Source organism: Streptomyces sp. 6N223 (assembly GCF_052246635.1).
Classification (GTDB): domain Bacteria; phylum Actinomycetota; class Actinomycetes; order Streptomycetales; family Streptomycetaceae; genus Streptomyces.
In genome coordinates, this window is record NZ_JBQQCA010000003.1 from 169,231 (window position 1) to 225,574 (window position 56,344).

Below are 56,344 nucleotides of genomic sequence, written 5' to 3' on the forward strand. Positions count from 1 at the left end.
AGTAGCGTCCGCACCGGGCCCGACGAGGAGGGGACATATCACTTAAGTAGTGACTCACGCTACAAAACCACCGAAGCGCACAGGTGAAAGAATCTCGCTGTAGTGTTCGCGTACGAGGGGCAACCGAGCATGGCAACCAACATCGATTCAGACGGCATTCTGACGTCACCTACGTCAATGCCAAGAGATCTCCGAATATCCGTCATGGGCCCGTTGCGCGCGCGGATGGGTGACGTCGCGCTCGACCTCGGGCCGTGCCGGCAGCAGGCGGTGTTCGCCGTTCTGCTGTTCCACGCGAACCAGGTCATCACGCCCACGGAGATCCTCAAGGCCGTCTGGGGCGAAAAGCTGCCCGGCAGCGGCGCCAAGGTGATTCCCCCCTACATGTACCGGCTGCGGGGGCTGCTGTCGTCCGGCCCCTACGACCTCACCGGGGCGATCAGGACCTCGCGGGAGGGCTACATCCTCCGCCTCGGTCCCCGCCAGCTCGATGTCGAACGGTTCCGGGAGGAGGTGGACCGGGCGACGGCCGCCGAGGAGAGCGGCAACACCGAGGAGGCATCCGCCCTGCTGACGACGGCGCTCGGCCGCTGGTACGGCGAGCCGCTCGCCGGCCTTCCCGGGCCGTTCCTGGAGAGCCAGCGCTGGCACCTGACGGAACAGCGGCTGTCGGTGCTGGAGCGGCGTATCGCGCTGGACCTGCAGCTGGAACGCCATGACACCGTCATCCCGGAGCTGGCCGCGCTGCTGGCCGCCCATCCGCTGCGTGAACGCCTCGCCGCCATGCTGATGACCGCGTTCGTCCGGCGCAATCGGCAGGCCGACGCGCTGGCCGTCTTCGCCAGGACCCGCACGGCCCTGGTCGAGCAGCTCGGCATGGAGCCCGGGCCCGAGCTGAGGGCCGTCCACGAATCGGTGCTGCGCGCCGAACCGCAGGCGGCGGCCCGCCTTCCACGGCCCCGTGCCCGGCCCGGCGCGACGCCCGCCAAGGCGACGCCCGTGGCGCCGGAACTCCCCTCGTCGCACCGCCCGCCGGTCACGGCCTACTGCGACCTTCCCCACGTCACCTCCACCTTCGTCGGCCGCGCGCACGAACTCGCCGTGCTGACGGGCTCCGTGCGCGGCGGCACCACGCCGGGAGCGCGGGTGGACGTCATCGACGGGATGCCCGGCAGCGGCAAGACCACGCTCGCCGTCCAGTGCGCCCGCCTGCTGGCACCGCACTACCCGGACGGGCAGCTCTTCGTCGACCTGCTGGGCGACACCGCCGACCGGGAGCCGCTGAGCCCCGGGACCGCCCTGTCCGTGCTCATGCGGGCCGCGGGCGTCGGCGACGCCGGCCACCGCTCCCTCGACGAGCAGGTGAGACGGTGGCGGGCCGCGCTCGCCGACCGGCGCATGCTCCTGGTCCTCGACGGAGCCGCCGGCGTCCGGCAGGTGCGCGCCCTCATTCCGGGCGGGCCGCTGTGCCGCGTCATCATCACCAGCCGGCGGCGGCTGATCGGGCTGACCACCACCACCGTGCTCTCGCTCGACGTGCTCTCGCTCGCGGAGGCGGTCGAGCTCTTCACCACGATCGTGGGCCGCGACAGAATCCGCGGAGAGGAGGAACGCGTCCCCGAGGTCGTGGAACTGTGCGGGTGCCTGCCGAACACGGTCCGGATCGCCGCGGACCGGCTCGTGCACCGCCCCTCGTGGACGCTGGCCGACATGGTCAGCCGGCTCCGCGACCCGGCGGCAGGACTCCGGTTCTTCCGCGCCGACGACCGCTGCGTCGAAGGCGCCCTGCTGAACGCCTACAACTCCCTTTCGGCACAGCAGATACGCATCGTGCGTGTGCTGTGCACGAATTCCCCGGCCGACCGGGACCTGGACCAGATCTCCCGGGAGACAGGAATGTCCCCCCTGGCGCTCCAGGACGACCTGGAGCATCTGCTGAACGAGCATCTGCTGTGTCAGCCACGGGGACACACGTTCCGGCTCAACGAACTCGTTCGCCGGCACATCCTCGCGTTGACCATGGCGGGCACCCTCCCCGCGGCGCTTCGCGACCACCTGGCCGGATAGCCCTTTCGCGTTGCCCGGACGGGCCGCCGCCGGACCGCCGGCGGCGGATCCCGCCGGCCGAAACCCAACCCGCCGGTAGCCATCGGGATTTCATCGAGTCGCTATCGATGCACCACCGGCCCCCTTTAGTGTCACCATGTGAAGAACGCACTCCCAGCCGGAACGGGACGTGTCGTCGATGAACGATCATCTTCGCTCTGACCCAAACTCGCCAGGAATGTGATGCCGAATTCCGTGAGCAATCCGCAAGGCCGGTCGGCGATTTCCACGCGACCCAGCCAGCTACGCCAGAAAGCTTTGCCCACCGGTAATATCATGGCCACCCGGGTCGGCCTCAAGATTCCCGGGCCGCTCCCGTTCGACGAATGGGAACAGGCCGGCCTGAAGATTTTCCGCATCGCCGAGTCCTCATGCTGGTGCCTGGGGGACTGGCTGCTCTACGGGAAGAGCAGGTACTCGGACCGCTATCGCAAGGCGATCGAGGCCGCCGGCCTCGACTACCAGACGCTGCGCAACTACGCCTGGGTCGCCCGGCAGTTCGAGCTGTGGCGACGCCGGGAGAACCTCAGTTTCCAGCACCACGCGGAGGTCGCCGGGCTGCCGTCCGAGGAGCAGGACCAGTGGCTCGACCGCGCCGAGCGAGAGGGGTGGTCGCGGAACAAGCTCAGGGACCAGCTGCGGGCCAGCCGCGGGGACGGCGTCGAACGTCCCGGGCCCGGCACCGCGGTGGCCCTGCCGAAGGTGTCGGTGCCCCACGAGCACATCGCCCTGTGGCGTGACGCCGCGCTCCGCTCCGGCATCGACTTCAAGCTCTGGCTGATCAAGGCGCTCGACGAGGCCGCGGCCAGCGAACTCGAGTTCTCGGGAGACCAGGAACAAGTGAAGTCCGCCGTGACCTGACGACGAGGAGACGAAGCGGATCAGGGGGCGTGTCCGGGCGGTCGCCCGGCACGCCCCCTGACGCGTGGCCACGGGCAGGGCCAGGGGGCGGGGGGTCACGAGGAGAACACCAGCACCGCGTTCTGCCCGCCGAAGCCGAAGGAGTTGTTCACCGCCACGTCCACCGTCACGTGGCGGACGCCGCCGGCCACGACGTCCAGCTCGACCTCGGGGTCCTGCCGCTCCAGGTTGGCCGTCGGCGGGATCATGCCGGTGGACACCGACAGCACACACAGCGCGGCCTCGATCGCGCCGGCCGCGCCGAGGGTGTGCCCCAGCGCGCCCTTGGCGGAGCTGACGGCGACGCCGGCGCCGAGCGTCGCGGCCACGACCCTCGCCTCGGTGAGATCGTTCAGCGGCGTGGACGTGCCGTGCGCGTTGACGTAGTCGACATCCCCCGCGCCGGCCCCCGCCTCCTCCAGCGCGCCGGTCAACGCCCGCGAGGCCGCGGCGCCCGTCGGGTCCGGCGCCGTCATGTGGTGGCCGTCCGCGGACGCGCCGTACCCGGCCACCCGGGCGAGAACGGCCGCTCCCCGCGCCGCCGCGTGCGACTCCCTCTCGAGCACCAGGATCCCGCTGCCCTCGCCGATGACGAAGCCGTCCCGGTCGGCGTCGAAGGGCCGGGACGCGGCAGCCGGCTCCGCCACTCGACGGGACAGCGCGCCCATCCGGGCGAAGCCGCTGACCATCAGCGGGGTGACGGCGGCGTCGGTGCCGCCCGCGATCACCACGTCGCAGCGGCCCGTACGGATCAGCTCCGCCGCGGCGCCGACCGCCGTGGCCCCCGACGCGCAGGCGGTCGCCGTGACGAAGTTCGGGCCGGTCGCGCCGAGGTCCATCGCGAGGTGCCCGGCCACCATGTTGTGCATGAACATCGGGATGAGCAGCGAGGAGACGCCGCGCGGGCCACGCTCGGCCATCCGCCGCTGCTGGGCCTCCGAGGTCGCCACCCCGCCCAGCGCGCTGCCCACCACCACGCCCACCCGGGCGCCGCACCACGTGGCCGGATCGAGCCCGGCCTCCGCGACGGCCTCCCGGGCGGCGACGAGCGCGAGCTGCGTGAAACGGTCGTGCACGAGCGTGCTGCGCCGATCCACCAGCCGGTCGGCGTCGAAGTCCGGCACCGTGCACGAGATGGTGACCGGCAGCCCGGCGAGACGGGGGTCGTCCGCGGCCGTCGGCCGGCCCGCGCAGACCGCGTCCCACGTCGCCTTCGTGCCGACGCCGGCCGCCGTGACCAGCCCCAGGCCGGTCACGGCCACTCCGTGCGCCGTCACGACGGCTTGCCCGCCCTGGCGAGCTGTTCGTCGACGAGCTCCCCGACCCGGGCCAGCGAGCTCGTCGGCTCGACGTCCTCGTCCTCGATCTGCACGCCGAGGTCCTCCTCGATCACCACCAGGAACTCGGCCAGGAACAGCGAATCCATGCCGAGCTCGTCGAAGGTGATGTCCGGTTTGATGTCGGACGCCGGCACCTTGAAGCGGTCCGTGAGGATGGTCACGAGCGTGTCGTAAGTGGACATGAGATCTCCTTCGGTCGTCGTGTGGTCAACGCCGCGGACGGCTGGAGTGGGCGAGGTCGGGCCAGGTCAGCACCGTCGACCCCCAGGTGAGTCCGCCGCCGAACGCCGTCAGCAGCACCCGGTGGCCCGGCAGCAGCAGCCGGTTGGCGTGCCCGTGGGCCAGCGCGATGGGGATGGACGCGGCCGCGGTGTTGCCGACCGCGTCGATGTTGCTGACGTTGCTGTCCTCCGGCAGGCCCAGGACGTCCGCGAGCCGGAGCAGGATGCGCTGGTTGGCCTGGTGGGCGACCAGCCGGTCGATCTGCTCGATGCCCATGCCCGCGCGGCGCAGCATCGTGCGGACCGAATCGGCCATGCGGGACACGGCCTTGTGGAAGACCTCCCTGCCGGACATGACGAAGTACCGGTCCTCGTGGGTCGGTTCGGCGCCGGACAGGCGCTGCTCGGAGCCGCCGGCGCGGACCGTGATGAGGTCCCGGCCCGCGCCGTCGCTGCCGAGGTCGAACGCGCCGAGGGCGCCGGGCTCCCCGGGACGGCCCGCGCGCAGCACGACCGCGCCCGCGCCGTCCCCAAAGATGACCGCGTTGGCCCGGTTGTCCGGGTCGACGATGGTGGAGTACGTCTCGGCGCCGATCACCAGCACCCGTTCGGCCCCGGTCGCCACCAGCCCGGAGGCGGTGGCCAGCGCGTAGAGGAACCCGGTGCACACGGCGGAGACGTCGAAGGCCGCCACCCCGCGGAACCCCAGTTTCGACGCGACCGTCGGGGCCGTGCCGGGACAGGGCCGGTCCGGCGTCGTCGTGGCGAGCACGATCGAGTCGACCGAGTCCACGTCGGCGCACTTCAGCGCCTTCTCCGCCGCGCCGGCCGCGAGGTCCGAGGTGGCCGTCCCCGGGCTGGCCTGATGCCGGTTGCCGATGCCGGTGCGCGATCGGATCCACTCGTCGGTGGTGTCCAGCCGCCCGGCCAGGTCGTGGTTGGACACCGTCCTGGGCGGCAGGTAGCTGCCGATCCCGCACAGGACCGCGGCCCGGGTCATCAGAACAGTTCCTTCAGGGCGGCCTCGGTCTCCTCGGCGGCGGTGTGGTCGAGCCCGAGGACGCAGTACTCGACCACGCCGGACTGCGCAGTGTGGTCGCAGGTGATCACGACACCCGACCCCCGCGCGCGGTCGTAGGCGAGTCCGGCGGCCTCCAGCCGCTGCCGCGCGGCGTCGACCGACTCGACCTTCCAGTCGTTCTTGCTCACCAGGACGCTGCCGTCCGCGTAGTGGGGCCCGACCGCGCTCAGCCCCAGCCAGTGCAGGTGAGTGGTGCCGCCGAGCCTGCCGTTGTACTCGGTGAGCAGGATCCGGCCGCTCGTGTCGACGATGCCGTCGATGTTCATCAGCCCGCGGTACCCGATGGCCCGCACGGCCCCGCACAACGCGAAGACGGCGGACCGGAACTCCTCGGTGCGTTCGCGGGTCATCGTCAGCCCGGGCAGCACGACGCCGTCGAAGATCGGGGTCATCCGCATCTCGCCGATGTGGCGCACGGTGATCTCGCTCGGGCTGATGTCCACCTCGGCGCCGATCGGCACGCTGTCGGGCAGGTACTGCTCGAGGACGACCTTGTTGGTGCCGTCGTTGGAGTACGCCGGCCAGCGTTCCGCGATCAGGTCCGCGACCTGGCCGGGGTCCGTGATGACGGTCCGCGAGATGGCGCCGATCTGGGTGAGCTCGGGGTCGCCGGTGAGTATCTCGTTGCCGTGCCCGCCGATGTTGAGGTCCTGCTTGACGATGACGGATCCGCCGGCCGCGAGCATGTCGCGGACGAACGCCGTGGCCTCCCGCCGCGACCGGGTGGCGACGCCGTCGGCGAGCGGCGCGCCGACCCCGGCCGCCAGCGCGCGGAACGCGCTCTTGGAGTTGAGCATCTCGGCGCCGCCCTGGGCCAGGAACGGGAAGGCGCGGACCTGGTCCTGGAGGCCGAACCGCCGGCAGAGGGCGGCGATGGTGGGGTCGAAGACGTAGGGGAGCACGAGGTCGATGTCCGCCGCCGCGACGGTCTCGGCGAGCAGCTTCTCGAACTCGGGGTGCGTCAGCCGCTGACGGGTCAGGATGTCGGTGCCGAACTCGCCGGAGGGCGGGACCAGGATCGTCACCGAGTCCGCCGGGATCCCCTTGAACGCCGTCAGATAGGCGACGAACGAGGGGTCCGCGGGCTGGGGCAGCACGATGACGTCGCCCGGTTCGAGGAGCCAGGCCAGGCGCAGCGCGAAGTTGCCGCAGACGCGGCGCTCGACGGGGTCGAACCGCCCCAGGTCGCCGATCAGGTAGTCGTTGTACGAGTTGCCGATGATGAGCGTGCTCATCGCGCCTCCCCGGCGGTGATGTGCTCAAGCGCCGCGCCCAGCCGCCGCACGAGCTCGTCGAGTTCGCTCTCTGCGAGCGTCAGGGGCGGTGCCACCAGCAGCGACTGGCTGTGGTGGTCGACGCCGGCGGGGTACACGATGAGGCCGCACGTCCGCGCCACCAGGCAGAGGCGGCGGGCCAGCGGCTCCGCGGCGAAGCCGTCGGCGGACTGGCGCAGCCGGATGCCCCACACCATGCCGCGGCCCCGCGGCGGCCCGGTGAACGGGTACCTGGCAGCCAGCTCGGCGAGGCGTTCGCGCAGCAGCGCGCCGGTGGTCCTGGCCCGCTCCACCAGGTTGTGCCGGACGATGTACCGCAGCACCGCGAGCGAGGCCGCGGCGGAGAGCGGGTTGCCGTTCATGGTGTGGCCGACCGCCGCGTCCGAGGCGGAGCGGCCCGGCAGCACCGAGTGGCCCACCAGGCAGGCGCCGAGCGGGGAGTAGCCGGCGCTCAGGCCCTTGCCCGTGGTCACGAGGTCGGCGACGACCCCGGACTCCGTGTGCGCCAGCCACGATCCGGTGCGGCCGAAGCCGGTCATCACCTCGTCCGTCACCAGCAGCACCCCGGTGCGGTCGCACAGCTCGCGCAGCCCGCGGAGGGTGGCCTCGGGCAGCACCGTGCCGCCGCTGGCGGCGCAGCCGACCGGTTCGACGACGATGGCCGCGACCCGGTCGGCTCCCACCCGGTCCACCGCCGCGACCCAGTCCGACAGCTCGGGGAACGCCTTGCCGGGGTCGTCGGGGCGCACCGTGCCGACGCTGACGGGGGTGTGGTGCAGGGCGTCGAGGTTGGTGCGGCGCTGCGGGTGCCCGGAGATGCCGAGCGCGCCGGCGGTCATGCCGTGGTAGCTGGGGTACTGGGAGAGCACCACCACCCGGTCGGCGGCGCCGAGCACCGCGTGGTGGTGCAGCACCAGGCGCAGGGCCGCCTCGGTCGCCTCGGATCCGGAGTTGGTGTAGACGATCTCCCGGAACGCGTGCCCCGTCACCGCGTGGATCTCCGCGGTGAGGTCGAGCGCGGGCTGGTTGACGAACTGGCTGCGGTGCGCGAAGCAGACCCGCCCTGCCTGTTCGGCCATGGCGTCCAGCACCTCCCGCACGCCGTGGCCGATGTTCACGCAGAGGGTCCCCGAGCTGCCGTCGAGGTAGTCCCGCCCGTCCTCGTCGTATATCCAGCAGCCTTCGGCGCGGGCCACCAGCGGGCTGGTCGGCCTGGCGTCGACTGCCGGCGTTGTCATGGTCTTTCCGATCACCGCACGGACCTCCTGTGCCGTCGCCGTCATGTTCCGAGCCGCTGCTTGAACTTCTCCACGTCGATCACGGCGCGCTCGTGGCGCCCGTCGCACACGACGGTGCCGTCCTCGGCGACGACCTCGAAGGAGAACTCGGTCTTGCGGGCGTACGCGGGCGCGCTGACCCGGTACTCCACGGTGCTGCCGACCCGCACCGGGGCGCGGTGACGCATGGTGGCGGAGACGCCGACGGTCATCTCGCCGGGCGCCGTCCCGGGTTTCATGGCCGCGTCGCAGAGCTGTTCGACGCGGCCCAGGATGGCCGGGGTGGACAGCACGTCGAGCCCGGTGTTGCCCCACTGTTCGGCCGACTCGTGCGGGGCGACGACGACGGTCTCCGACCGGGTCAGCGCCGCGGCCTGATGCGCCGTCACGACGCCACCGCCTCTCGTTCGGCGAGCACCTGGCGGAAGATGTTCTTCTTCTGCATCTCGTCGGTGCCGCCGGCGATCCGGAACGCCGCGGCGTCCCGCAGGTGCCGTTCGATGGTGTGGTCGCGGTCGCAGCCCAGGTGGCCGAAGAGCTGCACGAGTTCGAGGCTGGACCCGACGATGCCCTGGGCGGACAGCAGCTTGGTGCAGGAGGCCAGGGTGCTCGCCTGGGGCATGTCCTCGTTCTCCAGGGCGCACAGCGTCGCGTAGGACAGGGCGCGCGCGGACTCCGCGGCGACCTTCATCTGCACGATCTTGTCCTGGATGTACTGGTGCTCGGCGATCTTCACCCCGAAGGTCTCCCGGGTCAGGGACCGTTCGACCGCCTGCGGCAGCATGGTGTCGATGGTGGAGGCGGCGATGACGCCGAAGCTCAGCCGGTCAAGCGCGAGGCACCAGTAGAGGATCTCCAGGCCGTCGCCGATGCCGCCGAGCAGCCGCTCCCGGTCGATGCGCACGCCGTCCAGGTCGATGGGCCCGAGCGGGCTGGTGCGCAGGCCGATGAGGTCCTCGTTGTCGCCCAGGCTCACTCCCTCCTGGTCGCGGTCGACCAGGAACAGCGAGATGTCGCGCTTGCCGACGCCGGCGACCCGTCCGACGATCACCATCACGTCCGCGACGGGCGCGTTGGTGATGTGACGCTTGTGGCCGGACAGCAGGTACTCGCCGTCGCCCGCCGGCTGCGCCGTGGTGCGCACCCCGGTGACGTGGGAGCCGCCGGTCGGCTCGGTGGCCGCGGTGGCGCCGACCTGGCCGCCGAGCAGGCCGGGCAGGAACCGGCGCTGCTGAGCGGGGGTGCCGTAGCGCACCAGCAGCTGGATCAGCGCGCCGTGCGCGCCGACGGTCACCGCGAAGCCGCTGTCCTCGGAACCCAGCGCGAGCCCCTCCAGCGCGGCCGTGTAGGCGCCGAGGCCGCCGCCGTCGCCGCCGAGTTCGCGCGGCACGCCGGCCCGCCAGAACCCGGACTCGGCCAGCGACTTCCAGATCTCGTGATCGAAGGCCGAGGCGCGGTCCCGCTCGCCGCTGCTCGGCGCGACCACGGTCCGGCCGAACTTCAGCGCCGCTTCGCGGACGGCCCGCTGCTCGGCGTTCCAACTCAGGTCCACTGAATCTCCTTGTGTCAGTCTTCCGCGGTGGGCGGGGCCCACCTGACCAGCGACCAGGCCCACGTCATGCCGGCGCCGAAGGACACCAGCAGGACGAGGTGCCCCGGCTGGATCCGGCCGTCGCGCACCGCGGTGTCCAGGCCGATCGGCACGGACGCCGCGGCGGTGTTGCCGTACCGGTCCCCCGTGATGACGACCTTCTCGGGCGGGAATCCGGCGTCGCGCGCGCACTCCCGCACCAGGCGGGGGTTCGCCTGGTGGCACACGACGTGGTCGATGTCGCCGATCGACAGCGCGTGCCGGTCCAGCGCCACCTTGACCATCGCGGGGAACTCCTGGCGCATGAGCGCCGCGACCTCGTGGCCCACCATCCGGGCGTGGTATCCGCCCTGCTCGACCTGCTCGGTGGTGAGCGGGAGGTGCGGCCCGCCGACGGCGATCTCGCTCGCCGTGCCGTCCGCGTAGAGGGCGCCGCCCAGCACGCCGTGTCCCGCCGGCACGCGGCCCATCACGACGGCGCCCGCGCCGTCGCCGAACAGCGTGTAGGTGGCCCGGTCGGCCGGGTTGAGCAGGTGCGAGTACGTGTCGCAGCCGACGACGACGACGTAACGCCGGGCCCGGTCGGCGGCCAGCAGACCGCGGGCGACGTCGACCGCGTAGAGGAAGCCGGCACAGGCGGCGTTGACGTCGAAGGCCAGCGCGTCGCTCGCCCCGAGCATCGCCTGCACCTGCGGCGCCGTCGGGGGGATGGGCCGGTCCGGGGTCGAGGTCGCCACCAGCACGGCGGCGATCTCGGCAGCGTCGGCCCCCGCGCTCTCGACGGCCGCGGCGGCGGCCCCGGCGGCGAGGTCCAGGTGCTTCTCGCCGGCCTCGACCCACCGCCGTTCCATGATGCCGGTGCGCATCGAGACCCAGCGTTCCTCGATCTGGAGGACTTCGGCTATTTCCGCATTGGAAACCCGGCGCTCAGGCAGGCTGACGCCGGTCGAAATTATTCCTGCGGGTGAATCGGAATCCCTACTCGACATGTGTCCCGGCTCCGTGCTGGACGACTGGTAACGGACTCGTCACGATCTCGCACATGGCGGCTGAGTAGCCTTCAGGAAACCGGGCAGGCCGACTCCTTGGCAAACTCGCTCGGCGATCCTAGGAGGTGCGGATCATCTCGGGCAACCGTTTGAGGACGTGAACGCCGGAGTGTCCCGCCGGCGAGACAGCGGCCACGCGGCGGAGAGCCATGACCCTTGACCAGAATCCGGCGGCGCTTCTACGGTCACAACTCCTCGCGACTCCGCATCTGGAGCCATCGGCAAGCATCCGCAGGCAAGCATCCGTAAGCGATTAAAGGGGGACAGTAGTGCCCGTTGTCGAAGAAGCCGATCTGATACATCTGGACTTCTGGAGCTCACCGCAGGAGCACCGGAACGAGGTTTTCGCGCGGCTGAGGGCGATGCCAGGTATCGCGTTCTGCCCGACCGAGGACGGCCGCGGTTTCTACGGACTGACCAGGTACGCCGACGTGCAGACGGCCAGCTCCCATCCGAAGGTTTTCAGCTCCGAGCCGATCTCGACCAGCCTGGACGACCTGCCCGAGTCGGTGCAGGAGTACGCCGGGTCGATGATCAGCCTGGACGCGCCGCGGCACACGAGGCTGCGCCGCATCGTCGCGCGGGCCTTCACGCCGCGGATGGTCGACGAGTCCATCGAGCACACCCGGAACGTGGCGCGCGAGGTGGTCGACGACCTGCAGGAACGCGGCGCGTGCGACTTCGTGGCGACCGTCGCGACGCCGATGACCATGCGCGTGCTCTGCCGCATCCTCGGCATCCCGAAGGAGCGCCACGCCGAGGTGCTCGCGGCCTCCGACCTGATCCTGGCCGCGGGCGACCCCGACTTCGGCGAGGACCGGGGGGAGGTGCTGGCCTCCAAGTACAAGCAGCTGCACGAGTTCACCCGGCAGCTGGCCCAGGAGCGGCTGCGCGAGCCGGCCGACGACCTCATCACGCGGCTGGTCACGGCGAACATCGACGGCGAGGCCCTGACGCAGGAGGAGGTCGGCAAGTTCTTCACCCTGCTGATGGTCGCCGGCACCGAGACCACCCGGAACGCCATCACGCACACGCTGGCCCTGCTGACCGAACGCCCCGACCAGCGCTCCCTGCTGATGTCCGACCTGAACACCCACCTGCCCACGACGATCGAGGAGGTGGTCCGCTACACAACCCCCACCACCTGGATGCGCCGCACCCTCACCGAGAAGGTCGAGTTCTTCGGGCACACCTTCGAGGAGGGCGACCGGGTCATCCTGTTCTACAATTCCGCGAACCGCGACGAGACCGTCTTCGACGACCCCGACACCTTTCTGGTGACGCGGTCGCCGAATCCGCATGTGGGATTCGGCGCGGGCGGGCCGCATTTCTGCCTCGGCACGCACCTGGCGCGGCAGGAGATGCACGTCCTGCTCACCGAGCTGTTCACGCGAATGCCCAACCTCCACGCCACTTCGCCCGGCGTGCGCCACCGTTCCAGCTTCGTGAACGGCTTCCAGAGCCTGCCGTGTGATTTCTGATCGGACTAACGGACTCCTGGCGCACAGCGAGAAACGAGAAGAGCTCGTGGAATCGAAGACCAGGACCGTTGCCCCATTGTCGACGCGCACCGGTTGAGGACACCGTATGCCCCCGCACGCCCGTTCACGCATCGAGTCGGACCTTCCCGGCGATCAGGCGGCCGGCAAGCCCGCGCCGCAGCAGCCGGCCTGGCCGGACCCGGGCCTCCTGGATGAGGTACAGCGCGAGCTGCTGAATCGGCCCGCGCTCGTGCCCGCCGAAGAAAGTGCGCACCTGGCAGACCTGATGGCTGCCGTGGCGCGGCGGGAAGCCGTCGCCCTGCAGGGCGGCGACTGCGCCGAGCTCTTCGAGGACGCGGCGCCGTCCCCCGTCCACCGCAAGCTGGAGCAGCTGTACGACCTGTCCGCGACGCTGCGCGAGCAGCTCGGCATGCCCGTCGTGACCATGGGGCGCATGGCGGGCCAGTACGCCAAGCCGAGGTCGTCGGACTGGGAGCACACGCCCGGCGGCGAGGTCCTCGCCGTGTACCGAGGGGACGCGGTGAACGCCGCCGAGGCCGACGCGGCCGCCAGGGTGCCGGACGCCCGGCGGCTGCTGGCGGCCCACGACTGCGCGGCCGCGACCCTGAAGGTCATCCGGGAGTCCTGGCAGGGCCGCGCGGACGGGAACCGGGTGTTCGCCGCACACGAGCTTCTGCTCCTCCCCTACGAGCTGCCGCAGGTGCGCGCGGACCCCGAACCGTACGCGTCCTCCCTCCATTTCGGCTGGATCGGTGATCGCACGCGGGAGCCCGACGGGGCGCACGTGGCCCTGGCCGCGTCGGTCCGCAATCCCGTCGGGGTCAAGGTCGGACCGTCGACCACCGCCGCGGATCTGGTCAGGCTCGCCCGGATCCTCAACCCCGAGCGCCGCCCGGGCCGTCTGACGTTCATCGCGCGAATGGGCGCGGACCGCATCGACCCGCTGCTGCCGCCCCTGGTCGAGGCGGTGTCGGCCACCGGCATCCCGGTTGCCTGGATCAGCGATCCGATGCACGGCAACACGACGAAGACGGGCCGGGGCCGGAAGACCAGGTCCGTGCAGGCGATCCTCGACGAGCTCACCGCGTTCGTCAGGATTCTGCGTGCCCACGGGGCGTGGCCGGGAGGACTCCACCTGGAGATGACGCCGGAGCCCGTCACCGAGTGCGTCGCGCGGTCGGCCGACGCCCGGACGGCCGCCCTGAACCAGTACCGCTCGCCCTGTGACCCTCGCCTGAACGCCGAGCAGGCGGCCGACGTCGTCGACGCATTCGTCGCGTTGCTCCGCGCGGCCTGACGGTCAGGCCCCGCGCGTCCGGAGATACCTGAAGGATTTCGAGGTTGTAATGCGCACGCTGTTGGTGGACAACTACGACTCATTCACCTATAACCTGTTCCACTATCTGGCCGAGGTAGGCGGCCAGGAGCCGGTGGTGATCCGTAACGACGACGCGAGCTGGCACCCCCGGATGCTGAAGGAGTTCGACAGCGTCCTCATCTCCCCCGGCCCCGGCAGCCCGGACCGCCGGGAGGACTTCGGTATCTGCCGCGAGATCATCGACAGCGGCGCGCTGCCGATCCTGGGCGTGTGCCTCGGTCACCAGGGGATCGCCCACGCCTTCGGCGCCCGCGTGGACCGGGCCCCCGAACCGCGGCACGGCCGCGTGTCACAGGTCTTCCACGACGGCACCGGACTGTTCGCCGGGCTTCCGTCCCCGTTCGACGTCGTGCGCTACCACTCCCTCGCGGTGACCGAACTGCCCGAGGAGCTGGAGGCCACCGCGTGGTCCGACGACGGCGTCCTGATGGGGATCCGGCACCGCGGCCGCCCGCTGTGGGGGGTGCAGTTCCACCCCGAGTCGATCTCCACCGCCCACGGTCATCAGCTCCTGCGCAACTTCCGGGAACTTGCCGAGCGGTTCGGCGGGGCAGCGGGCGCGGGTTCCGCGGCCGTGCCGGCGCAGGCGGCCGGCGCGGCGGCCACGTCCCGCCCCCGGCCCGCGAGGCCCCGGCGCCTGCGCGTGCTGACGAAGCCCCTCGCCACCCGCTGGTCCGACGAGGTGGCCTTCGACCAGCTCTTCCGGGCGCACCGGCACGCGTTCTGGCTGGACAGCAGCGCCGCCGCCGGCGAGCACGGCCGGTTCTCGATCATGGGCGACGCCTCGGGTCCGCTGGCCCGGGTGGTCAGGGCGGACGTCTGGGAAGGGAGCGTCACGGTCGAGGAGTCCACCGGCACCGAGACGGTGCGGGGTGAGTTCCTCACCTGGCTGGAGGAGGACCTGCGCTCCGTCAGCGTCGACATCCCCCCGCTGCCCTGCGACTTCGCTCTCGGCTGGGTCGGCTACCTCGGCTACGAGCTGAAGACGGAGTGCGGCGGAGACCGGAGCCACCGCTCCGACGAGCCGGACGCCGCGATGATCTTCGCCGACCGCGCCCTCGTCTTCGACCACGCCACCTCCACCACCCATCTCCTCGCGCTCGCCGAGGAGGGCGACGAGGAACCGGCCCGCACCTGGCTCGACGACACGGCGAGGCGGCTGGCGGAGATGGCCGGACGCCGGCCGCGCTACACCGCGCCGCACGGCGCGGACGCCTCGCTGCGGCTGCGCCACGACCGCGACCGGTACCTGGACCTGATCGCCCACTGCCAGGAGCAGATCGCGGCGGGCGAGACGTACGAGGTCTGCCTGACCAACATGCTGGACGCCGACGTCACGGTGGAGCCGTGGCAGAGCTACCAGTTCCTGCGCCGCCTGACCCCCGCGCCCTTCGCCGCCCTGCTGCGCTTCGGCTCCCTGTCGGTGCTGAGCACCTCTCCCGAGCGCTTCCTGCGGATCTCCGCGGACGGCACGGTCGAGTCGAAGCCGATCAAGGGCACCCGGCCGCGCGGCGCCTCGGAGAGCGAGGACGAGCTGCTGCGCAAGGACCTCGCCACCAGCGAGAAGGACCGCTCCGAGAACCTGATGATCGTCGACCTGGTGCGCAACGACCTCGGCCGCACCGCGGAGATCGGCTCGGTCCGGGTCCCCGTGATCTACGACGTCGAGGCCCATCCGACCACGTTCCAGCTGGTCAGCACCGTCCGCGCGCGGCTGCGGGAGTCGAGTTCGGCGGTGGAGTGCGTGCGGGCGGCGTTCCCCGGCGGGTCGATGACCGGAGCCCCCAAGATCCGCACGATGCAGATCATCGACGCCCTGGAGGCCGGCCCGCGCGGCGTGTACTCCGGGGCCATCGGCTACTTCTCCCTGTCGGGCGCCTGCGACCTGAGCATCGTCATCCGCACGCTCGTCGTCACGCCGTCCCGGGTGAAGTACGGGGTGGGCGGCGCCATCGTCGCGCTGTCCGACCCGGACGAGGAGTTCGAGGAGATAGCCGTCAAGGCGACCCCGCTGCTGCGGCTGCTCGACGCCGACTTCCCCGGACGTGTGCCGGTGGCCTCGCTCAGGGCCGCTCGGTGATCAAGGAGCGGGACGTGAATCGGCTCAGGACACAGGTGGCCATCGTCGGCGCGGGCCCGGCCGGGCTGCTGCTCTCTCATCTCCTGCACCGGCAGGGCGTGGACTCCATCGTCCTCGAACGCCGCAGCAGGGAGTACGTGGAACGGCGGGTGCGCGCCGGGCTGCTGGAGCACAGCACGGTCGAGCTGCTCCGCGCGTGCGGGCTGGCCGGCCGGCTCGACCGGGAGGGGCTGCGGCACGACGGGTTCGAGCTGCGCGTCAACGGCCACCGGCACCGGGTGGACACCACCGCGCTGACGGGCCACCGCACGTACGTCTACGGCCAGCAGGAGCTGGTCAAGGACATGATCAGGGCCCGGCTGGAGGCGGGCGGCCAGGTCCGGTTCGGCATCGAGGACGTCTCCCTGGACCTCGCCGGCGACGGCCCGTCCACGGTGCGGTGCACGCTGGACGGCCGCCCGGCCGAGATCGCCTGCGACTTCGTCGCCGGCTGCGACGGATTCCACGGGGTGTCGCGCCGGACCATCCCGCCCGGGCTGCTGACCTCGTACGAGCGCCGCTACCCCAGCGCCTGGCTCGGCATCCTCGCCGCCGCGCCGCCCACCTCCAGGGAGCTGGTCTACGCCGTGCACGAGCGGGGATTCGCGCTGGCCAGCATGCGCACGCCCGAGATCAGCCGGCTCTACCTCCAGGTGGAACCGGGCGAGTCGCTGGACGCCTGGCCCGACGACCGGATCTGGAAGGAGCTGCGCGCCCGCCTGGCCGTCGACGGCGAGGCGGCGCTGACCGAGGGGCCGGTGCTCGAGCGGTCCCTGGTGGAACTGCGCTCGTACGTCGCGGAGCCGATGCAGCACGGCCCGCTGTTCCTCGCCGGGGACGCCGCGCACATCGTGCCGCCCACCGCGGCCAAGGGCCTCAACCTCGCGGTCGAGGACGTCAAGGTGCTGAGCGAGGCGTTCCACGCCTGGTACGCCACCGGCGACCGCGCCCCGCTGGACGGCTACTCAGAGGCGCGGCTGCCGGCCATCTGGGAGGCCGAGGACTTCTCCGACTGGATGGCGCACCTGCTGCACCGGCTTCCCGGCGACGACACGTACGGGTCGCGCCTCCAGCGGGCGCGGCTGGACGCCGTCGTCAACTCCCCCACCGCCGCACGGCAGCTCGCGGAGCGGTACGTGGGCACCTCGCGCCAGAACTCGGGCGGCCGGGCCCGGAGCCGCGTCACAGCGGCTCCGGGCTGATGGACTCGTACACCTTGCGCAGCTCACGGAGGACGGCGTGATCCGCGTCGTACGTCACCTCGTTGATCGAGGCGATGGGGCGGATGCCGAACGCGGAGTTGGTGGCGAACGCCGCCTCCATCCCGGCGAGGTCGGCGACGCCGATCCTCTCCGTGTGCTGCGCACCGGTGTGGTGCCGCTGGAGCAGGGCCATGGTGACGCCGGGGAGGACATCGGCGGCCGGCCACACGAGGCGGGTGCCGTCGAAGAAGCCGACGTTCCACGTCGGGCCCTCCGACACGGCCGACCGCCCGTCGGTGAACAGCGCGTCGTCGAATCCGGCGCTCTGGGACCGCCGCCGCTCGTGCAGGGCGCCGAACAGGCCGGTGTGCTTGACCGCCGGCACCTCCCGGCAGTGCGGCGCGGTGCGCACGCGCAGCGGCGGCGGCTCGGCGGCCGCCGGGCGGGAGGTCACCAGGATCTGCGGGTGCGCCACGGGCCCAAGACGCTCCAGCCTCAGCCCGGGGTCGAACACGGTCACCCGCACGGTGACCGGATCCGGGGCGCCGGCCAGGGCGTCGTGGATGCGGGCGCGCACCTGGTCGGGGTCCAGCTCGGTGCCGAAGACCACGCCGCAGTCGCGCCGCAGACGCTCCAGGTGGAGAGAGAGGCCGCGCACCCGCCGGCCCTCCACCCGCATGGTGGTGAAGTGACCGTAGTTGGTCATGGCCAGTGCCGTGAGCTGGAGGGCATCAGGCGCGGAGGCATCGCTCGGTTCCATCGGAGAGACCAATCTGCCGGCCACCAACCGGACCGGGGAATCGACAACAGCGTCTTGGTTCTTTTCTACCGCTCCAACGGCTGATGACCTCAACCGGGTGCCCTGGCCGGTGCCCGGCGCGCGGTCACCGGCACGGCCGCCGGTCCGGGATCGGCGGCCGCCGCGGCGGGGGGATTCCTCAGGTGGGGGTGGTGGGGCGTGCGGAGTGCCAGGAACGCAGGAGGTCGCGCTCCGGGCCCGGGGCCGCGGCGATCGCGTCCGTGATCGCGGCGTCGAGCAGGTCGTCGACGCGGACGCGCCGGTCGGTGCGTGCGGACTCCACGGCGGCCGTGACCATGGCGAGGCTCATGAGGTTCTCGTGGGCCTCGCCCATGGGCACGGTGCCGGTGCGCAGCGCGTGCGCGAACTCGGCCAGGGCGCCCGCGACACCCTCGGCCGGTGCCGGTGCCGGTGCCGGTGCCGGCGTCGCCCGCGCTCCCGCGGCGCCCCGCGCCGCGTCCTCGCCCTCCTTCGCCTCGACGGCGGGCGGGCGTTCGCCGTCCCAGGTGGCGGAGCCGTGCTCTCCGCTCAGGCGCCAGGCGCCGTTCCAGGAGGTCTCCAGGCCGGGGCTGCACCAGCTGCCGGTGTAGACGTAGCGGACTCCGCCCGTCATCTCGAAGACAGCCGTGGTGGCGGCGTCTCCGGCGTACCAGCTCCAGGAGGGGTTGTACGCCTCGCAGCGCACCGACACCGGCTCGGCGCCCAGCAGCCAGCGGGCGGTGTCGAACGGATGTATCGCCATGTCGAGCAGCAGCGGGTGCTCCATGGCGTCGCGGAAGCCGCCGAAGCGCGGTGCCTTGAAGAACTCGGTGGTGAGGATCCCGAGCCGCCCCAGCCGGCCGGTCTGCTCCTTGAACGCGAAGAGGTGCGGGTTGTAGCGGCGGGACTGGCTCACCATGAAGAGCCGGCCCGCCGACTCGGCCGCGGCGACCAGGCGCACCGCCTCCGGGAGCGTGGCGGCGAGCGGTTTCTCGCCGAGGACCGGCAGTCCGAGGCCGAGGGCCTCCAGGGTGACGGGGAGGTGGGCCTCGGGAACGGTCACGTCGATGACGGCGTCCGGCCGGGCCGACGCCGCCAGGGCGGTCAGGCTCGTCCCGGTCGGCACGCCGGGGACGCCCGTCCGCTCGACGGCCTCCTCGGCCCGGGCCGCGTCGATGTCGACGACCCCGGCCAACGCCACGTCGGCGGAGGCCAGGACGGCACTCAGCCAGGCCCGTGCCATGCCGCCGGCGCCCACGACGACGACCCGGAGCGGCCGGCCGTCGTCCGGGACGGTCGCGAAGGACGGCCCGCTCATGCCCGCTCGCCCCCGGCCTGCCCGCCGTCGGCGTCGAACCAGCCGGTCTCGCTGTGGATCAGCCTGGGTTTCGCGCGGGGGACGTCGGGGGCGGCCCAGCGTACGGCGTTGGCGATGACGAGACGCACGTGCGGGTGGTGGTAGACGGGGTAGTCCTGGTCGCCGGGGCTGAAGTAGAAGATCCTGCCGTTGCCGCGCCGGAAGGTGCAGCCGCTGCGGACGACCTCGCCGCCGCTGAAGGAGCTGATGAAGACGAGCTCGTCGGGAGCCGGGATGTCGAAGAACTCCCCGTACATCTCCTGCTGTTCGATGACGATGGGGTGCGGGACCCCGGCGGCGATGGGGTGGGAGGGGGCGACCGTCCAGACCAGCTCGCGCTCGCCCGCGCTGCGCCAGCGCAGGGTGCAGGTGGTGCCCATCAGCCGGGTGAAGATCTTCGACCAGTGCCCGGAGTGCAGCACGATCAGGCCCATCCCGGCGAGCACCCTCTGGTGCACCCGCTCCACCACCTCGTCGGAGACCTCGCGGTGGGCGATGTGCCCCCACCAGGTCAGGACGTCCGTCTCGGCGAGCACCTCCTCGGTCAGCCCGTGCTCGGGCTCGTCCATCGTCGCGGTGCGCAGCCGTGCCTCCTCGCCCAGATGCTCCGCGATGCCCTCGGCGACGGCGCCGTGGATGCCGCGCGGGTACCTCGCGGCGATCTCGGCCTGGTGCTGCTCGTGGCGGCCCTCGTTCCATACCGTGACGCGCAGCGGAGCCGGTGGTCGCGTCGTTGCCATCGAATCTCCCTGTGAAAGATTGCCGGTAAGTAGTGGCCCAAATTTGCGAAACATCGGTAGAGAAGCTTGACGTTCCGGGCGGAAGCCGTCAAGAGGCGGCGGAAGGCCCTGTCCGAGGCGGCTACAGTGTTCGAAAAGTGTCGGGAGAGCAGAGAGCGGATCGTGACCGGTAGCAGCACGCGGCGGCCCACGCTCGCGCAGATCGCCGAGACGGCCGGCGTGTCGATATCCACCGTCTCCAAGGTCCTGAACGGCCGGGACGACGTCTCGCGGGACACCCGCGCCAGGGTCGACTCCGCCCTGCGCCGGCACCGTTACGTGCGCCGGGGCGCCACGCCCGACCCGGCCGTGCGCACCGTCGACCTCGTGATGAACGGGCTCGACGGGTCATGGCCCGCGAGCGTCGCCAGCGGCATGGAGGCGGCGGCGTACGAGGCGAAGGTGCACGTCGTGATCCACGCGGCACGCGGGGCCGATTCCGGCACCGGCCACGGAGGGCAGGACTGGGTGGACCGCGTCCTGGAGCGCGGCTCCGCCGGAGTGGTGCTCGGCCTCGTCGAACCGGCTCCCGACCAGCTCGCCCGCCTCCGGCAGTCGGATGTGCCCTGCGTGGTCATCGACCCCCTCAGCGACCCGCCGCCCGACGTGGTCTCGGTGGGCACGACGAACTGGGCGGGCGCCTACGAGGCGACCACCCACCTCCTGGAGCGCGGCCACCGGCGCATCGCGCTCGTGACCGGCCCGTCGAACCACCTGTACGCGCGGGCGCGCATCGCCGGGTACTACTCGGCCCTGGCGGCGGCGGGCCTCGACGTTGCGCCGGAGCTGATCCGGCACGGCACGTACGACCGGGCCAGCGGCGCGGAACAGGTGCGGGCCCTGCTCGAACTGCCCGACCCCCCGACGGCGCTGTTCATCTGCTCCGACCACATGGCCATCGGCGGCTACGCGGCCATCTCCGGGGCGGGGCTGCGCGTGCCGGCGGACGTCAGCGTCGTCGGCTTCGACGACCTGCCCGAGGCCCGGTGGGTCTCCCCCGCCCTGACGACCGTGCGCCAGCCGCTGAAGGAGATGGGCGGCAGCGCGCTGCGGACGCTCGTGCGGCTGCTGAACGGCGACGAGATCGAGAGCCCCCGCATCGAGCTGGCCACCACGCTGGTCGTCCGCGACAGCACGGCCCCCCTCGGCTGACCGCCGCCCCCGCTGTTGCGAAATATTTCGAGCGCGGGGTGCCACGGGAGGGTCAGTCACCGTCCCGGCCGCTGTCCCGGCCGCTGTCCCGGCCGGCGTCCGTGCCCGGGTTCTCGCCCTCCGCGCGCCGGCCCCCGCCCGGCTCCAGCGGCGGGGCGGACACCGCGCACTGGCCGGTGCACTGCGGGCGGCTGATCTCCTCGCCGCGCTCGGCCGGCACGAGCTCGGCCGGCACGGTGAACCACGAGACGGCGGCGCCGGCCACCATCAGGCCCGCACAGATGAGCACGGCCGCGCCGAAGGCGTCGTCCAGCGCCTCGGCGTCCCGGTACTCGTCGGCGGACAGGCCGATGAGCAGCGGCAGCGCGGCCACGGCGACCAGCTGCGCGACGCGGGCGGCGGCGTTGTTGACCCCGCTGGCCACGCCCGCGCGCCGGACCTCGACCGACGCCAGCACGGTGGCGGTCAGCGGGGCCACGAACAGGCTGAGGCCCAGGCCCTGCACCACCACGGCCGGGAAGACGTCGGCCCAGTACGAGCCGCCCGGATGCACCCGGTGCAGCAGCACCAGCCCGGCGGCGGTGACCAGCGGACCGAGGGTCATCGGCAGCCGCGGCCCGATGCGCTGCGCGAGCGCGCCCGCGGGGCCTGACAGCGCGGTGAGCAGCACGGTGATGGGCAGCGCGGCGACGCCGGCGGCGAGCGCGGAGTAGCCCAGGGCGTTCTGCAGCTGGGTCGGCAGCAGGAAGAGCATCCCGCCCAGGGCCGCGTACAGGCACACGGTGACCAGGTTCACGACGGTGAACAGCCGGGAGCGGAAGATCCCCAGCGGCAGCATGGGCCGCGGGGCGCGGCGTTCCCACCACACGAACAGCGCACCCACCACCGCCCCGAGGACCGCCGCCACGCCCGTGCGCTGGATGAGCGAGTACGTCAGGCCGCCGAGCGCGAGGGAGGCCAGGGCGGCGCCGGTGATGTCGAAACGCCCGCTGGCCCGCTCGTCCCGGCTCTCCGGGACGTCCCGGGCGAGCAGCAGCACGGCGGCGGCGAAGGGCACGTTGAGGAAGAAGATCCACCGCCACCCGGGCCCGTCGACCAGCCAGCCGCCCACGAACGGCCCGGCGGCGGTGGCCACCCCGCCGAGTCCCGACCACAGGCCGATGGCCTTGGCCCGCTCGCGCGGCAGGAACGAGGACTGGATCAACGCCAGCGACCCCGGCGTCAGCAGCGCTCCCCCGACGCCCTGCAGCGCGCGGGCGGCGATCAGCGTGTCGCCGGTGGGCGCGGCGCCGCACAGCAGGGAGGCCACGGTGAACCACACGGTCCCGAGGACGAAGATCCGCCGCCGCCCGTACCGGTCGCCGAGCCCGCCGCCGAGCAGGATCAGGCCGGCGAGGGTGAGCATGTAGGCGTTGAGGGTCCACTGGAGGTCGGACAGCGGAACGTCGAGGTCGTCGCCGATGCGGGGCAGCGCGACGGTGACGATCGTCCCGTCCAGGAACGCCATGCCCGAGCCCACCACGGCGCAGGCCAGGACGCGCCGCCCGCGCGCGGAGGCGACCCGCAGGTCGCCCGCCGCCGCGTCGGCCGCCTCGGCCTCGGCCGCGTCCGCCGCGTCCCCCCGGTCCTCGTCTCCCGACTCCGCTCCCGCCGACATGCCCCCATTGTCCGCCCCGCGACGCCGCCGGCCAGCCGGGCGGTCAGGGTGCGCGGAGCTCGGCGGCGGCGGAGGTGGTGAGCTCCTGGGCCATCTCGCACAGCCTCTCGATGCGATGCTGCCCCTCGACCTCCACGCGCAGCATCTCGACGGCCGGCCGGGAGTCCTGCCCGCCGTACTCGCGGTACTGGAGGAAGACGGTGCAGGTGTCGTCGGGCTCCTCCGGCTCGACGAAGGCCTCGTAGCCGCCGATCTCGACGCTTTCGATGCCGTCCCCCGCCGTCATGGGGGGCTGCTCGCGGTGGAAGCTCACCTCCGCCACCAGCTCGTCGAAGTCGCTCTCCCACTCGCACTCCCAGCCGGCGACGCCGACGGCCGGCTCCTCGTCCTCCAGGCCGGGGACGGCGGTGGCCAGCGCGTCGGCGTCGATCAGCTGGCAGGCGTTCTGCCAGGCCAGCGAGTTCTCCCGGGGTGAACGCCGGGGGATCTGGCCCTCGTTCAGGACCCGGGCCGCGCTCTCGGCGGCGGCGTCCGCGATCGCGCACAGCAACACCCTGCCGCCGGCCACCGAGCCCTCCTCCAGGTTGACGCGGACCGCGACGGACAGCCCGCCGCCGTCGGCCTCGGCCGGCACCAGTGTCAGCTCGCACTCGTCGTCGGGCTTCTCCTCGGCCTCGACGACGCTGAACCCCCCGTACTTTTCGAAGGGTTCGGCCCCCTCGGGTGGCAAGGCCTGGGTGAGGTATGTCGACACGTCGACGCGGGTCTCCTCGTCGGGGTAGACGGACGCGTCGCACTGGTTGAAGTTCCCGTAGTCCCGGTCCTCTTTCACCTGCCCGAACTCGGCGAGGGCCTCGGCGTTGGTCAGGGAGCACACGTCGGCGGTGTGCGCGTCGCCGATCAGGGACTGCTGTTGGGCGTTCAACGCGCCGCCGTCGCCCGCGTCGCCGGCGTTGTCGTCGGCGCTCTCGCTGGGGGCGGCCGCCTCGGCGGGCTCCTCGCCGCTGCCGACATTGGCCACGACCAGCCAGGAGGAGACCGCCAGCACCAGGACTCCGGACGCCGCCGCCAGCGCGGAACGCCTCCGGCCCCACCGCCGCGCGGCCAGCGGCGTCGGCGGGCCGGTGGGGGGAGTCCACGCCGGGGGCGGGGGCACGGGCAGCGACGGCAGCGGCGGGGCGACGGCGGCCGGCGGGGCGCCCCCCTGCGAGGCCGGCGACGACGTCCGGGAGAGCTCGTACTCCTTGAACTCCCCCGGCAGCTGCGTGGTGTGACCGTGACCATGATCGTGACTGTGGCCGGCGGCAGTCGGCTGGGACGCCGGCGAGCGGGACAGGGAGGACGCCGACGAGGGCCGCGGATCCCACGACGACGGCGGCCTCGGACCCCACGCCGACGGCGGCCGGTCGGCCTCCGGCCCGTCGAACGCCAGCAGGTTCGCCGCGACCTGCCCCAGCCGCGCCGTCAGCCCCGACGGCAGCCAGTAGTCCGTGCCCGCCCGCTTCTCCGCCAGCGCCGGGATCCCAGCCAGGCCCGGCCGGTCGCCGGCGCCCTTCGCCAGGCAGTGCAGCACCAGCGTCCGCAGGTCGCCCTTCAGCCGCCCGTCCTCCGGGCCGAGGTTCGGCGGGTCGTTCATCACCCGGTAGATCACGGTCGGCGTCTGCGCCCCGTCCCACGAGAACGGCGACCTCCCCGTCGCCGCATACGCCAGCACCGCCCCCATCGCGAACACGTCCGCCGCCCCGGTCAGCTCCTGCCCCCGGATCTGCTCCGGCGGCATGTATCCCGGGGAACCCACCATCCCGCCCGTCCGCGTCACCACACTGGCGTCCGCCGACCGCGCGATCCCGAAGTCGATGACCTTCGGCCCCTCCAGCGTGACCATCACGTTCGACGGCTTCAGATCACGGTGGATCAGCCCACTGCCGTGGACGGCGATCAGCGCATGCGCCAGCCCGTACGCCAGCGCCCACACCGAGTTCTCCGGCAGCGGCCCGTGCAGCGTGTCGACGACCTCCCGCAGCGTCGGCCCGGCCACATAGCCCGTGGCGACCCAGGGGACGGCCGAGTCGATGTCGTGGTCCAGCACCGGGGCCGTCCACATCCCGCTCACCCGCTGCGCGGACTCGATCTCCGCCCGGAACCGCCGCCTGAAGTGCGGCTCCCGCGCCAACTCGCCGTGCACGACCTTGACCGCGACCATGCGTCCGCTGGGCGAGCGTCCCAGGTACACCCGCCCCATCCCGCCCTCCCCCAGCCGTCCGAGCAGCCGGTAGGGACCGATGGCCGACGGATCCTGCGGATACAGCGCCTCCACTGCCGTCCTCCACTCTTCAACGCCGCGCGCGGCGTCCCGATCACGCTCGCCCCGTCCACAGTTGACGGCGTGCGGACCATGATGACCGGTTCCTTCGTGAGGGGTCACGGCGGGGAGAGTCAGGGCGCCGTCGAGGTCGTACGTGGACCCGAAGTGGTGACGGGGACGCCGAGTCGTGGGGGATCGGTCTCCTCGCTCAGCAGCCGTCGGTGGTGATGGAGGCCATGGCCAGGCGCCAGGGGAGCTGCGAGTAGTCGCCGCTGGCGGAGGGGTCCATGCCCTGGTAGACGAGCTGGAGGCTGCAGGGGTCGATGGTCATGGTCTGGTCGGACGTTTCGCGGATCAGCTCGCCGTGGCTGATGTCCTGGGTCCAGGCGTTGCCGGAGTCGAAGGTGACGTTGTTGCTGCGCGCGAAGGGGTTCTCCTCGGTGTCCGCGAGGGGCTGCCACTCGCCGTCGAGGCCCTCGGCGGTGAAGGAGCGGTACCAGCGCCGCCCGTCGCTGCCGACGGCCTCCATGATGAGGAGGTAGGTGTTGCTGTCACCCACGCGGTAGACGGCCTCGCCCTCGAAGAGGTTGAAGCGGTCGGCGTCCTCCAGCACGATCTGGGTGTTGGTGAAGCCGTTGGGGAAGTCGGCCACGGTGGTCTCCGACCGGTAGAGGTGGCCGTTGTCGTCGGCGGAGAACAGGTAGCACATGGTGTCGTCGCAGGCGACATAGAAGTCGAGCCAGCTGCCGTTGCCGATGTTCTGCTCGACGACGTCCGGCACGCTGTCCATGAAGTTGCGGGTTTCCGACCAGCTCGTGGGGTCGTTGATGTCGGTGGTGACGGCGAACGAGGGCAGGCCGGTCTGGTAGACGAGGTACCACTCGCCCGTGGGCTCGAAGTAGAACGCGTGCGGCGCGGCGCGGTAGCCGCCGCCGATGCCGGAGTCGGTCTCCAGATCGACCTGCGGGGCGGAGCCGGCCTCGTTCCAGTCGGCGAAGCTGGTGTGGGCCAGGCCCCAGTCTCCGCTGGTGTCGACCTTGGTGAAGAAGACGTGCCAGGTCCCGTCCTCGTCCTGGACCACGGAGGGGTCCTTGGCCGCGACGGAGTTGATGTTCTGCGCGGGCGAGATCAGCGGCCCGGTGGAGGACCACTGGAAGCTCTCGGGCAGCTGCTGCTGGGCGGCGGCGTCGGCGGGGGTGTCGGCGGCGGCGGTTTCCCCGGTCTCCCCGCCCGACGCCGGCGCGGCGGACAACGCCAGCGCCAGGCCGAGGAGGGAGGCCGCCGCCGCGAGAAGGCGCCGCGAGCGGGCGGGGCGTGCTGAAGCGAGCATGGAGATCTCCATGGCGGCTCGGCCGGAGGGCCCGCCCACACGAACGTCGCCTGTCCTTGGGTCCGGCAAACCTGGGGCGTGGGGGGAGCCTCACCGGAACGGATGGTGCGCGTACTGTCGTGTGGCCCCTGGGGCGGGCACAAACCGCGCGGCCGGGCACACGCCGACCAGGCCGTCGAACACCAGGGATCATAGGCCGCCTGCGGTCGGCGTCAACACCCCTGCGAGCGCCGTCCTTTCGAGGAAATCACCGAAATGACAGGCTGGGGTCACCCCGCGGCAACGCCCCGCCGCCGCACATGCTCGGGACGCCGTCCGATCGCTGTGCCGCCCCGCCAACTGCGGAAAGGGCCGCGCATGCCGCGCCGCGTCCGGGCAGGTCGGGAGCGAATCCGCCCGAAAGGATCGGTGGCCGCGACGTTACACTGCGCCAATGACCCCGCCCCGCGAGCCTGAGCCGCTGACCATCGCGCAGATCGCCGACCGTGCCGGGGTCTCCGTCGCCACGGTGTCCAAGGTCGTCAACGGGCGGACCGACGTGGCGCCCGACACCCGGGCCCTCATCGAGGGCGTGATACGCGAGCACGGCTACCGCCGCCAGAAGCGGGCGGGCCGCCCGGCGGCGTTGCTCGAACTGGTCTTCCACGAGCTGCGCGGCATGTACGGGGTGGAGATCTTCAACGGCGTCCAGCGGGTGGCGCGCGAGCACCGCCTGGCGGTGGTGCTGTCGGAGCTCCAGGGGAGCCATACGCCGGGGCGCGGCTGGGTCGAGGACGTGCTGGCCCGCCGCCCGACCGGCGTCATCTCCGTCTTCTCCGGCCCCACCGACGACCAGAGCCACCAGCTGCGCAGCCGCGGCATCCCGTTCGTCCTCCTCGACCCGTCCGGCGAGCCCGGCCACGAGGCCCCGTCGGTCGGCGCGAACAACTGGAGCGGCGGCCTGACCGCCACCCGCCACCTCCTCGGCCTCGGCCACCGCCGCATCGCCGTCATCACCGGCCCACCCCACGCCCTCGCCAGCCGCGCCCGGCTGGACGGCTACCGAGCCGCCATGGACATGGCCGACGTCCCCCTCGACCCCGCACTCATCCGCACCGGCGACTTCCAGATCGCCGACGGCCTGACCCACACCCGCGAACTCCTCACCCTCCCCCACCCGCCCACCGCCGTCTTCGCCTGCAACGACGGCGAAGCCCTCGGCGTCTACCAAGCCGCCGCCGAAGCCGGGCTACGCATCCCCGACGACCTCAGCGTCATCGGCTTCGACGACCTCCCCCCGGCGCCCTGGACCATCCCGCCCCTGACCACCATCCGCCAACCACTCAGCCAGATGGCAACCGCCGCCGCAACCATGGTCATGTCCATAGCCCGCGGCAAGGAACCGCCACACAACCGCGTCGAACTCGCCACCGAACTCATCATCCGCCGCAGCACCGCCCCACCCCGCGGCTGAGCGGCGTGAGCGCACGTTGTAACTTAGGTATACCTAAGCTCAATAGCTCGACAGCTCACTGGCTCCATAGCTCACTCTTGTCACAGCGCTGGGAGGCCACCATGGCCGACACGACCGAACGCCCCGCCCGCGCCGACGGGCCGGCCCGCGGGCCACGCCGCGCCCACCGCGCCACCGTCCGGCGCACCGAGCGCCTCACACCGGGCATGGTCCGCGTGGTGCTGGGCGGGCTGCCCGCCGACTTCGCCGCGGACACCTGCACCGACCACTACGTCAAGCTGCTGTTCCCGCCCCCCGGCGTCCGCTACCCCGAGCCGTTCGACCTCCGCCGCGTCCGCGAGGAGCTGCCGCGCGACCAGTGGCCCGTGACCCGCACCTACACCGTCCGCTCCTGGGACCCGCACGCCGACGAGATGGCCGTGGACTTCGTGGTGCACGGCGACGAGGGGCTGGCGGGCCCGTGGGCGGCCGGGGCCCGGCCCGGCGACGAGATCATGTTCCTCGGCCCCGGCGGCGGTTACGCCCCCGCGCCGGACGCCGACTGGCACCTCCTCGCCGGGGACGAGTCGGCGCTCCCCGCCATCGCCGCCTCGCTCGCGGCGATGCCCGAGGACGCCACGGTGCACGCCTTCATCGAGGTCGCCGGGCCCGAGGAGGAGCAGAAGCTCACCGCGCCCCCGGCCGCGCGGATCACCTGGCTGCACCGCGACGGCGCCCGCGTCGGCGCGGCCCTCGTCGCGGCCGTGCGCGGCCTTACCGCCCCGCCCGGCCGGGTGCAGGCGTTCGTCCACGGCGAGGCCGGCTGGGTCAGGGAGCTCCGCCGCCACCTGCGCGTGGAGCGGGCGATCCCCCGGGAGCGGCTGTCCATCTCGGGTTACTGGCGGCTCGGCTTCGACGAGGACGGCTGGCAGGCGTCCAAGCGGGAGTGGAACGCCCAGGTCGAGGCCGAGCAGGAGGCCGAGCAGGAGGCCGTGGCCGGAGCCGTGGGATCCCGGGCGGCCGGTTCGGCGGCGGCATGAGCGAGGTCGAGGCGAGGGCGAGCGCCGTGACCGCGCCTGACACCCACGACGGCGACACGGCCCGCGTCGCCGTCGTGACGGGCGCCAACCGCGGCATCGGCCGCGAGGTGGTCCGCCAGCTCGCCGCCCGCGGCTGGACGGTGGTGCTCGGCTCCCGCTCGCCCGAGCGCGGCGAGCGCGCGGCGCGGGAGCTGGCCGACGCCGGCGTCCGCGGGCGGATCCTGCCCCGGCGGCTCGACGTCGCCGACCCGGACGGGGTGCGGGAGTTCGCCGACCGGCTCGGCGAGGAGCTGGGACGCCTCGACGTGCTCGTCAACAACGCCGCGATCCACTACGACACCTGGCAGCGCGCCTCCGGCGCCGACCTCGGCGTGGTCCGCGAGGCCCTGGAGACCAACCTCCTCGGCGCCTGGCGGACGACCCTCGCGCTGATGCCGTGGCTGCGTGCCGGCCGCCACCCCCGGATCGTCAACGTCTCCAGTGGCGCCGGCTCCATCACCGAGATGAGCGCGGGCACCCCCGCCTACGCCGTGTCCAAGGCGGCGCTCAACGCCCTGACCCGCCAGCTCGCCGCCGAGCTGCGCGGCGAGGGGATCCTGGTCAACGCCGTCTGCCCCGGCTGGGTCGCCACCGACATGGGCGGGCCCGGCGGGCGGCCGGTCGGGCAGGGCGCGGCGAGCGTGCTGTGGGCGGTCGACCTGCCCGACGACGGCCCCACCGGCGGCTTCTTCCGCGACGGCCGCCCGGCGGCGTGGTGAGCGGAGTGATGACGCGACCCGTGACCATCGGCCCGGCCTCTGCTTGACTCGCCTTCATGCTGAGCATCGGGTCGGTAGTGATGGGTGTGTCGGATGTGCCGCGCGCCGTCGCCTTCTGGACGGAGGCGCTGGGGTACGTGCCGCGCGACGAGATCGAGGACGACTGGGCGGTGCTGCTGCCCGCCCCGAGCGGTGGCGGTGGTGGTGGCGGTGGCGGCGGCGTCCGGCTGTCGCTGGGCCGCAGCGAGACGCCGGTCCAGCGGCATCCGCGCGTCCACCTGGACCTGTACGCCGGGGACGCGGCCGACCAGGCCGCCGAGGTCGAGCGCCTGGTCGCGCTCGGCGCCCGGCGCGTGGACTGGGATCTGTACCCCGCGGACCCGGACTTCGTCGTGCTGGCCGACCCCGACGGCAACCGCTTCTGCGTCATCGACACGGGCCGCGCATCATGAACGGCATGAACGCCATGAACGCCGCGACCGCCACACTCCCCGAAGACACCGACCGCGCGACCCTCGTGGGCCGCCTCCACGACCCGGCGGACGGCGGGCCCTCCGTCGTCGCGCTGCGCGACGGCGCCGACGGCGAGCTCATCGACCTCACGCCGTTCGCCCCGACCGTCGCCCACCTCCTCGACCACGAGAACCCGATCGCCCTCGCCCGCTCCGCCGCGCCCATCCCCCGGGCCTGGCCCGCCGCCGAGGTGCTGGCCGCCACCCTGGAGGGCCGCCGCGACGTCCCGCACCTCCTCGCGCCCTGCGACGTGCAGGTGATCAAGGCGTGCGGGGTGACCTTCGTACGCAGCCTGATCGAGCGGGTCATCGAGGAGGCGGCGATGGGCGACCCGGCCCGCGCCGCGGACGTGCGCGAACGCGTCCAGGAGGTCATCGGCGGCGCGCTCGCCGACCTCGTGCCCGGCTCGGCGGAGGCGGCGCGCGCCAAGCAGGCGTTGATCGCCGAGGGGCTGTGGTCGCAGTACCTGGAGGTCGGCATAGGCCCGGACGCGGAGGTCTTCACCAAGGCGCCGGTGCTCTCGGCCGTCGGCACGGGCGCGCCGGTGGGGGTGTGGAGCCGGTCGGCGTGGAACAACCCCGAGCCCGAGCTGGTCCTCGCGGTCAACGCCGAGGGCCGGCCCGTGGGCGCCACCCTCGGCAACGACGTCAACCTGCGCGACATCGAGGGCCGCAGCGCGCTGCTGCTGGGCAAGGCCAAGGACAACAACGCCTCCTGCGCGATGGGGCCCTTCCTGCGGCTCTTCGACGAGGGCTTCGGCATGGACGACGTGCGCGCGCTGGACATCTCCCTGACCGTCGACCGGCCGGGCCACGGCCCGGTGCTGTCCGGGGTCAGCTCCATGCGGGAGATCAGCCGCGACCCGCTGGAGCTGCTGGCGCAGACGACGGGGGCGCACCACCAGTACCCGGACGGCCTGGTGCTCTTCACCGGCACGCTGTTCGCGCCCGGCGACTTCACGCACGCGCTGGGCGACGAGGTGCGGATCTCCTCGCCGCGGCTCGGCACGCTGGTCAACGCCGTGAGCCACGCGGAGTCGGCCCCACCGTGGTCCTTCGGCATCCGTGCCCTGATGACCAACCTGGCCCGACGCGGCCTGCTGCGCTGAGCCCACCCACCCGCCCCTCGGGGCCCCGCCCCGGGCCCCGAGGGGGATCAAGCCCCCGGCGCGACCCTCACCGCAGCAGGTTCAGGCTCGCGACCACCGTGAAGAACAGGATCAGCTGCTCGAACCTCCGCTGATCGACCCGCTTGATCGTCGCCCGCCCCGCGACCGCGCCCGCGACCACCGCCCCCGCCAGCGCCGCGTTCAGCCCCAGCGAGTCCGCGTCGATCAGGCCGAGGCCCGCGCTGAACGGCACCTTGAAGAGGTTGACGATGAAGAAGAACCACGCCGCCGTGCCGAGGAACCGCATCTTCGAGTAGCCGGAGGACAGCAGGTACAGGGCCATCACGGCTCCGCCCGCGTTGGCGACCATCGTCGTGAAGCCGGCCAGCAGGCCGTACACCGGCGCCCACGCCCGCCCCGTCGGGGTCTTCCCGCTGCGGCGCTGCCACACGTGCACGCCGAGTATCGCGAGCAGCATCACGCCGATCGTGCGCCGCATCGCCGTGTCGTCCACGGCCGCGACGAACGCCACGCCCGCCAGCACCCCGACAGCGACCGAGGGGAAGAGCCGCAGCAGCGCGGGCCAGTCCACGTGCCGCCGGTAGGCGGCGATGGCCAGCACGTCGCCGAGGATCAGCAGCGGCAGCAGCGCCCCGCTGGACTCGCGCGCGGGCAGCACGGCGGCGAAGAGCGCGACGCTGATGGCGCCGACGCCGCCGATCGACGTCTTGGCGAACCCGACCAGGAGCGCGGCCAGGCCGAGTACCGTCCAGTCCACGCCGCTCAGGCCACCTATCACCCGCCGGACACTACGTGCCGCCAAGGCGGTAGGACCATCCGGCCTCGGCCCGACTTTCCCTGGCGTCTTCCCTGGCGTCTTCTCTGGCGTCGCGCGGGACCGCCCCGGGTACCACTCCGGCAGCGATCCTGAGGGAGGTGGCACGCGTGAGGCGCTGGGTGCGGGCGTTCCTCGCACAGGCGTGGGAGGGCTGCGTCGTGTTCGGGCGCCTCAGCGCCAGGGAGCGCCCGGCCGGCTCCGGCTCCGGCACCCGCCCCGACGAGAGGCCCGCGAGCCCCGGGAGGTCTGAGGGGCCCGAGGGGTCCGAGGGGTCCGAGGGGTCCGAAGGGCCCGCGCGCTCCGGCCCGCCCCAGCCCGGCCACCCCGAGCGCGTGCCGCCTGCGGACGAGACCACCCCGGAGAGCCTGGCGTTCTGGGAGCAGGTGCACAGGCTCGGGGACGAGATCCTGCCCCGTGGTCCCCGCGACGATCGCGGCCGGCGCAGGTGAGTTAGCATCACCGCGCTCCGGCACATGTTCTCCGGTACTCCGGCTTTCCGTTTCTCCCGCACTCCCGCCCCGCACACCCCCAGGAGCCGCATGTCCCCCTCCCCGCAGCCCTCGTCCCCGCAGCCCTCGTCCCCGCAGCCCTCGTCCCCGTCCACCGGCCCGGTGCGCCTGGGCCCCGAGGCGTACGCCGCCCTGCGGCCCACGGCGCGGGCCACCATCGCCGACGGGTTCTGGGCCGAACGCCGCCGGGTCAACGCCGAGGTCAGCATCGCGCAGGGCCCGGCGCGGCTGGCGAAGGCCGGGAACCTGGCGAACCTGCGGCGCGCGGCCGACGGGGAGACCGGCGGGTACCAGGGCTGGGCACCCTTCCAGGACTCCGACGTGCACAAGTGGCTGGAGGCCGCCGCCTGGCAGCTCGGCGACCCGGCGACCGGCCGGGAGGCCGCCGCCGAGCTCACCGACCACATCACGGAGATCACCGCCCTGCTGGCCCGCGCCCAGCAGGACTCCGGCTACCTCAACAGCTACTACCAGGTGGCCAAGCCCGAGGTGCCGCACTTCAGCGAGCCGCTGTGGGGCCACGAGCTGTACACGGCGGGCCACCTCATACAGGCGGCGGTGGCCCTGCGCCGCACCACCGGGCGTTCCGAACTCCTCGACACAGCCGTGCGGTTCGCCGACCACATCGCCGACACCTTCGGGCCCGAGGGCTCCGGCAGGCCGGTGGACGGCGTCGACGGCCACCCCGAGGTCGAGACCGCGCTCGTCGAGCTCGCCCGCGAGACCGGCGTCGACCGCTACACCGACCTGGCCCGCTACTTCGTGGACCGGCGCGGCGGCGCGCTGCCCGCCACCGGCGGCAAGGGCACCGACCGCCCCGGCTACTCCCAGGACCACGCCGCCCTCCGCGAAGCCACCGCCGTCACCGGGCACGCCGTGCGGCAGCTCTACCTGCTGGCCGGCGCCGCCGACATCGCCGCCGAGACCGGCGACGAGGGGCTGCGGACCGCCGTGGAGCGGCTGTGGGCCGAGATGGCCGCCCGCCAGACGTACCTCACCGGCGGCGTCGGCGCCCACCACGCCGACGAGGGCTTCGGCCAGCCCTACGAGCTGCCGAACGACCGCTCCTACTGCGAGACCTGCGCCGCCATCGCCTCCGTCCACTTCTCCTGGCGCATGGCCCTCCTCACCGGCGAGGCCCGCTACTCCGACCTCGTCGAGCGCACCCTCTACAACGGCGTGCTGTGCGGCGTGTCCCTCTCCGGCGACCGCTACCTCTACGACAACCCGCTGCACGTGCGCGACGGCCACGCCGACCAGGAGGGCGTCACGCCGCGCCGCGTGCCGTGGTTCGACTGCGCCTGCTGCCCGCCGAACGTGATGCGCATGCTGGCGTCCCTCCCCCACTACCTGGCCGCGACGACGGCGGACGGCACCGAGCTCCAGGTGCACCAGTACGCCAGCGGCACGGTCGCCGCCCGCCTGCCGGGCGGGGGCGGCGAGGTGGCGCTGGAGGTGCGGACGAACTATCCGTGGGGCGACCGGGTGGAGTTCACCGTCACCGGCGCCGGGGACGGCCCGTGGACGCTGGCGCTGCGCGTGCCGCACTGGTCCGAGGACGGCTGGTCGGTGTGGCTGCCCTCGCGGAACGCCCCCTACTCCTACGCCGACGGCTGGCTGCGGCTGACCCGCACCTGGGAGGTGGGCGAGGTGGTGGTCCTCATGCTCGACATGAAGCCGCGCCTCACCCTGGCCGACCCCCGGGTGGACGCGGCGCGCGGCTGCGTCGCGATCGAGCGCGGCCCGCTCGTGCACTGCGTGGAGGGCGTGGACCTGCCGCCGCTGCCGGACGGCGCCGGTCTCGACGACCTGGTCGTGGACACCCGCGCCCGGCCGCGTGACGCCGAACGCCCCGACCTGCTCGGCGGCGTCACCGCCGTCACCGCCACGGCCCGCGTCCGCCCCCGCCCGGCGGCCGACGGCGCCGGGGGCTGGTGGCCCTACCGCCCCGTCACCGACGGCGTTCCGGGCCCGGCGGGCGAGCCGATCACGGTGACGGCGATCCCGTACTACGCCTGGGCCAACCGCGAGGACGGCCCCATGCGCGTCTGGCTCCCGGTCATCTGACGCCCTGACGCCTCCGCAACGCCGGGCGCCGGTACTCGCGCCCGGCGGGGACCCCTCCCGGAGCCGGTCTGACACAGTCACCGCCCGCAGGCGCTCGGTCACACGGCTTCGAGGAGTGGATCGCCCATGCCCCCGGGACCCCCGAACCTTCACTTCACGAGGGACGAGGTCGAGGCGACGGCCGGCGACAAGAAGCCGTGGACGCGGCAGACGGAGTTCGACAACGAGATCAACCCCGAGGACATCGCCGGCGTGGCGGCCGCCTACGGCCGGGCCGCCGCCGAGGCGAGGGGGGCGCAGGACCTCGCGCAGCGGGCCACCCAGATCTCGGAGCGGGCCGGGGGCCTGGACGGCTCCTCGCTGGTGGACGGCGAAGCGCGCATCGACGAGACCAGGGGCGGCCTGCAGGACGGCGGCGCCGACGTCGACGCCGTGGTCGGGCACCTGGTCTACGCCATGAACCTGGCGCTCGCGGCCCAGGACGACGTCCGCGGGCTGATCCACAACCCTCGGGGGCTGGAGACCAGGTACGCCAACCACCTCAGGGCGGCCACCGACGAGTGGAACGGCTGGGTGGGGTCGTTGAACGACGCCCTGGCCGAGAGCAGCGGGCAGATCTGGTTCACCGAGCAGCCGCCCCCGCCGACGGTCAGTCACAACGGCGAGACGCTCCAGGCGTCGCTGACGCCCGGCGGCTGGGCCCTCCCGGACAGCCTGGCCGAGAGGATCCGGACCAAGCACCTCCAGCTCGCGGCGAACGACGCCTCCGCCACGTGGGACGACATCGACGCGGAGATCCAGCGGTACCGCCAGCGGATGACGGAGCGGGCGGACGAGCTCAGGCGCCTCGGCTACGACGTGTCGGGGGGCCCGCTGGGCCTGTTCACCAACGACGAGATGGCGCGGTGGGTCAACGACCAGGCGTTCCTGGAGCTCTGCCGGCAGCTGGGCATCGATCCCGCCGCCTGGGACACCGGCAAGGGCCTCTCCCACAACGACGACCGCATCCGGCGCGTGTACGAGTACTACGCCGATCTCTTCCTGCGCCACCCCGAGTTGCAGTGGGCGGGCATGGCGAAGCTGGCCGGCAGCCTGGTCTACGCGGGCATGCAGGACCTGCACGTGCTGCGCGGTCTCACCGGCGACGAGCGCCTGAAGTTCCTCGCGGAGGCCGCGCCGGGCATGCCGCCCGGCATGGCGCTGGCCCTGGCCAACGCCGGCGAGGCGGAGCTGGAGTACTACGAGGACACGTTCGTCGACATGCAGAAGCAGATCTTCATGGACCTGGGCTGGCAGCACGCCGCCTACGACCGCGGCGGGATCGACGAGATGCGGCGCCTGGCGGCCGAGGGCCGGCTCCCGGCCGACCAGCTCACCGCGTGGGAGAACATCGCCTCGGGCGACCCGGCGCGGATCCAGGAGGGCAACGTGGCGCTGCTGCGGCGCGAGCAGGAGACGATCCTCCAGGACGACTACGACGAGATGCAGCGGCGGCCGTTGGGCGACGCGGTCACGTACATGCTCGGCGCCACCTCCGAGTCGCCGGTGTCGGGCGGCAGGCCCTTCCGCGAGGTGGTGAACGACGTCCACGTCGACCTCCCGGACCAGGTCCGGGTGCCCGTCCCGGCGTTACCGGGCTCGGGAGGGATCGACATCGACACGCCCGACGAGATCCGATTCGACTCTCCGCTGCCCACGGGCAACATCGCGGACTTCGACTCCCGCTGGCAGTGGATTCAGGACGACATGCTGCCGGCCTACCAGGGCCAGCTCGCCAACGACATGGAGGGGCTGCGCGAGGACGTCAGCCGCCCGCTGAGCGAGCGCGCGTCGGACTACCGCCTCATCCCGCTGCCGTACGACCCCGACGACGGCGTCAACTAGCCCCTGCCCCTGCCCCTGCCCACGGCTGGCACAGCACCGGATTCTGCAACTCCGCGCAGGGCCGGTGCCCGTGGCGGCGGATGATGTCCTTGCCCACCTCGTCGGTCAGGTACCGCAGGAAGCCGGCGACGAGGGAGTCCGCGCCCGGCTCGCGGTAGGTGTAGGCGTACTCCGTCTCCCAGAAGGGGTACGCCTCGTAGTCGGCGGCACGCAGCTCGGCCCGGTTTCCGTCGATGCGCAGCAGATCGACCTCGCCGCGCTCCTCCGCCTCCAGGGCGCTGCCGAGCTCGGCGTAGCCGATGGCGCCGTCGATCTCCCCGACCGTGTCGAGCACCGCGTCGGTCTCGGACACCTCGCAGTGCACCACCTCGCCCTCCGCCGTGCCGGGCAGCAGGGTCCGGCAGTCGCGGGAGTTGCGCTGAAGCCCCTGCCCTCCCAGGACCCGGTCCTCGAAGACCTGCCGGGTGCCGGAGTTGGCCAGGCGGCTGACGAGGACGACCGGCAGATCGCCCGCGGCGCCGTCCACCCCCACCTCCGACCAGGTCGCGACCTCGCCCGCGTAGACCTGCCGGATCTCCTCCACGGAGAGGTCCTCGATGCCGATCCGCGGGTTGAGGACGGGGGTGAAGAGGGAGAACGCGATGGGGCGTTCCACCAGGTGCGGGAGGCCGGGCGGCTTCTCGCCGTCGGAGAAGGCGACCATGTCGGTGCGCTCCTCCCGGTCGAGGCGGTCCAGGCCGTCGAGGCTGCCCTCGGCCCGGATCTCGACGCTGGTGCCCGGACAGGTGCCCTCGTACGAGGCGGCGGCGGCCTCCAGCACGGGCCGGAACGCCGTCGATCCGACCACGGTGATGCCGCTGCCCGTGGCGGCGCAGTCCAGGGGCGCCGGGTCGTCGCGCGAGACGAGGTACTGGGCGACGACGACCAGCGCGAGGAAGCAGATGAGGAACGCCGACCGGACGGACAGGTCGGGCGACCACCAGGAGCGGTCGGTGCTGCGGCTCTTGGTCTCCCGGACGTGGCCGCCCCAGAAGCCGCCCATGATGCGGCCCTGGACGTGGACCTTCCGGTCGGGCTCCCCGGCCGGCGCGGCCGGGTCGCGCCCCAGGACCACCAGCACCTTGTACGCCTGCCCCCGGACCAGCGGCACCTGCGGGAGGTCGATGTGGTTGCCGTCCACCCGGATGTTGTCGTGGATGTCCGGGATGAGGGCCACGTCGTCGGGATCGACGACGGTCACCTCCCACCGCTGCACCACGCGGTGGGGGAACAGGACGCGGATGCCCCGGCGGCTGTCGCTGCTGTTCGGGATGAACTGGTAGTCCTCGGCCTTGACGTTGGCGACGCCGTTGTTCTCGATGCGCAGCAGGACGAGCGAGGGGTGGTCGAGACCCGGCAGCGCCTGGGTGGCCTCGGTGTCCATCTGGACGCGGTAGCCGAGCCGCTTGAAGCCCAGGAGGGTGAACTCCCACAGCGCGGCGATGATGGGCACGACAACGCCGAGGATGGCGAGCGTGATCTCCCACGGAATGATGTCCACGGCGTCAAGTTACGGAGGGGCGCGGTGTGTTGCCGCAGCCGGCGCAGCGCGGGGGTGATGCTTCAGAGAGTGTTCACCGGCTGTTGAGCGCCTCGTGTCCCATACGAGACGCCGAACGCCTGCCGGGCGATCTCGCTTTACGAATCAACCGGCCGGCGATGCGAAAAGGGTGATATCGGCGTGGACGAGAATGCGACGCCGTCCAGCGCTCCATTCCGTGGGAGTGAGAGGAGTCCGCGTTCGCATGATGCCGGGGTGGTGCGGGGGGACGTGAGCGGGGAGCCTCGTCGCGGTGGCGCGAGCCCATGCCGCCCACGTCGCCGAAAACCTCTTCGCACAGGACCGCAGGAGGGTCGTGGATCAGCCGTCAAGGGCGAAGCATGGAGGAGTTAGCATCGCCCTGTACGCATGAGGGAAAGGTTTTCGCTCAGGTGAGGGTTCCCGTTTGACCACGCGACGCAAGCCCACGGTGACGCTGACGGACGTGGCAAGGCGGGCCGGGGTCTCCGTGGCCACGGCGTCGAAGGCTCTCAACAGCGGCAACGACGTGGCCCCCGGCACCCGCCGCCGGGTGATGCGCGCGGCCGAGGAGCTGGCGTTCCGGCCCAACGCCCTCGCCCGCGGCCTGATCTCCGGCCGCACGAGCGCCGTCGGCCTGCTGACCGACGAACTCGGCGGCCGCTTCGCCATCCCCGTGCTGCTGGGCATCGAGAACACCCTCGGCAGCGGAGAGATGTCGGTGATGCTCTGCGACTCCCGGGGCGACGCGATCCGCCGCCAGCACTACATCCGCTCGATGCTGGCCCGCCAGGTGGACGGCTTCATCGTGCTCGGCGACAGCAACGACATCCGCGCCTCGCTGCGCGAGGAGATCCCGGTCCCGGTGGTCTACGCCTACTGCGAGTCCGACGACCCCGCCGACGTGTCGGTGCTCTCCGACGACCGGGCGGGCGCCCGGCTGGCGATGGAGCACCTGGTCTCGCTCGGCCGCCGCCACATCGGGCACATCACGGGCGAGGAGACCTACCGGGCCGCGCGGGAGCGGGCGGAGGCGGTGCGCGAGGTCCTGGCGGAGGCCGGGCTGCCGCTGGCGGGCGGGGTGCCGTTCTTCGGCGAGTGGACCCGGCGCTGGGGGCGGCACGCCGCCCGGCTGCTGCTGGCCGCCCACCCGGAGACGGACGCGGTCTTCTGCGGCAGCGACCAGGTCGCCAACGGCGTGATCGAGACCATCCTGGAGTCCGGCCGGCGGATACCCGACGACGTGGCCGTGGTCGGGTACGACAACTGGGAGGTCTTCTCCGCCGACAGCAGGCCGCCGCTGACCACCGTCGACCTGGACCTGCAACGCCTGGGCGCGACCGCCGCCAGCCACCTGCTCGACGCGCTGAACGGGCGCCCGGCCTCCGGCGTGGTGCGGCTGCCCGGCCGCCTCGTGGTCCGCGAGTCCACCGGGCCGCTGCCGCGCACGGGAGGTGCCGCGCGTCCGGCCGCCCCGGCGGGTCCGGCTCCGGCGGAGTCGGGTCCGGCGGGTCCGGGTCCGGGATCGGATCCGGCGGGCGCCGTCGGCGCCGTGCCGCCCGTGGAGCAGTGGGTCCCCGACCCGCTGTGGCGGATCGCCGCGCCGCTGCTCCCCAGCGACCGCCCCTCCCGCCCCCAGGGCGGCGGGCGCCGCCGCGCCCCCGACCGCTCGGTCCTGGCCGCCCTGCTCTACCTGGCGTCGACGGGCGGCTCCTGGCGCACCCTGCCGCCGGCGATGTTCGGCGTCAGCGGGGCGACGGTGCAGCGCCGGCTGGCGGAGTGGCAGGGCTTCGGCGTCTTCGCCCGCCTCGGCGCGGCGCTCGACGACCTCCCCGCCGCCGCCACCGCCTCCCAAACGCCCGGGACAGAATCGAGCAATTGGTTGCAGATGGCGCGCGTGGCCGTCCCCGCGCTCGCCTCACCCGACGCACGGTCATACGAGCAGCCAAAACCGTAACCCGTTCGGCCGCATGCTCGATGAGCACGGCATGAACGGCATGAACGGCATGAACGGCAAGAAGCGCACGAACAGGCGGACGGCTTGGGCCCGTTGGCCGCTGCTGGCGTTGGCGGCGGCCGGGGCCGCGACCCTGACCACCGGCACGGCCACGGCCGACGAGCACTACGACGGCACCACCCTGATCGGCCCCCGCTACGGCCTCCTCGTCACCGGCCAGATCGACGACCCGCTGGAGGACGTTCTCGAACACGCGGCGATCTTCGGCTCCCACACCGTCACCAACGACTGAGGAGACGCGCGGGTATTGATGCGATCACCACGAAATCGCCCCCTCGGCCCGCGGCCCGGGACGGTCGGCTCCTCCTCGCTCATATGACTTTCGGCGACGGCCTTCTCGCGCACAGCAGCCGCCGCCTACGCTCTTTTTCGCACCCACCCTTTCGAGAATGGAGAAGGGCATGAAGAAGCCGTACGAGGCCCCGATGCTGATTCGCCAGGGAGAATTCCGCAGGAGGACGGGCTTTCTCCAGGATGCCGGCAACGACCGCTTCGTCCTGAGCAAGAACTGACGGCCGAAACAGCCCGGCAGATCATGTCTCTATCGCCTTCGGCGAGCCGGCGGGAGGAATTCTTCGCGGTCCTTCCGGACACCGCGTCGGCCTCCCGCGCGGCGCGCCGCCTGCTGTCCGGGCCCCGCTTCCGCCGGGCCCAGTCGGTGGCGCACGCCTCCGGCCGGCCCTGGCTGGTCGGTCACTGGCGCGACGACGACCTCCTGACCGCGCACACGCCGCAGGCGCGGCTCGCCGTGATCGGCTGCTGCCCCATCACCTCGGCCGAGCTGCGGCGGCGCGCCGCGCGGCTGCGGGACCTGGCGGAGCTCGACGAGCTGGCCCGCGCGCTGCCCGGGAGCTTCCACCTCGTGGCCGAGCTCGACGGCCGGCTGCGGGTGCAGGGGACGGCCTCGGGGCTGCGGCTGGTGTTCCACGCGAGCGTCGCCGGGACGCGGGTGGCCGCCAGCCGCGCCGACGTCCTGGCCGAGGCGATCGCCGCCGGTCCTGACCAGGAGCAGCTCGCCGTCCGGCTGTTGTGGCCGGTGCCGCACCCGCTCGCGGAGCCCTCGATGTGGCGCGGCGTCGCCGCCGTGCCGCCGGGCGAGGCGTTGATCGTCGCCGTGGACGGCCGGGGCGGCCGGACGACGCGCTGGTGGGCGCCGCCCGAGGCGCGGCGTTCGCTCGCGGCGGGCGCGCCCGCGGTGCGCGAGGCCCTGACCGCGGCGGTCGACGCCCGCACCCGCGAGAGGCCCGCCGTGAGCTGCGACCTCTCCGGCGGCCTGGACTCCACCTCCATCACGTTTCTCGCGGCCCGATCGGCCGGTTCGGGCGGTTCGGCGGGTTCGGGCGGTTCAGCCGGTTCGGGCGGGACGCGGGTGATCGCCAGCACCTGGCCGGGCCGCGACCCGGCCGACACCGACCTCGACTGGGCCCGCCGCGCCGCCCGCCACCTCCCCGACGTCACGCACGTGGTGTGGGACGCCGCCGCCGCGCCGCTGGTCTACACCGACCTGCTGACCATCGACGAGCCGATGGACGAACCCACCATCGGCGTCATGGATCTCGCCCGCGCCCTGTACCACCTGCCCGGACTCGCGCGGCGCGGCAGCCGGCTGCACCTGACCGGCATCGGCGGCGACCACGTCGCCTGGTGCTCGGAGGCGTACTACCACCGGCTGGCGCGCACCCGCCCGCTGCTCGCCCTGCGCAGGCTCCGGGGCTTCCGCGCGCTGTGGAACTGGCCGCTGCGCGAGACGGCGTGCGCGCTCGCCGACTCCCGGCCCTACGGGCGGTGGCTGGCCGACGCGGCGGCGCGGCTGCGCGACCCGCCGCCGCCCCGCGTCAGCGGCGCCCTCGGCTGGGGCACGGCGCCGCGCCTGTTCGACTGGGCCACGCCCGACGCCGTACGCCTGGCCCGGCGCGCGCTCGCCGAGGCCGCGCCCTGCGCAACGCCCCTGGCGCCGGACCGGGGCATGCACACCGACCTGGAGCAGATCCGCGCCTGCACCCGGATCATCCGGCAGTGGGACCACTCCGCCGCCCGGCTGGGGCTGCCGCAGTCCTCGCCGTTCCTCGACGACCGGGTCATCGGGGCGTGCCTGGCCGTCCGCCCCGCCGAGCGGGTCACGCCGTGGGCGTACAAGCCCCTGCTGGCGGCGGCGATGCGCGGCATCGTGCCGGAGGAGTGCTTGCGCCGCACCAACAAGGCCCAGGCGGCGCTGGACGCCGCGGCCGGGCTGCGGGAGCACCGGGGGGACCTGGCGGCGCTGTGGCGGACGGCGCACCTCGCCCGGCGCGGCCTGGTGGACGCGAACCGCCTGGAGGAGCTGGCGCGGCGCCCGTCCACTCCCGGCCTGCGCGACGCGATTCTCTATTCGACCATCGCCTGCGAGGTATTTCTCCGGACGCTGTCCCGCGATCCAGCAGCCCTGCAGAACTGAACCAGGGCACGATTCGCGGCGCGGATTCAAGGCACTGATCCACGGCACTGATCCACGGCACTGATCCACGACTGAGAGGGAAGAGACCGCCCATGCCCCTGCGTTTCCGTGACAATGTCGTGACCGCCGAGACCGAATACGGCGCGGTGCTGCTCGACCAGCGCAGCGGCGACTACTGGGAGCTGAATCCCACGGGCGCGCTCGTGGTCCGGACGCTGATGCGCGGCGGCGAGGAGAGCGACGCCGTGGCCGCGCTCGTCGAGGAGTTCGACGTCTCCACCCCGCGCGCCACGCAGGACGTCTCGGATCTGCTCGCGCACCTGCGGTCCTCGGGGCTGGTGGTGGCGCGGTGACCACGCCCAGCGCCCTCGACCGCCCCGCCGGGGTCCCCTTCTCCCACCGACTGGCGGCCCTTCTCGTGCTGCCGCCGGCGTTCGCCCTCGCGCGCCTGCCGCCGCACCGGCTGCGCCGCGTGCTTCTGACGCTGCGTCGCGGCGCCTCCCCGGCGGGGGCGGCGCAGGCCCAGGCGGCGCGGGACGCGGTCTGCGCGGTGAGCCTGCGGTGCGCGTCCCCCCGCGGCTGCCTCCCCCGGTCGCTGGCCGCCGCCCTGATGTGCCGTCTGTGGGGCACCTGGCCGACCTGGTGCACGGGGGTGCGGGCGCTGCCGCCGTTCGCGGCTCACGCCTGGATCGAGGCCGACGGCCACCTGGTGGGCGAGGGCGACGTCCCCCACGACTACTTCCGCCGCCTCATCACCGTCGCTCCGGCGTGATGGAGCAACGGACGCCAAGCGGCATCACGCCCCGTTGGTCACCGGCCGGGCCACGTCTCCCGACAGGGCGCGGCTGAGGCGGACGAAGGCGGCGACGGTGGCGAAGGGCGTCACCAGGGCGTTGGCGAACAGGGCCATCCAGGCGCCGGCGGACAACCACAGGACGGTGGGGACGTCGCCGTTCTTGAAGTCGTCCATGGTGGCGAGCAGGCCCGTCAGCCAGGCGAGGTGGCCCACGACGGCCGCCGACCACGCGAGCCAGTAGACGGCCGAGGCGGCGGCCCAGGCGCGGGCGTGGCGCTCGGTGTGGCGCTGGAGCGTGCGGCGACGGTACGCCAGCCAGACGAGGGCGGCGACGAGCAGCAGCGTCAGCGGCGGGAACAACCCGTCGTTGTCGGCGAACCTGGCCAAGTCGCCCGCGAGGCCGTCCGCCGGCGGGATCAGTGGGTGCTCGCGCGCCACCTCCTTCAGCCTGCGGCTCGCGAGCAGCAGCATCACCATGGGGATCAGCCCGAAGAGGCTCAGCAGCGGACGGCCCAGCGCGCCGCGCTGCACCCAGGGGGCGAGCCAGATCCGGCGGAGGGGGTCGTGCCGGAGGTGGATGGGGCCCTGGCGGGACGGCGGGGCGGCGTACGCCGCGTAGGGGGCGTACGGGGAGACGGCGGGCCGAGGCGGGGGCGAGGGCTGGGGCCGGGGCCGGGGCTTGGCCGGCGGCGGCCCGGTCCTGGTCGGGGCGTGGTGCGCGTCGACATCGACCCTGGTCGGCGTGGCCGTGGACCCCTCGTTCTCGCTCTGCTCCTCCTCAGCCTCCAGGTTGAGAAGGTGCTCGGCCTTGCGAGCGATGGCCGAGGCGACCGGCGCCGGCAGCCAGTCCCCGCGCCCGTCGTCGCTCTCCGCCGCGCAGGCCAGGACCCGGTCGAGGGTGAAGCGCTCCTCGGGCCGCTTGATAAGGCAATTGCCGACGACCCCCCACATCGCCCCCGGCAGGTCGTCGATGTCGGGCTGCTTGTGCACCACCCGGTACAGCAGCTCGGGCCCGGAGCCGGTACCGAACGGGCCGCGCCCGGTGGCGGCGTAGGTCATGACGGCCCCCAGCGCGAACACGTCGCTGGCGGCGGTCACCGGCTCGCCCTCGGCCTGCTCGGGCGAGATGTAGCCGGCCGAGCCGATGACCAGGCCCGTGCCGGTCAGCGCGGTCTCGTCGGCGGCCCGCGCGATCCCGAAGTCGATCAGGCGCGGCCCGTCCTGGGAGAGCAGCACGTTGGACGGCTTGAGGTCGCGGTGGACGAGCCCGCTGTCGTGCACGGCGGCGAGCGCGCGGGCGAGGCCGCCCAGCAGGCGCCACAGCGCGGGCTCGGGCAGCGGCCCGTGGTCGTGCACGGCCTCGGCCAGCGTGGGCCCGGGGACGTAGGCGGTCGCCAGCCACGGCACGGGCGCGTCCGTGTCGGCGGCCACCACCGGAACCGTCCCGGCGCCCGACACCGCCTGTGAGGCCCGCACCTCGCGGGCGAACCGCTCACGGAAGCCGGGCGCGGCGGCCAACGCCGGATGCACCCGCTTCAACGCGACCGCCCGCCCGCCGGAGGAGCGGCCGAGGTAGACCCGCCCCATCCCGCCCTCACCGAGGCGGAGCAGCAGCCGGAACTCCCCCACCCGCCTTGGGTCTTCATCCGTCAACGGCCACACGGCCGGACACCCCCGAGCCACTTGATGTTGTGAACGCGACCACAGTGTCGCAGGCGCGGGCACGCGGGCGGTCCGGGTCGTGCGGCGCTGTTACGGAGTTGGTGATCTCCGCCTGCCTTGGGTGGCATGACCAGCAGGGTTCCCATCCGCCAGCTTCAGGAGCACGCCAGCGAGATCGCCGATCGCGCCGCCGTGCTCACACCAGGCGCCCTGCGCCCTGCGCCCTGCGTCCGGCTCAAACTCGATGATCCCCGCGACTGCGACGAAATGGCTGCCAACGCCGCCTGAGCCTGACCATTTCGTCGCAGTGGACGCTCGGCCCGCACCAGACGCCTCGCTGCGGCGGCGAGGGAACGCGACCGCGCCGGGACGTGGGTAACGGATCTGTCGCGGGAGGGAGTTGTCCGGGCGGGTGTGGACGCGGGAGGGAGTTGTCCGGGCGGGTGTGGACGCGGGTGGGTACGGTCGGGGTGGTGTTGTCGGCCGGGGTGAGGGGGTCGCTGATGGTGCCGGCGTGGAGATCGCGGTCGGTGGCGCGAACAGGCAGGGAAAACGCGCAAGGCGGAAGCGTGATCTCACCGGGCGACGACGAGCCGCGTGTGCGGGTACAGCAGCAGCTGCTCACCGCCAGCGAGATGGAGCACGTAACGGGCCTCGAAGAGGCTGCGCGCGGCCCCGCAGATCGTGAAGGAACGGCCGCCGATGCGGAGGAGGTCGCCGGGGCGGATGTCTGCGGCGGCGACCTGGACCTCGGTGGGCCATCCCTGCGGCCCGGCTGTCGTCATCGCCCATCCTCCCGCCGCGCCACGAGTCGGCGTTGAAGGGCCTGCGGGCGCTGAATCTCGTATCGCGTGTCCAGCCTGAGGAGTTGGGGCGTCTGGTGCCCCTTGACGAAGGCGAGTCTGCTTCTCCTGCCGGAGACCCAGCGCAGATCAACGACCTCGCGGAAGAGGCCATCGACGGCCAGCAGGTCGCCTGTGTGGATCCCCTTCGCCGTGACCTCGATGAGCTGGAAGATTCTGCCGCCCGACACCTCCACGGCTCCCACGGCGGACCTGCGCAAGGGCTGGGCCAGCCAGAGATCCGAGACGGTGCGGGCGAAGCGGGCATGGCGGGCCTGGCCCCTGCCGTGGCGCACGGCGTGCTGGATCGCCCAGGCCTCGGGGTCCTCGGGGGCGTGGGCGGGTGGTGACGACTCGTGGCAGGTGAGGCATTCGAAGACGTGCTGCTGGAGCGTTGTGGGCTCCCGGTTGACGCGCCACTCGGTCACGGCGCGTCCTTGATGACCGGCTCGAAGTCGCAGCGCATCCAGACCCGCTTGCCGCCCGGCGCCGCCTCGAAGCCGAGGTCGTCGGCGACCTCGCGCAGCAGCCACAGCCCTCTGCCGCAGTCGTGCACCCAGTCGGGCTGACGGACGGTGGGGAGGGCCGGGGAGCGGTCCTGGATGGACAGACGGATGATCGATGGGCCGAACTCGGCCTCGCGGAGATGGACTTCCAGTCGGCAGCGGGGATCGCCCGCGTGCTTGTGGACGTTCCCCAGCAGTTCCGATACGCCCAGCGCCACGGCGTCAACGACCACCGTTGGTGCGCCCCACTCCCGCATGTGCTCAGCGACTCGGGCTCTCCATGCGGCGATCTCCGGCAGACGCACCGCCAACTCGTAGGCGTGGACGTGCTCGCTTGCGCGGAGTGGGAGTGCGATCGCCATGAAACCCTCCAGTCGCCAGGTAATTGACTGTATGTCACTTGGCGTGTGCCGCTCGTGGTGGGAGATAGCATGGACTCAACGCAGAGCGTTCCGCAAGCCGTTGTCCGCAACTTGCGATTTGATGGAAGTCGCAAGTTGGTTCGATCGTTCGCCCATGAGCATCACGCGAGATGCGGCAGACTGGGCGGTGTCGTCCGCGAGTTGAGGAGGGGACATGGGCCGACCGGTATCAACCGTCCGAAGGATCCGCCTGGGCATGGAGCTGCGCCGCCTGCGAGACAAGGCAAACGTCCCGCAGGCCGTAGCGGCGGAGACGATCGACGGCAGCGAGACGAAGATCAGCCGCGTGGAGGCAGGCAAGACCGGCGTGAACCGCCTGGAGTTGGTCGCGCTGCTGGATCTCTACGGCGTGAAGGACGAGAAGTTCCGCAACGACCTGATCGAGCTGAGCCGCAACAGCCGCAAGCGTGGCTGGTGGCAGCAGCGAAGGGACATCCCGACCCCGAAGCTCATGGAGCTGATCGAGCTGGAATCGACGGCTTCCCAGATCTTCGAGTACAAGGCCATGCTCGTGCCGGGGCTCTTCCAGACCGAGGACTACGCTCGCGCCGTTATGAGCGGCTTCCCCTCCACGGACGACGAGTCAGTGGAGTCGTGGGTCCAGGTCCGGATGGAGCGACAGAAGCTCCTCACACGGGACGACGCGCCCCGGATCTTCTGCATCCTCGACGAGGCGGCGCTGCACCGCCAGATCGGCGGCCCCAAGGTGATGGCCGCGCAGCTGCGGAAGCTTGTCGAGATCAACAACCCTCCGCACCTGTCGATCCAGGTACTCCCTTTCACGCTCGGAGCGCACGCCGGGACGGACGGTTCGTTCCAGATCTTCAGCTATCCCGCGCCAGTAGCGATGGACATCGTCTTCATGGAGCAGAAGGCGAGTAGGGTCTTCGTTGAGGAGGAAGCAGATCAGGAGCCGTACCTGACAGCGGCGGAACACCTCCGCACGCAGGCGCTCTCCTCACCCGACTCGATGAGACTGATCTCCGCCCTGGCAGCGGAGTTCGACCGCACCTAGAGGAAACCATGCGACACGACCTGCCCGCCGACCAGTGGCGCAAGTCCAGCTACAGCAGCGGCGGAAGCGGCGACTGCGTCGAGATCCAGGGGACCGACGACGGCCGGATAGCGCTCGGGGACAGCAAGGACCGCGCCCGGGGCGCGTTCACCTTCCCCGCCACCGCTTGGACGGCGTTCGTCGGGCTGATCGCGAGCGAGTAGCCGCGCCATCCGACTTCGGGGATGAACAGACCAACGAGATTGGTCTGTTCATCCCCGAAGTCACGAGCGAGTGACCATTCGCGACGACTCCGTCACCATCCGCGCCTCCCCGCCTCCGCGCGGGGAGGTACGCCGCATGCGCAACCAAGATCGCGAGCGCCGCCTCGCCCAGGCCCAATGCCACGTCGCCACCCACTCCCAGCTCCTCGGCCTCGGCGTGGCCAAGTCCACGCTCGTGCACCGCTGTTCCCCGCGCGGCCCGTGGCAGAGCCCGTTTCCGCGCGTCGTCGTGCTGCACAACGGCCCGCTGAGCGTGGCGCAGCGCTACTGGTCGGCGTTGCTCTACGCCAGGGGGCGCGCCGGAGAGAACGCCCCGGCCCTGATCACGGGCACGGCTGCGCTGGCCCTCTACCGCCTGCGCGCCGCGCCCGCGCCCGAGGACGTGCGGATCTTCGACGTGCTCGTGCCCCACGACTGCCGCGTACGCCCACGGCCCACGGTCCGCCTCCTGCGGACCCGGCGCCTGCCGCGCCGCATGGACCACCGGCTGCCGGTGGCTCCGCTGCTGCGGGCGGTCGCGGACGCGGTGCGGCGGGAGGGAGGGGAGCAGGAGGCGGGCGCCTTGTACGAGGTGGTGCAGGCGCGCGGCGTTACGCCGGAGGCGCTCGCGGCGGAGCTGCGCGCGGAGCGGCTGGCCCGGCGGCCGGGGGTGCGGGAGGTGCTGGAGGACCTGGACGCGGGCGTCCGTTCCCCGGCGGAGGCGCGGGCGCGGCGGCTGATCGAGGGTGCGGAGGGGGTGCCGCGACCGCTGTGGAACGCGCGGCTGTTCCTGGACGGGGAGCACCTGGCGGACCCGGACGCGTACTGGCCGGAGCACGGGGTGGTGTTCGAGGTGGACTCGCTGCGGCACCACTTCGCCGTGGCCGACCACCAGCGGACGCTGGCGCGCCACAACCGCATCACGCGGGCGGGGCTGATGGCGTTGCACGTCACGCCGGGCATGGTGCGGGAGGAACCGGAACGGGTGCTGGCCGGCCTGCGCGAGCTGCTGGCGGGCGGGCCGTACGGGCCCTGGGAGCGGGTGGAGGTACGGCGGCGATGCGGGTGAGGGAGTGGCCCGTGCTGTGACCGGCGACGTTCAGCGGGTTGCGCGTTCGGCGGTCGCAGCGTGAGGCCCGGAAGGGCTGCCGGGTCTGGCGCTACTCTGCCCATGTGACCCAAGCCGCTGTGGATGAAGCTCAGAAACCGCGGGCCGTCGTCGCCCTGAAGGATGTGGCGGTACACCGCCGCACCACGGGGCAGGAGATCGTCCTCGACGGCATCGACTGGACCGTCGGGCCCGGCGAGCACTGGGCGCTCCTCGGTCCCAACGGAGCCGGCAAGACCACTCTGCTCCGGCTCATCGGGGCGGTCATGTACCCCACCACCGGCACCGTCGAGGTTCTCAATCACCGGCTCGGCCAGGTCGACATGCGCGAGCTTCGCGCGCGCATCGGCCTGGTGTCCGCAGCTCAGAAGGTCCCGCTTGACGCCGCCGCCCACACCATCGTCCTCACCGGAGCGACCGGGACCGTGCAGCCGCTGTGGGGGATGTACGACACCGCGACTCGCGAGCGCGCCCACGCCGTGCTCGCCGAGATGGGGTGCAAGGAACTCGCCGACCGCCGTTTCGGCGACTGCTCGGGCGGCGAGCGCGCCCGTATCCTCATCAGCCGTGCTCTGATGGCCGACCCGTCGCTGCTCCTGCTCGACGAGCCGTTCAACGCCCTTGACCTCCCGTCGCGTGAGGATCTCGTGGACGCGCTGCACCGACTCGCAGCCGACCGGGGGAGCCTGGCCACCGTCACGGTCACCCACCACGTGGAGGAACTCCCGCCCACCACCACGCATGCCTTTCTCCTCAAAGAAGGCCGCAGACTGGCATCCGGCCCGGTCGACCACGTCCTCACACCGGACAACATGACGTCCTGCTTCGGGCGCCCCGTTCACGTCGCCTGCAACGGCGGTCGCTGGTACGCCCGTTCGGGCCGCTGATGTGATCCCATCGCCAACCCGGCGAACCTAGAACCTAGAACCTGGAACCTGGAACCTGGAACCTGGAACCTGGAACCTGGAACCTATGCGGTCACAGCACAGCTAGCTCGTGCTCGTCGCGCCCGGGACGGCCGCGTACTCCTCGCGCGTGATGGCCATGACCTGGACGCTCTGGCCGCTGCCCGGCACCGTCGTCCGGTGCTTCGGGCGCATTCCCAGCTTGGTCGTCACCCTCAAGGACGCCTGGTTGCGGACATGAACGATGCTGATGAGCTCCTTCAGCCCCACCTCCCCGAATCCGAAGGCCAGCACCTCGCGCGCCGCCTCGGTGGCGTAGCCGCGGCCCCAGTGCTCCCGCCTCAGCCGCCAGCCGATCTCCACCGCGGGCAGCACCTCCGGCAGGAACTCCGGGATCGCCAGGCCGACCCATCCCGCGAACTCGCCCGTCTCCCGCACCTCCACGGCGAACAGGCCGTACCCTCGCTCGCGCCACCTCTCACGCTCTCTCGTCAACGCGCCGGCCGCCTGCTCGCGGGTACGGGTAGAGCCGTCACGGATGTACCGCATCACCTCGGGGTCGCCGTCCATCGCTGCCAGGGGGTCCAGGTCCGCGTCCCGCCACATCCGTAGCCGAAGCCGCTCCGTCGGACGCTCCACGTCGGTTCCCTCCCTCATCGCCGGATCCCTCCCGCCTGCGCGGCCATTGCGCAGCATACGGCGTACCGGCACGACAGATCGGGGACGAACGGACCGGTGACGCCCGTCTGTTCGAGTCACAGTCCCCGATCTCGCGATCAGCCCGCGACGGGCCGGGCCACGTCGCCGGTCAGGGCGCGGCGGAGGCGGACGAGGGCGGCGACGGTGGCGTAGGGGGCCGCCAGGGCGTTCGCGCACAGGGCCAGCCAGGCGACGATGGCCCAGCCGAGGGTGGCGGGGGTGCCGGTGGTTTCGACGCCGGCGCCGATGCCCCACACCCAGGCGAGGTTGAGGACGACCGCGAGGGACCACAGCAGCCAGTAGCAGGCGCCGGCGGCGGCCCAGGCCCTGGCCTCGCGTTCGGAGTGGCGCTGGAGCCGGCCGCGCAGGTACGCCAGGCCCGCGAGGGCGGTGAGGAGCAGCAGGGTCAGCGGCGCCCGCCAGGCGTCGTGCTCGGCCCACTCCCCCAGGCGCCCCTCCCAGCCGGTGGCGGGAGGCGTCCGCGGGCTGTCACGGGCGAGGGCGTGGAGATCCGGGCCGATCGGGAGGAGGAGGGCCATGGGGACAAGGCCGCACAGGCTGAGGAGGGGGCGGCCGAGCGCTCCGCCCTGGACCCAGGGCGCGAGCCAGATCCGGCGCAGCGGATCGGGCCGCAGGTGGATGGGGAGCCTTGGGCGGGAAGAGGCGGCGTACGGGGAGTGGGCGGCGGTGACGACCGGGGTAGGCGGCCGTTCGCTGCCCCGTCGTCCTATGCGACTCCGCCGTCCTCCGGGCATGTCACTGATGCTACGAGCGGAGAACCGGCTTACGTGCCGCGGCACCTCACCGTGCGAGCACGGCGAGGTGCCGGCGACTGGTGCGGCTCAGGGTCGTGCCGCGCGGTCGCAGGCTTCCAGCATGATGTCCGACGGGATGGCCAGGGCGTACAGCGCGGCGGCACAGGCCGTCGGGCTGAGCTCGCCGCTGGCGCAGGCGAGGGGGATGGCCCCGCCGTAGTAACCGTGCTCGTCGAGATACGCCTCGCAGTCGTAGGCCGTGGCCTGGGCTGCGGGAGCGGTCAGGAACAGTCCGCTCGCGAGGAGCGCGACGGCGGCGGCGGCGGACGCCGCGATGCGGGATGCCAGTCTCACGGGATCACTCCTGAGGTCCGGAGGGTCGGAGGGTGAGGGTCGGTACGAGCGCACTGGTGCCCGCGTCAGTCGGCAAGCCCAGCGGCCGAGCCTAGGCTGCCCACGCCTCATCGCCGGCACATCCGGAGGCGGACATATCATCTGATCGAGCGATCCTTCGCACAGGTACGCCAATCTACGGAGTCGGTGAGGTCCAGTCGGTTGGCAGGGCCCCGACGCGCATCCGCTGGGGGTGGTCGCCGACGGCCGCGGTGCCGACCTCCTCGCCCGTGGCGTAGGAGATGGCGGAGACGGAGTCGGTGCCGCTCCAGGAGACGAAGCACAGCTCGCCGTCGCCGCTGCGGGTGGCCCAGTACGGCTTGGTGCCGGTGGTGACCAGGGACTTGGGCTCCAGGGTCTCGCGGTCGACGACGGTGGCGTAGTCGGACATGGTGCCGGCGACGCACAACGCCGTGCCGTCGCCGTTCATCGCGATGCCGTGGTGGGCGGAGTCCAGCAGGTAGTCCTCGCGGGGCATGTCCTGGATCGCGTCGGCGACGGGGAGTTCGGCGACGCGGGTGATCGTTCCGGTCTCCCTGTCGTACTCGGCGAAGCCGTGGAAGAAGGACACCTGGAAGTAGAGGTAGCGCTCGTCGGGCGAGAAGGCCATGGGGCGGACGGAGGAGCTCATGTCGGGGTAGCCGGCCTCGGCGAGCTTGTCGCGCATGTTGATGCGCTCGATGACCTCGCCGGTGTCGCGGTCGGTGATCTGGACGTGGCGGGTGCCCTTGGTCCAGTCGAGCCAGGGGGCGTCGAGGGCGGTGTAGACGGTGCCGATGCTGGCGTTGACGATCTTGTCGCCGCCGGAGATGTAGATGTTCTCGTGGGGCTGGTCGCCGGCGGTGAAGCTGCCGGTCTCCTCGCCGGTGCGGACGTCGAGGCGGTGCACGGTGTTGGCGGTGGAGGCGGAGACGGCCACCTCCTCGCCGTCCGGGGAGAGCGCCATGTGGTCGGAGCGCTGGCCGTCGACGGCGAAGCGCCACAGCAGTTCGCCGGTGGCGGTGTCGATGCCGACGACGTCGGCGAGGCTGGGGCGGGAGACGACGAGGATCTCGCCGTCGGGGGTGGTGTACATGTCGTCGACGAACTGGTCGTGGCCCTCGCCGATCAGCTCGCGGATGGAGAGGAAGTAGGCCCAGCGGATGGGGTCTCGCTTGATCTCCGCGAGGCGTTCGTCGAGGTCGGGGACGACGTTCAGGGTGCCGAGGCGTGCGAGCCCGGCGTCCTGCGTGACGACGGTGACCGTGCCGTCCCAGTTGTTCCCGACGAACAGCACCTGCTGTGTCTGCGGCTGCGGCTGCGCGGTGGCGGTTCCGGGGGTGCCCAGGCCCGCTGCCCCCACCGCGGCCAGGGTGGCCAGGGTGGCCGTCAGTGCTCGGGTAGTCCTGTTCATGACATTACTACTAGCGGGTAAGGGCGACCTCCGGAAGAGGTTATGTGAAGCTGAGTCGCGACTCAGCTTCGGATCACGCGCGGTACTTGGGGTCGGCGACGACGTCGGCCAGGTAGAGGTACTGGATGCGGCGCGCCTCCGTGAGGATCGCCGCGTCGCCCTGGCGGTCGTCGCGGAACGCGAGTTGCAGCAACGCCTCGGAGGCGGCCACGCCCGCGCGGCAGGCGGTGGCCAGCACCGGGCCGTCCGCCAGGTGCTCCTGCGAGACGAGGATCTTGCGCAGGCTCTCGGCCACCAGGGCGTTGTTGTCCTCGTCGAGCTGGAGGAGTTCGCGGCTGAGGTAGCGGCCGGTGCGGATGGCCAGATAGCCGGGGTGCTGCCGGTAGAGCTCGACGTACCGGTCGAAGACGACGCCGACCAGGTCGAACCAGCGGGCGTCGCGCGCCTTGTCCAGGATGTCCCGCATCGCCGCCGCGTGCGCCGCCATGTGGTGCCGCGCCACGGCGGCCAGCACCGCGTCCTTGTCGTCGAAGAACTGGTACAGCGTGCCGATCGGCACGGCCGCGGCGTCGGCTATCCGGCGCGTGGTCAGCGCCTCCACGCCCTCCTCGGCGATGATGCGGTCGGCGGCGGCCAGTATCGCCTCGACGCGGGCGCGGCTCCGGGCCTGCTGCGGCGCCTTCCGCAGGCCGCTGGCCGCGCCCCCGGCCGTGGTCTGCTCGAACGTCATCCTTCGATTATGCGAGGTGCGGGGCCGGCGGGACCGGCGGGATCGGCGGGACCGGCGTTGAGCGTCGCGTACAGGCGGCGGTTGCGCCGGTACAGGGTGCGGAACGCCGCGTACGCGTCGTCGTACACCTGCCGGTTGGCGGGGTCGGGCGTGAACTCCCGCGCGATCGCGACCCGGCCGGGGATGTCCGGCCACGCCAGCTCGCCGAGGGCGACGGCCGCGATGAGCGCCGCGCCGCGGGCGTTGGCGAGCACGGGGCCGGCGACCTGGCGGATGGGGCGGTCCAGCACGTCGGCCATGGCCTGGCACCACAGCGCGGAGGTGGCGCCGCCGCCGATGAAGTTCAGGCAGGGGAAGGGGCGGCCCACGAAGCGCTCGACCGACTCGTTCAGCCAGCGGGCGTTGAGCGCGATGCCCTCGAAGACGGCGCGGACGAGGTCGGCGCGGGTGGTGGTGAGCGCGACGTTGAACCAGCCGCCGCGCACGGTCGGGTCGTCGACGGGGGTGCGCTCGCCGTTGAGCCAGGGGGCGAAGAGGACGCCGTTGCTGCCGGGTGGGGACGCGGCGGCCAGCCGGTTGAGGGACTCCACGTCGCCCACGCCCCGCACGGTCTCGGTCAGCCAGTCGATCGCCTTGCCCGCCACGTCCTGGATCGTCGCCACCCAGTACCGGCCGGGGACAACGGAGGGCAGGGAGGCGATGGAGGTCCGCACGTCGGTCTTCTTGCGCGGGACGTGGCAGGAGAGCCAGGCGGAGGTCCCGACGTACAGGTGCGCCTGGTGGTCGCCGACCGCGCCCGCGCCGACGGCCGCGGCCGTGGTGTCGCCCGTGCCGGTGACGACCTGGACGTGCTCGCCGAGGCCGAGTTCGGCGGCGGCGGAGGGAAGGATCGGACCGAGGACGGTCGCCGGGGGCACCAGCTCGGGGAGCTTCGCCGCGTCGAGACCGGCCATCCGGACCAGCCGGTCGTCGTAGCGCACCGCCCCGGGGGTGCGGTTGTCGGTGCACCAGCGCAGCACGATCGTGTCGTGCGCGGCCACCGGACGGCCGGTCAGCCGCATCGTGAGGTACTCGGGCACGTCGAGGAGGCAGTCGGCGGCGGCGTACACCTCGGGGCGTTCGTGCTTCAGGAACTGGATCTGGCCGACCGGGTCCTTGCCGGTGAGGGTGGGGGCGCCGCCGGTCCGGGCGATCCAGGCGCGCAGCCGCCGCGCGTTGTACCCGGTGCCGGGGACGGTCAGACCGCCCCCGGCCAGGCGCCGGGTGTACGCCGCGCCCCGGCCGTCCATCCACACCAGGGCGTTGTGGAGGTGACGGCCGGAGGCGTCCACGGGCACGATGCCGCCCCACTGGGACGACATGCAGATCGCCGCGATGTCCCGGCCCGGGGCAAGGTCGCGGGCGAGCAGCCGCCGGAGGGCCGTCGCGATGGCGCGCCACCACTCGTCGGGGTCCTGCTCGGCGCCGCCGCCGGGCAGGAGGCGGACGGCGGTGGTCTCCCGCTCGTGGCCGAGGACGCGTCCGTCGGTGGTGACGAGGGCGACCTTGGGTCCCGAGGTGCCGAGGTCGACGCCGACGACGCAGCGGGCGGTGGTCATGCGGCGGCGGCCTCGGCCCCGGCCTTGGCGAAGACGCGGTCGAAGCGGGCGAGGGCGTCGTCGATGACCTCGTCGGTGTGGGCGGCGCTGGTGTAGAGGCGGCTGCCCGCGAGGGTGATGACGCCCTCGGCGGAGTACGCCATGGACATCTCGCCGAGCATCTCCATGCGCGGGCCGAGCTCCTCGAAGAACGCCGGGTCGGCGAGGGTCAGGTGCAGCACGCCAGTGGTGTGGAGGTGGACGATCGAGCCGACGTTGTAGGTGACGTAGGGCAGGCGGTGCCGGTCGATCAGCGCGGCGAGCCCGGCGCGCAGCCGGTCTCCGGCGCGGCCCGCGCGGGCGGGGGCGCCTGTGGCGTCCATCTCGGCCAGCGCGTGGTAACCGGCCACGCAGGACAGCGGGTTGGCCGAGAGCGTGCCGCCGACGAACGCCCGCTTGCCGACGGCCGTCAGGCCGCCCTCGAAGGCGGCCATCACCTCCTGGCTGCCGCCGACGCCGCCCGCCGCCGGGTACCCGCCCGCCACGCACTTGCCGAAGACCGTCAGGTCCGGCCGGACCCCGAAGTAGCCCTGGGCGCCGCCCATGCCGAGCCGGAACGCCGTGACCACCTCGTCGAAGACCAGCAGCGCGCCCTGCGCGTCGCACGCCTCCCGCACGGCGGCGTTGAACTCCGGCCGCACGAGGTGGGTGCCGCTCTCCGGGCCGATCGGCTCGACGATGAC

At 72.6% G+C, this 56,344-nt stretch carries 53 protein-coding genes (1 of these 53 cut by a window edge); 26 read left to right on the forward strand and 27 right to left on the reverse strand.

All coding sequences use genetic code 11. The features are described from left to right. The first annotated feature begins 204 nt into the window (after positions 1-204). Positions 205-2,067 carry a BTAD domain-containing putative transcriptional regulator gene (locus ACTWQH_RS03750; RefSeq protein WP_443284837.1) on the forward strand — a complete coding sequence of 621 codons (1,863 nt, stop codon included), beginning with the start codon at positions 205-207 and terminating at the stop codon, positions 2,065-2,067. 234 nt (positions 2,068-2,301) lie between these two features. Further along, complete coding sequence (locus ACTWQH_RS03755; protein WP_443284838.1) at positions 2,302-2,967, forward strand: LmbU family transcriptional regulator; 666 nt, start codon at positions 2,302-2,304, stop codon at positions 2,965-2,967. A gap of 95 nt (positions 2,968-3,062) precedes the next feature. On the opposite strand, the gene ACTWQH_RS03760 is transcribed toward ACTWQH_RS03755, so the two are convergent. From ACTWQH_RS03760 to ACTWQH_RS03795, 8 genes are read right to left on the reverse strand one after another with little or no spacing between them, the layout of a single operon-like run. Then, positions 3,063-4,283: a beta-ketoacyl-[acyl-carrier-protein] synthase family protein gene (locus tag ACTWQH_RS03760; protein WP_443284839.1), complete on the reverse strand. Its 1,221-nt coding sequence runs from the start codon at positions 4,281-4,283 to the stop codon at positions 3,063-3,065. After that, positions 4,280-4,528 carry an acyl carrier protein gene (locus tag ACTWQH_RS03765; protein WP_443284840.1) on the reverse strand — a complete coding sequence of 83 codons (249 nt, stop codon included), beginning with the start codon at positions 4,526-4,528 and terminating at the stop codon, positions 4,280-4,282. Before ACTWQH_RS03765 ends, ACTWQH_RS03760 begins: the two co-directional genes overlap by 4 nt. Before the next feature lie 25 nt (positions 4,529-4,553). Continuing rightward, on the reverse strand, positions 4,554-5,567 hold the full coding sequence (locus ACTWQH_RS03770) for a beta-ketoacyl-ACP synthase III (protein WP_443284841.1): 1,014 nt from the start codon (positions 5,565-5,567) through the stop codon (positions 4,554-4,556). Continuing rightward, positions 5,567-6,883 carry a preATP grasp domain-containing protein gene (locus tag ACTWQH_RS03775; protein WP_443284842.1) on the reverse strand — a complete coding sequence of 439 codons (1,317 nt, stop codon included), beginning with the start codon at positions 6,881-6,883 and terminating at the stop codon, positions 5,567-5,569. The genes ACTWQH_RS03770 and ACTWQH_RS03775 overlap by 1 nt, the downstream gene beginning before the upstream one ends. Continuing rightward, positions 6,880-8,160 carry an aminotransferase class III-fold pyridoxal phosphate-dependent enzyme gene (locus ACTWQH_RS03780; RefSeq protein WP_443284843.1) on the reverse strand — a complete coding sequence of 427 codons (1,281 nt, stop codon included), beginning with the start codon at positions 8,158-8,160 and terminating at the stop codon, positions 6,880-6,882. The genes ACTWQH_RS03775 and ACTWQH_RS03780 overlap by 4 nt, the downstream gene beginning before the upstream one ends. Before the next feature lie 41 nt (positions 8,161-8,201). Beyond that, entirely contained in the window at positions 8,202-8,588 is a 387-nt protein-coding gene (locus ACTWQH_RS03785; RefSeq protein WP_443284844.1) for a thioesterase family protein, read from the reverse strand. Further along, positions 8,585-9,751 (reverse strand): acyl-CoA dehydrogenase family protein, encoded by a 1,167-nt coding sequence (locus tag ACTWQH_RS03790; RefSeq protein ID WP_443284845.1) that lies wholly within the window; start codon positions 9,749-9,751, stop codon positions 8,585-8,587. The genes ACTWQH_RS03785 and ACTWQH_RS03790 overlap by 4 nt, the downstream gene beginning before the upstream one ends. Before the next feature lie 14 nt (positions 9,752-9,765). Then, the gene (locus ACTWQH_RS03795) at positions 9,766-10,779 is read right to left on the reverse strand and encodes a 3-oxoacyl-ACP synthase III family protein (RefSeq protein ID WP_443284846.1); all 1,014 of its coding nucleotides are present in this window, start codon (positions 10,777-10,779) and stop codon (positions 9,766-9,768) included. A gap of 422 nt (positions 10,780-11,201) precedes the next feature. On the opposite strand from ACTWQH_RS03795, the gene ACTWQH_RS03800 reads away from it, so the two are divergent. The 4 genes from ACTWQH_RS03800 (at position 11,202) to ACTWQH_RS03815 (ending at position 17,040) form a co-directional block, all read left to right on the forward strand. Next, positions 11,202-12,320, forward strand: coding sequence for a cytochrome P450 (locus tag ACTWQH_RS03800; RefSeq protein WP_443284847.1), 1,119 nt, complete (start codon positions 11,202-11,204; stop codon positions 12,318-12,320). A gap of 106 nt (positions 12,321-12,426) precedes the next feature. Beyond that, positions 12,427-13,638 (forward strand): 3-deoxy-7-phosphoheptulonate synthase, encoded by a 1,212-nt coding sequence (locus tag ACTWQH_RS03805; protein ID WP_443284848.1) that lies wholly within the window; start codon positions 12,427-12,429, stop codon positions 13,636-13,638. 49 nt (positions 13,639-13,687) lie between these two features. Next, entirely contained in the window at positions 13,688-15,799 is a 2,112-nt protein-coding gene (pabB, locus tag ACTWQH_RS03810; protein ID WP_443284849.1) for an aminodeoxychorismate synthase component I, read from the forward strand. A gap of 14 nt (positions 15,800-15,813) precedes the next feature. Then, positions 15,814-17,040, forward strand: coding sequence for a 4-hydroxybenzoate 3-monooxygenase (locus ACTWQH_RS03815; protein WP_443284850.1), 1,227 nt, complete (start codon positions 15,814-15,816; stop codon positions 17,038-17,040). Here ACTWQH_RS03815 and ACTWQH_RS03820 read toward each other — a convergent pair. From ACTWQH_RS03820 to ACTWQH_RS03830, 3 genes are all read right to left on the reverse strand, one after another. After that, positions 17,021-17,800 carry an aminotransferase class IV gene (locus ACTWQH_RS03820; protein WP_443284851.1) on the reverse strand — a complete coding sequence of 260 codons (780 nt, stop codon included), beginning with the start codon at positions 17,798-17,800 and terminating at the stop codon, positions 17,021-17,023. The two genes, ACTWQH_RS03815 and ACTWQH_RS03820, sit on opposite strands and share 20 nt — an antisense overlap. A gap of 178 nt (positions 17,801-17,978) precedes the next feature. After that, positions 17,979-19,136, reverse strand: a complete 1,158-nt coding sequence (locus tag ACTWQH_RS03825; protein ID WP_443284852.1) for a Gfo/Idh/MocA family protein — start codon at positions 19,134-19,136, stop codon at positions 17,979-17,981. After that, positions 19,133-19,915, reverse strand: a complete 783-nt coding sequence (locus tag ACTWQH_RS03830; RefSeq protein WP_443284853.1) for a ThuA domain-containing protein — start codon at positions 19,913-19,915, stop codon at positions 19,133-19,135. The genes ACTWQH_RS03825 and ACTWQH_RS03830 overlap by 4 nt, the downstream gene beginning before the upstream one ends. A gap of 162 nt (positions 19,916-20,077) precedes the next feature. Here ACTWQH_RS03830 and ACTWQH_RS03835 point away from each other — a divergent pair, with 162 nt between their 5' ends. Then, entirely contained in the window at positions 20,078-21,106 is a 1,029-nt protein-coding gene (locus tag ACTWQH_RS03835) for a LacI family DNA-binding transcriptional regulator (RefSeq protein WP_443284854.1), read from the forward strand. A 52-nt stretch (positions 21,107-21,158) separates the two neighbouring features. On the opposite strand, the gene ACTWQH_RS03840 is transcribed toward ACTWQH_RS03835, so the two are convergent. The 3 genes from ACTWQH_RS03840 to ACTWQH_RS03850 all read right to left on the reverse strand — a co-directional run bounded on the left by ACTWQH_RS03840 (position 21,159) and on the right by ACTWQH_RS03850 (position 26,398). After that, positions 21,159-22,763, reverse strand: a complete 1,605-nt coding sequence (locus tag ACTWQH_RS03840) for an MFS transporter (RefSeq protein ID WP_443284855.1) — start codon at positions 22,761-22,763, stop codon at positions 21,159-21,161. A gap of 43 nt (positions 22,764-22,806) precedes the next feature. Further along, a complete protein-coding gene (locus ACTWQH_RS03845) occupies positions 22,807-25,080 on the reverse strand; it encodes a serine/threonine-protein kinase (RefSeq protein WP_443284856.1) in 2,274 nt (757 codons plus the stop codon). Between the two features lie 196 nt (positions 25,081-25,276). Beyond that, positions 25,277-26,398, reverse strand: a complete 1,122-nt coding sequence (locus tag ACTWQH_RS03850; protein WP_443284857.1) for a non-reducing end alpha-L-arabinofuranosidase family hydrolase — start codon at positions 26,396-26,398, stop codon at positions 25,277-25,279. Positions 26,399-26,831: 433 nt separating this feature from the next. Between ACTWQH_RS03850 and ACTWQH_RS03855 the strand changes: the two genes are divergently transcribed. The 5 genes from ACTWQH_RS03855 (at position 26,832) to ACTWQH_RS03875 (ending at position 31,249) form a co-directional block, all read left to right on the forward strand. Next, positions 26,832-27,851 carry a LacI family DNA-binding transcriptional regulator gene (locus tag ACTWQH_RS03855; protein WP_443284858.1) on the forward strand — a complete coding sequence of 340 codons (1,020 nt, stop codon included), beginning with the start codon at positions 26,832-26,834 and terminating at the stop codon, positions 27,849-27,851. A gap of 101 nt (positions 27,852-27,952) precedes the next feature. Beyond that, positions 27,953-28,870, forward strand: a complete 918-nt coding sequence (locus ACTWQH_RS03860) for a siderophore-interacting protein (RefSeq protein ID WP_443284859.1) — start codon at positions 27,953-27,955, stop codon at positions 28,868-28,870. A gap of 26 nt (positions 28,871-28,896) precedes the next feature. Beyond that, a complete protein-coding gene (locus ACTWQH_RS03865; protein ID WP_443284860.1) occupies positions 28,897-29,628 on the forward strand; it encodes an SDR family oxidoreductase in 732 nt (243 codons plus the stop codon). Between the two features lie 56 nt (positions 29,629-29,684). After that, entirely contained in the window at positions 29,685-30,080 is a 396-nt protein-coding gene (locus tag ACTWQH_RS03870; protein ID WP_443284861.1) for a VOC family protein, read from the forward strand. Between the two features lie 5 nt (positions 30,081-30,085). After that, positions 30,086-31,249 carry a fumarylacetoacetate hydrolase family protein gene (locus ACTWQH_RS03875; protein WP_443284862.1) on the forward strand — a complete coding sequence of 388 codons (1,164 nt, stop codon included), beginning with the start codon at positions 30,086-30,088 and terminating at the stop codon, positions 31,247-31,249. Between the two features lie 67 nt (positions 31,250-31,316). Here the strand turns inward: ACTWQH_RS03875 and ACTWQH_RS03880 are convergent, their stop codons facing one another. Further along, positions 31,317-32,036 carry a sulfite exporter TauE/SafE family protein gene (locus ACTWQH_RS03880; RefSeq protein WP_443284924.1) on the reverse strand — a complete coding sequence of 240 codons (720 nt, stop codon included), beginning with the start codon at positions 32,034-32,036 and terminating at the stop codon, positions 31,317-31,319. Between the two features lie 149 nt (positions 32,037-32,185). Here ACTWQH_RS03880 and ACTWQH_RS03885 point away from each other — a divergent pair, with 149 nt between their 5' ends. The 3 genes from ACTWQH_RS03885 to ACTWQH_RS03895 all read left to right on the forward strand — a co-directional run bounded on the left by ACTWQH_RS03885 (position 32,186) and on the right by ACTWQH_RS03895 (position 36,547). Further along, the gene (locus ACTWQH_RS03885) at positions 32,186-32,536 is read left to right on the forward strand and encodes a hypothetical protein (RefSeq protein WP_443284863.1); all 351 of its coding nucleotides are present in this window, start codon (positions 32,186-32,188) and stop codon (positions 32,534-32,536) included. 90 nt (positions 32,537-32,626) lie between these two features. Next, positions 32,627-34,663 (forward strand): glycoside hydrolase family 127 protein, encoded by a 2,037-nt coding sequence (locus ACTWQH_RS03890; RefSeq protein ID WP_443284864.1) that lies wholly within the window; start codon positions 32,627-32,629, stop codon positions 34,661-34,663. A gap of 126 nt (positions 34,664-34,789) precedes the next feature. Beyond that, the gene (locus tag ACTWQH_RS03895; protein ID WP_443284865.1) at positions 34,790-36,547 is read left to right on the forward strand and encodes a DUF2515 family protein; all 1,758 of its coding nucleotides are present in this window, start codon (positions 34,790-34,792) and stop codon (positions 36,545-36,547) included. Here ACTWQH_RS03895 and ACTWQH_RS03900 read toward each other — a convergent pair. Beyond that, positions 36,540-38,087, reverse strand: a complete 1,548-nt coding sequence (locus ACTWQH_RS03900; RefSeq protein WP_443284866.1) for a PstS family phosphate ABC transporter substrate-binding protein — start codon at positions 38,085-38,087, stop codon at positions 36,540-36,542. The genes ACTWQH_RS03895 and ACTWQH_RS03900 overlap by 8 nt on opposite strands. Positions 38,088-38,532: 445 nt before the next feature. Here ACTWQH_RS03900 and ACTWQH_RS03905 point away from each other — a divergent pair, with 445 nt between their 5' ends. The 6 genes from ACTWQH_RS03905 (at position 38,533) to ACTWQH_RS03930 (ending at position 43,328) form a co-directional block, all read left to right on the forward strand. After that, entirely contained in the window at positions 38,533-40,062 is a 1,530-nt protein-coding gene (locus tag ACTWQH_RS03905; RefSeq protein WP_443284867.1) for a substrate-binding domain-containing protein, read from the forward strand. Between the two features lie 31 nt (positions 40,063-40,093). Then, a complete protein-coding gene (locus ACTWQH_RS03910; protein WP_443284868.1) occupies positions 40,094-40,354 on the forward strand; it encodes a hypothetical protein in 261 nt (86 codons plus the stop codon). 157 nt (positions 40,355-40,511) lie between these two features. Then, positions 40,512-40,634, forward strand: a complete 123-nt coding sequence (locus ACTWQH_RS03915) for a keywimysin-related RiPP (protein WP_443284869.1) — start codon at positions 40,512-40,514, stop codon at positions 40,632-40,634. Between the two features lie 23 nt (positions 40,635-40,657). After that, positions 40,658-42,556 carry a lasso peptide isopeptide bond-forming cyclase gene (locus ACTWQH_RS03920; RefSeq protein WP_443284870.1) on the forward strand — a complete coding sequence of 633 codons (1,899 nt, stop codon included), beginning with the start codon at positions 40,658-40,660 and terminating at the stop codon, positions 42,554-42,556. A 92-nt stretch (positions 42,557-42,648) separates the two neighbouring features. Further along, positions 42,649-42,909, forward strand: a complete 261-nt coding sequence (locus ACTWQH_RS03925; protein WP_443284871.1) for a lasso peptide biosynthesis PqqD family chaperone — start codon at positions 42,649-42,651, stop codon at positions 42,907-42,909. Beyond that, positions 42,906-43,328 carry a lasso peptide biosynthesis B2 protein gene (locus ACTWQH_RS03930; RefSeq protein ID WP_443284872.1) on the forward strand — a complete coding sequence of 141 codons (423 nt, stop codon included), beginning with the start codon at positions 42,906-42,908 and terminating at the stop codon, positions 43,326-43,328. Before ACTWQH_RS03925 ends, ACTWQH_RS03930 begins: the two co-directional genes overlap by 4 nt. Before the next feature lie 24 nt (positions 43,329-43,352). On the opposite strand, the gene ACTWQH_RS03935 is transcribed toward ACTWQH_RS03930, so the two are convergent. Next, positions 43,353-44,981, reverse strand: a complete 1,629-nt coding sequence (locus ACTWQH_RS03935) for a serine/threonine-protein kinase (protein WP_443284873.1) — start codon at positions 44,979-44,981, stop codon at positions 43,353-43,355. A gap of 159 nt (positions 44,982-45,140) precedes the next feature. Here ACTWQH_RS03935 and ACTWQH_RS03940 point away from each other — a divergent pair, with 159 nt between their 5' ends. Then, on the forward strand, positions 45,141-45,302 hold the full coding sequence (locus ACTWQH_RS03940; protein ID WP_443284874.1) for a hypothetical protein: 162 nt from the start codon (positions 45,141-45,143) through the stop codon (positions 45,300-45,302). A 287-nt stretch (positions 45,303-45,589) separates the two neighbouring features. Here ACTWQH_RS03940 and ACTWQH_RS03945 read toward each other — a convergent pair whose 3' ends face one another. The 3 genes from ACTWQH_RS03945 to ACTWQH_RS03955 are packed head-to-tail and all read right to left on the reverse strand — an operon-like array spanning position 45,590 to position 46,724. After that, the gene (locus tag ACTWQH_RS03945; RefSeq protein WP_443284875.1) at positions 45,590-45,799 is read right to left on the reverse strand and encodes a hypothetical protein; all 210 of its coding nucleotides are present in this window, start codon (positions 45,797-45,799) and stop codon (positions 45,590-45,592) included. Then, on the reverse strand, positions 45,796-46,284 hold the full coding sequence (locus ACTWQH_RS03950; RefSeq protein ID WP_443284876.1) for a DUF7848 domain-containing protein: 489 nt from the start codon (positions 46,282-46,284) through the stop codon (positions 45,796-45,798). The genes ACTWQH_RS03945 and ACTWQH_RS03950 overlap by 4 nt, the downstream gene beginning before the upstream one ends. Further along, a complete protein-coding gene (locus tag ACTWQH_RS03955; protein WP_443284877.1) occupies positions 46,281-46,724 on the reverse strand; it encodes an ATP-binding protein in 444 nt (147 codons plus the stop codon). The genes ACTWQH_RS03950 and ACTWQH_RS03955 overlap by 4 nt, the downstream gene beginning before the upstream one ends. Positions 46,725-46,980: 256 nt before the next feature. Between ACTWQH_RS03955 and ACTWQH_RS03960 the strand changes: the two genes are divergently transcribed. From ACTWQH_RS03960 to ACTWQH_RS03975, 4 genes are all read left to right on the forward strand, one after another. Further along, positions 46,981-47,799 (forward strand): helix-turn-helix domain-containing protein, encoded by an 819-nt coding sequence (locus tag ACTWQH_RS03960; RefSeq protein ID WP_443284878.1) that lies wholly within the window; start codon positions 46,981-46,983, stop codon positions 47,797-47,799. A gap of 8 nt (positions 47,800-47,807) precedes the next feature. Continuing rightward, positions 47,808-48,002 carry a DUF397 domain-containing protein gene (locus ACTWQH_RS03965; protein WP_443284879.1) on the forward strand — a complete coding sequence of 65 codons (195 nt, stop codon included), beginning with the start codon at positions 47,808-47,810 and terminating at the stop codon, positions 48,000-48,002. A 136-nt stretch (positions 48,003-48,138) separates the two neighbouring features. Beyond that, the gene (locus tag ACTWQH_RS03970; RefSeq protein ID WP_443284880.1) at positions 48,139-49,110 is read left to right on the forward strand and encodes a hypothetical protein; all 972 of its coding nucleotides are present in this window, start codon (positions 48,139-48,141) and stop codon (positions 49,108-49,110) included. Positions 49,111-49,214: 104 nt separating this feature from the next. Continuing rightward, positions 49,215-50,036, forward strand: a complete 822-nt coding sequence (locus ACTWQH_RS03975; RefSeq protein WP_443284881.1) for an ABC transporter ATP-binding protein — start codon at positions 49,215-49,217, stop codon at positions 50,034-50,036. A gap of 102 nt (positions 50,037-50,138) precedes the next feature. On the opposite strand, the gene ACTWQH_RS03980 is transcribed toward ACTWQH_RS03975, so the two are convergent. The 7 genes from ACTWQH_RS03980 to ACTWQH_RS04010 all read right to left on the reverse strand — a co-directional run. Next, positions 50,139-50,711 (reverse strand): GNAT family N-acetyltransferase, encoded by a 573-nt coding sequence (locus ACTWQH_RS03980; RefSeq protein ID WP_443284882.1) that lies wholly within the window; start codon positions 50,709-50,711, stop codon positions 50,139-50,141. A 119-nt stretch (positions 50,712-50,830) separates the two neighbouring features. Further along, positions 50,831-51,508 (reverse strand): hypothetical protein, encoded by a 678-nt coding sequence (locus ACTWQH_RS03985; protein WP_443284883.1) that lies wholly within the window; start codon positions 51,506-51,508, stop codon positions 50,831-50,833. An 87-nt stretch (positions 51,509-51,595) separates the two neighbouring features. Next, positions 51,596-51,862 (reverse strand): hypothetical protein, encoded by a 267-nt coding sequence (locus tag ACTWQH_RS03990; protein ID WP_443284884.1) that lies wholly within the window; start codon positions 51,860-51,862, stop codon positions 51,596-51,598. 175 nt (positions 51,863-52,037) lie between these two features. Beyond that, positions 52,038-53,294 carry a YncE family protein gene (locus ACTWQH_RS03995; RefSeq protein WP_443284885.1) on the reverse strand — a complete coding sequence of 419 codons (1,257 nt, stop codon included), beginning with the start codon at positions 53,292-53,294 and terminating at the stop codon, positions 52,038-52,040. Between the two features lie 73 nt (positions 53,295-53,367). Then, entirely contained in the window at positions 53,368-54,024 is a 657-nt protein-coding gene (locus ACTWQH_RS04000) for a TetR/AcrR family transcriptional regulator (protein WP_443284886.1), read from the reverse strand. Next, on the reverse strand, positions 54,021-55,622 hold the full coding sequence (locus ACTWQH_RS04005; RefSeq protein WP_443284887.1) for a xylulokinase: 1,602 nt from the start codon (positions 55,620-55,622) through the stop codon (positions 54,021-54,023). The genes ACTWQH_RS04000 and ACTWQH_RS04005 overlap by 4 nt, the downstream gene beginning before the upstream one ends. Beyond that, a protein-coding gene (locus ACTWQH_RS04010; RefSeq protein WP_443284888.1) for an aspartate aminotransferase family protein crosses the window boundary here: on the reverse strand, positions 55,619-56,344 show its end. The gene runs 759 nt beyond the window's last position; the window shows 726 of its 1,485 coding nt (coding positions 760-1,485); its start codon lies beyond the right edge, outside the window — the gene reads right to left on this strand; its stop codon occupies positions 55,619-55,621. Before ACTWQH_RS04010 ends, ACTWQH_RS04005 begins: the two co-directional genes overlap by 4 nt.

Coding starts and splice junctions, on each gene's coding strand:
- ACTWQH_RS03750 (WP_443284837.1), top strand. CDS start 205: ATGGGCCCGTTGCGCGCGCGGATGGGTGACGTCGCGCTCGACCTCGGG.
- ACTWQH_RS03765 (WP_443284840.1), bottom strand. CDS start 4,528: ATGTCCACTTACGACACGCTCGTGACCATCCTCACGGACCGCTTCAAG.
- ACTWQH_RS03770 (WP_443284841.1), bottom strand. CDS start 5,567: ATGACCCGGGCCGCGGTCCTGTGCGGGATCGGCAGCTACCTGCCGCCC.
- ACTWQH_RS03775 (WP_443284842.1), bottom strand. CDS start 6,883: ATGAGCACGCTCATCATCGGCAACTCGTACAACGACTACCTGATCGGC.
- ACTWQH_RS03780 (WP_443284843.1), bottom strand. CDS start 8,160: ATGACAACGCCGGCAGTCGACGCCAGGCCGACCAGCCCGCTGGTGGCC.
- ACTWQH_RS03795 (WP_443284846.1), bottom strand. CDS start 10,779: ATGTCGAGTAGGGATTCCGATTCACCCGCAGGAATAATTTCGACCGGC.
- ACTWQH_RS03800 (WP_443284847.1), top strand. CDS start 11,202: ATGCCAGGTATCGCGTTCTGCCCGACCGAGGACGGCCGCGGTTTCTAC.
- ACTWQH_RS03805 (WP_443284848.1), top strand. CDS start 12,427: ATGCCCCCGCACGCCCGTTCACGCATCGAGTCGGACCTTCCCGGCGAT.
- pabB (WP_443284849.1), top strand. CDS start 13,688: ATGCGCACGCTGTTGGTGGACAACTACGACTCATTCACCTATAACCTG.
- ACTWQH_RS03820 (WP_443284851.1), bottom strand. CDS start 17,800: ATGGAACCGAGCGATGCCTCCGCGCCTGATGCCCTCCAGCTCACGGCA.
- ACTWQH_RS03825 (WP_443284852.1), bottom strand. CDS start 19,136: ATGAGCGGGCCGTCCTTCGCGACCGTCCCGGACGACGGCCGGCCGCTC.
- ACTWQH_RS03830 (WP_443284853.1), bottom strand. CDS start 19,915: ATGGCAACGACGCGACCACCGGCTCCGCTGCGCGTCACGGTATGGAAC.
- ACTWQH_RS03840 (WP_443284855.1), bottom strand. CDS start 22,763: ATGTCGGCGGGAGCGGAGTCGGGAGACGAGGACCGGGGGGACGCGGCG.
- ACTWQH_RS03850 (WP_443284857.1), bottom strand. CDS start 26,398: ATGCTCGCTTCAGCACGCCCCGCCCGCTCGCGGCGCCTTCTCGCGGCG.
- ACTWQH_RS03855 (WP_443284858.1), top strand. CDS start 26,832: ATGACCCCGCCCCGCGAGCCTGAGCCGCTGACCATCGCGCAGATCGCC.
- ACTWQH_RS03860 (WP_443284859.1), top strand. CDS start 27,953: ATGGCCGACACGACCGAACGCCCCGCCCGCGCCGACGGGCCGGCCCGC.
- ACTWQH_RS03870 (WP_443284861.1), top strand. CDS start 29,685: ATGCTGAGCATCGGGTCGGTAGTGATGGGTGTGTCGGATGTGCCGCGC.
- ACTWQH_RS03875 (WP_443284862.1), top strand. CDS start 30,086: ATGAACGCCATGAACGCCGCGACCGCCACACTCCCCGAAGACACCGAC.
- ACTWQH_RS03890 (WP_443284864.1), top strand. CDS start 32,627: ATGTCCCCCTCCCCGCAGCCCTCGTCCCCGCAGCCCTCGTCCCCGCAG.
- ACTWQH_RS03895 (WP_443284865.1), top strand. CDS start 34,790: ATGCCCCCGGGACCCCCGAACCTTCACTTCACGAGGGACGAGGTCGAG.
- ACTWQH_RS03910 (WP_443284868.1), top strand. CDS start 40,094: ATGAACGGCATGAACGGCATGAACGGCAAGAAGCGCACGAACAGGCGG.
- ACTWQH_RS03915 (WP_443284869.1), top strand. CDS start 40,512: ATGGAGAAGGGCATGAAGAAGCCGTACGAGGCCCCGATGCTGATTCGC.
- ACTWQH_RS03920 (WP_443284870.1), top strand. CDS start 40,658: ATGTCTCTATCGCCTTCGGCGAGCCGGCGGGAGGAATTCTTCGCGGTC.
- ACTWQH_RS03925 (WP_443284871.1), top strand. CDS start 42,649: ATGCCCCTGCGTTTCCGTGACAATGTCGTGACCGCCGAGACCGAATAC.
- ACTWQH_RS03940 (WP_443284874.1), top strand. CDS start 45,141: ATGACCAGCAGGGTTCCCATCCGCCAGCTTCAGGAGCACGCCAGCGAG.
- ACTWQH_RS03945 (WP_443284875.1), bottom strand. CDS start 45,799: ATGACGACAGCCGGGCCGCAGGGATGGCCCACCGAGGTCCAGGTCGCC.
- ACTWQH_RS03955 (WP_443284877.1), bottom strand. CDS start 46,724: ATGGCGATCGCACTCCCACTCCGCGCAAGCGAGCACGTCCACGCCTAC.
- ACTWQH_RS03960 (WP_443284878.1), top strand. CDS start 46,981: ATGGAGCTGCGCCGCCTGCGAGACAAGGCAAACGTCCCGCAGGCCGTA.
- ACTWQH_RS03965 (WP_443284879.1), top strand. CDS start 47,808: ATGCGACACGACCTGCCCGCCGACCAGTGGCGCAAGTCCAGCTACAGC.
- ACTWQH_RS03970 (WP_443284880.1), top strand. CDS start 48,139: ATGCGCAACCAAGATCGCGAGCGCCGCCTCGCCCAGGCCCAATGCCAC.
- ACTWQH_RS03980 (WP_443284882.1), bottom strand. CDS start 50,711: ATGAGGGAGGGAACCGACGTGGAGCGTCCGACGGAGCGGCTTCGGCTA.
- ACTWQH_RS03985 (WP_443284883.1), bottom strand. CDS start 51,508: ATGCCCGGAGGACGGCGGAGTCGCATAGGACGACGGGGCAGCGAACGG.
- ACTWQH_RS03995 (WP_443284885.1), bottom strand. CDS start 53,294: ATGAACAGGACTACCCGAGCACTGACGGCCACCCTGGCCACCCTGGCC.
- ACTWQH_RS04000 (WP_443284886.1), bottom strand. CDS start 54,024: ATGACGTTCGAGCAGACCACGGCCGGGGGCGCGGCCAGCGGCCTGCGG.
- ACTWQH_RS04005 (WP_443284887.1), bottom strand. CDS start 55,622: ATGACCACCGCCCGCTGCGTCGTCGGCGTCGACCTCGGCACCTCGGGA.